Source organism: Jannaschia maritima (assembly GCF_030973515.1).
In the GTDB taxonomy this organism is placed as follows: domain Bacteria; phylum Pseudomonadota; class Alphaproteobacteria; order Rhodobacterales; family Rhodobacteraceae; genus Jannaschia; species Jannaschia maritima.
This window is the reverse complement of the sequence record NZ_JARGZA010000005.1, coordinates 1-54,602: the sequence shown is the minus strand read 5'-3', so window position 1 is coordinate 54,602 and position 54,602 is coordinate 1. Positions and strand designations below refer to the sequence as shown.

The 54,602-nt window shown below is 71.5% G+C and carries 59 protein-coding genes (1 of these 59 running past the window's edge); 42 read left to right on the top strand and 17 right to left on the bottom strand.

Annotation, left to right across the window (positions count from 1 at the left end; all coding sequences use genetic code 11):
- From P0084_RS05840 to P0084_RS05810, 7 genes are all read left to right on the top strand, one after another.
- Positions 1-1,100, top strand: the 3' portion of a protein-coding gene (locus P0084_RS05840; protein WP_308916083.1) for a sugar ABC transporter ATP-binding protein. It extends 409 nt beyond the left edge of the window; 1,100 of the gene's 1,509 nt are visible here — the last part of the coding sequence; its start codon lies beyond the left edge, outside the window; its stop codon occupies positions 1,098-1,100.
- Positions 1,097-2,104, top strand: a complete 1,008-nt coding sequence (locus P0084_RS05835) for an ABC transporter permease (protein ID WP_308915881.1) — start codon at positions 1,097-1,099, stop codon at positions 2,102-2,104. Before P0084_RS05840 ends, P0084_RS05835 begins: the two co-directional genes overlap by 4 nt.
- 35 nt (positions 2,105-2,139) lie before the next feature.
- Positions 2,140-3,078 (top strand): ABC transporter substrate-binding protein, encoded by a 939-nt coding sequence (locus P0084_RS05830; RefSeq protein WP_308915880.1) that lies wholly within the window; start codon positions 2,140-2,142, stop codon positions 3,076-3,078.
- Positions 3,079-3,530: 452 nt separating this feature from the next.
- The gene (locus tag P0084_RS05825) at positions 3,531-5,072 is read left to right on the top strand and encodes a flagellin N-terminal helical domain-containing protein (RefSeq protein ID WP_308915879.1); all 1,542 of its coding nucleotides are present in this window, start codon (positions 3,531-3,533) and stop codon (positions 5,070-5,072) included.
- Between the two features lie 80 nt (positions 5,073-5,152).
- Positions 5,153-5,560 carry a flagellar biosynthesis regulator FlaF gene (locus P0084_RS05820; RefSeq protein ID WP_308915878.1) on the top strand — a complete coding sequence of 136 codons (408 nt, stop codon included), beginning with the start codon at positions 5,153-5,155 and terminating at the stop codon, positions 5,558-5,560.
- Position 5,561: 1 nt separating this feature from the next.
- On the top strand, positions 5,562-5,966 hold the full coding sequence (locus P0084_RS05815; protein ID WP_308915877.1) for a flagellar biosynthesis repressor FlbT: 405 nt from the start codon (positions 5,562-5,564) through the stop codon (positions 5,964-5,966).
- Positions 5,966-6,751, top strand: a complete 786-nt coding sequence (locus P0084_RS05810; RefSeq protein WP_308915876.1) for a DUF1217 domain-containing protein — start codon at positions 5,966-5,968, stop codon at positions 6,749-6,751. Before P0084_RS05815 ends, P0084_RS05810 begins: the two co-directional genes overlap by 1 nt.
- A 117-nt stretch (positions 6,752-6,868) precedes the next feature.
- On the opposite strand, the gene P0084_RS05805 is transcribed toward P0084_RS05810, so the two are convergent.
- Complete coding sequence (locus P0084_RS05805) at positions 6,869-8,167, bottom strand: FliI/YscN family ATPase (RefSeq protein WP_308915875.1); 1,299 nt, start codon at positions 8,165-8,167, stop codon at positions 6,869-6,871.
- Positions 8,168-8,252: 85 nt separating this feature from the next.
- On the opposite strand from P0084_RS05805, the gene P0084_RS05800 reads away from it, so the two are divergent.
- Genes P0084_RS05800 through P0084_RS05760 form a run of 9 tightly spaced genes read left to right on the top strand, consistent with a single transcriptional unit; the run spans position 8,253 to position 12,740 of the window.
- Entirely contained in the window at positions 8,253-8,630 is a 378-nt protein-coding gene (locus P0084_RS05800) for a flagellar basal body protein (RefSeq protein ID WP_308915874.1), read from the top strand.
- Positions 8,631-8,637: 7 nt separating this feature from the next.
- Positions 8,638-9,030: a flagellar basal body rod protein FlgC gene (flgC, locus tag P0084_RS05795; protein WP_308915873.1), complete on the top strand. Its 393-nt coding sequence runs from the start codon at positions 8,638-8,640 to the stop codon at positions 9,028-9,030.
- A gap of 33 nt (positions 9,031-9,063) precedes the next feature.
- Positions 9,064-9,339 carry a flagellar hook-basal body complex protein FliE gene (fliE, locus tag P0084_RS05790; RefSeq protein WP_308915872.1) on the top strand — a complete coding sequence of 92 codons (276 nt, stop codon included), beginning with the start codon at positions 9,064-9,066 and terminating at the stop codon, positions 9,337-9,339.
- Positions 9,339-9,605, top strand: coding sequence for a flagellar biosynthetic protein FliQ (locus tag P0084_RS05785; RefSeq protein WP_374213603.1), 267 nt, complete (start codon positions 9,339-9,341; stop codon positions 9,603-9,605). The genes fliE and P0084_RS05785 overlap by 1 nt, the downstream gene beginning before the upstream one ends.
- Positions 9,606-9,608: 3 nt before the next feature.
- Entirely contained in the window at positions 9,609-10,325 is a 717-nt protein-coding gene (locus P0084_RS05780) for a flagellar hook-basal body complex protein (RefSeq protein ID WP_308915871.1), read from the top strand.
- Between the two features lie 12 nt (positions 10,326-10,337).
- Entirely contained in the window at positions 10,338-11,123 is a 786-nt protein-coding gene (flgG, locus tag P0084_RS05775; protein WP_308915870.1) for a flagellar basal-body rod protein FlgG, read from the top strand.
- Positions 11,120-11,533, top strand: coding sequence for a flagellar basal body P-ring formation chaperone FlgA (gene flgA, locus P0084_RS05770; RefSeq protein ID WP_308915869.1), 414 nt, complete (start codon positions 11,120-11,122; stop codon positions 11,531-11,533). Before flgG ends, flgA begins: the two co-directional genes overlap by 4 nt.
- An 11-nt stretch (positions 11,534-11,544) precedes the next feature.
- A complete protein-coding gene (gene flgH / locus P0084_RS05765) occupies positions 11,545-12,267 on the top strand; it encodes a flagellar basal body L-ring protein FlgH (RefSeq protein WP_308915868.1) in 723 nt (240 codons plus the stop codon).
- Between the two features lie 2 nt (positions 12,268-12,269).
- Positions 12,270-12,740: a flagellar basal body-associated protein FliL gene (locus P0084_RS05760; protein ID WP_308915867.1), complete on the top strand. Its 471-nt coding sequence runs from the start codon at positions 12,270-12,272 to the stop codon at positions 12,738-12,740.
- A gap of 115 nt (positions 12,741-12,855) precedes the next feature.
- On the opposite strand, the gene P0084_RS05755 is transcribed toward P0084_RS05760, so the two are convergent.
- From P0084_RS05755 to P0084_RS05715, 9 genes are read right to left on the bottom strand one after another with little or no spacing between them, the layout of a single operon-like run.
- On the bottom strand, positions 12,856-13,194 hold the full coding sequence (locus P0084_RS05755) for a hypothetical protein (protein ID WP_308915866.1): 339 nt from the start codon (positions 13,192-13,194) through the stop codon (positions 12,856-12,858).
- Positions 13,191-14,273 (bottom strand): EscU/YscU/HrcU family type III secretion system export apparatus switch protein, encoded by a 1,083-nt coding sequence (locus P0084_RS05750; RefSeq protein WP_308915865.1) that lies wholly within the window; start codon positions 14,271-14,273, stop codon positions 13,191-13,193. The genes P0084_RS05755 and P0084_RS05750 overlap by 4 nt, the downstream gene beginning before the upstream one ends.
- A complete protein-coding gene (locus P0084_RS05745) occupies positions 14,273-15,034 on the bottom strand; it encodes a flagellar biosynthetic protein FliR (protein WP_308915864.1) in 762 nt (253 codons plus the stop codon). Before P0084_RS05745 ends, P0084_RS05750 begins: the two co-directional genes overlap by 1 nt.
- Positions 15,031-17,091: a flagellar biosynthesis protein FlhA gene (locus tag P0084_RS05740; RefSeq protein WP_308915863.1), complete on the bottom strand. Its 2,061-nt coding sequence runs from the start codon at positions 17,089-17,091 to the stop codon at positions 15,031-15,033. The genes P0084_RS05745 and P0084_RS05740 overlap by 4 nt, the downstream gene beginning before the upstream one ends.
- Before the next feature lie 51 nt (positions 17,092-17,142).
- Complete coding sequence (locus tag P0084_RS05735) at positions 17,143-19,167, bottom strand: hypothetical protein (RefSeq protein WP_308915862.1); 2,025 nt, start codon at positions 19,165-19,167, stop codon at positions 17,143-17,145.
- On the bottom strand, positions 19,164-20,030 hold the full coding sequence (motA, locus tag P0084_RS05730) for a flagellar motor stator protein MotA (RefSeq protein ID WP_308915861.1): 867 nt from the start codon (positions 20,028-20,030) through the stop codon (positions 19,164-19,166). Before motA ends, P0084_RS05735 begins: the two co-directional genes overlap by 4 nt.
- Positions 20,027-20,611 (bottom strand): MotE family protein, encoded by a 585-nt coding sequence (locus P0084_RS05725; RefSeq protein ID WP_308915860.1) that lies wholly within the window; start codon positions 20,609-20,611, stop codon positions 20,027-20,029. Before P0084_RS05725 ends, motA begins: the two co-directional genes overlap by 4 nt.
- A gap of 8 nt (positions 20,612-20,619) precedes the next feature.
- On the bottom strand, positions 20,620-21,033 hold the full coding sequence (locus tag P0084_RS05720; protein ID WP_308915859.1) for a hypothetical protein: 414 nt from the start codon (positions 21,031-21,033) through the stop codon (positions 20,620-20,622).
- Positions 21,034-21,046: 13 nt separating this feature from the next.
- Positions 21,047-21,622: a flagellar basal body-associated FliL family protein gene (locus P0084_RS05715; protein WP_308915858.1), complete on the bottom strand. Its 576-nt coding sequence runs from the start codon at positions 21,620-21,622 to the stop codon at positions 21,047-21,049.
- A 123-nt stretch (positions 21,623-21,745) separates the two neighbouring features.
- Here P0084_RS05715 and fliF point away from each other — a divergent pair, with 123 nt between their 5' ends.
- From fliF to P0084_RS05690, 5 genes are read left to right on the top strand one after another with little or no spacing between them, the layout of a single operon-like run.
- The gene (fliF, locus tag P0084_RS05710; protein ID WP_308915857.1) at positions 21,746-23,428 is read left to right on the top strand and encodes a flagellar basal-body MS-ring/collar protein FliF; all 1,683 of its coding nucleotides are present in this window, start codon (positions 21,746-21,748) and stop codon (positions 23,426-23,428) included.
- Position 23,429: 1 nt separating this feature from the next.
- Positions 23,430-24,029 (top strand): FliH/SctL family protein, encoded by a 600-nt coding sequence (locus tag P0084_RS05705; RefSeq protein WP_308915856.1) that lies wholly within the window; start codon positions 23,430-23,432, stop codon positions 24,027-24,029.
- The gene (locus tag P0084_RS05700) at positions 24,022-24,312 is read left to right on the top strand and encodes a FliM/FliN family flagellar motor C-terminal domain-containing protein (RefSeq protein ID WP_308915855.1); all 291 of its coding nucleotides are present in this window, start codon (positions 24,022-24,024) and stop codon (positions 24,310-24,312) included. The genes P0084_RS05705 and P0084_RS05700 overlap by 8 nt, the downstream gene beginning before the upstream one ends.
- Complete coding sequence (fliP, locus tag P0084_RS05695; RefSeq protein WP_308915854.1) at positions 24,309-25,034, top strand: flagellar type III secretion system pore protein FliP; 726 nt, start codon at positions 24,309-24,311, stop codon at positions 25,032-25,034. Before P0084_RS05700 ends, fliP begins: the two co-directional genes overlap by 4 nt.
- Before the next feature lie 5 nt (positions 25,035-25,039).
- On the top strand, positions 25,040-25,657 hold the full coding sequence (locus P0084_RS05690) for a hypothetical protein (RefSeq protein WP_308915853.1): 618 nt from the start codon (positions 25,040-25,042) through the stop codon (positions 25,655-25,657).
- On the opposite strand, the gene P0084_RS05685 is transcribed toward P0084_RS05690, so the two are convergent.
- From P0084_RS05685 to P0084_RS05675, 3 genes are read right to left on the bottom strand one after another with little or no spacing between them, the layout of a single operon-like run.
- Positions 25,654-26,436: a metal ABC transporter permease gene (locus P0084_RS05685; protein ID WP_308915852.1), complete on the bottom strand. Its 783-nt coding sequence runs from the start codon at positions 26,434-26,436 to the stop codon at positions 25,654-25,656. The genes P0084_RS05690 and P0084_RS05685 overlap by 4 nt on opposite strands.
- Positions 26,433-27,170, bottom strand: coding sequence for a metal ABC transporter ATP-binding protein (locus tag P0084_RS05680; protein WP_308915851.1), 738 nt, complete (start codon positions 27,168-27,170; stop codon positions 26,433-26,435). Before P0084_RS05680 ends, P0084_RS05685 begins: the two co-directional genes overlap by 4 nt.
- Positions 27,167-27,655 carry a transcriptional repressor gene (locus P0084_RS05675; RefSeq protein WP_308915850.1) on the bottom strand — a complete coding sequence of 163 codons (489 nt, stop codon included), beginning with the start codon at positions 27,653-27,655 and terminating at the stop codon, positions 27,167-27,169. The genes P0084_RS05680 and P0084_RS05675 overlap by 4 nt, the downstream gene beginning before the upstream one ends.
- Positions 27,656-27,681: 26 nt before the next feature.
- Between P0084_RS05675 and P0084_RS05670 the strand changes: the two genes are divergently transcribed.
- The 5 genes from P0084_RS05670 to P0084_RS05650 all read left to right on the top strand — a co-directional run bounded on the left by P0084_RS05670 (position 27,682) and on the right by P0084_RS05650 (position 31,476).
- Positions 27,682-28,716 carry a zinc ABC transporter substrate-binding protein gene (locus P0084_RS05670; protein WP_308915849.1) on the top strand — a complete coding sequence of 345 codons (1,035 nt, stop codon included), beginning with the start codon at positions 27,682-27,684 and terminating at the stop codon, positions 28,714-28,716.
- Between the two features lie 84 nt (positions 28,717-28,800).
- Positions 28,801-29,595 carry an exodeoxyribonuclease III gene (locus P0084_RS05665; RefSeq protein ID WP_308915848.1) on the top strand — a complete coding sequence of 265 codons (795 nt, stop codon included), beginning with the start codon at positions 28,801-28,803 and terminating at the stop codon, positions 29,593-29,595.
- A 64-nt stretch (positions 29,596-29,659) separates the two neighbouring features.
- Positions 29,660-30,577: a co-chaperone YbbN gene (locus P0084_RS05660; RefSeq protein ID WP_308915847.1), complete on the top strand. Its 918-nt coding sequence runs from the start codon at positions 29,660-29,662 to the stop codon at positions 30,575-30,577.
- Positions 30,578-30,604: 27 nt separating this feature from the next.
- Entirely contained in the window at positions 30,605-31,249 is a 645-nt protein-coding gene (locus tag P0084_RS05655; RefSeq protein ID WP_308915846.1) for an LON peptidase substrate-binding domain-containing protein, read from the top strand.
- A 5-nt stretch (positions 31,250-31,254) separates the two neighbouring features.
- On the top strand, positions 31,255-31,476 hold the full coding sequence (locus P0084_RS05650) for a Trm112 family protein (protein WP_308916081.1): 222 nt from the start codon (positions 31,255-31,257) through the stop codon (positions 31,474-31,476).
- A gap of 68 nt (positions 31,477-31,544) precedes the next feature.
- On the opposite strand, the gene P0084_RS05645 is transcribed toward P0084_RS05650, so the two are convergent.
- Positions 31,545-32,765, bottom strand: a complete 1,221-nt coding sequence (locus P0084_RS05645) for an FAD-dependent oxidoreductase (RefSeq protein ID WP_308915845.1) — start codon at positions 32,763-32,765, stop codon at positions 31,545-31,547.
- Between the two features lie 83 nt (positions 32,766-32,848).
- Here P0084_RS05645 and P0084_RS05640 point away from each other — a divergent pair, with 83 nt between their 5' ends.
- The 11 genes from P0084_RS05640 (at position 32,849) to lpxK (ending at position 46,216) form a co-directional block, all read left to right on the top strand.
- A complete protein-coding gene (locus tag P0084_RS05640; protein ID WP_308915844.1) occupies positions 32,849-34,174 on the top strand; it encodes an amidase in 1,326 nt (441 codons plus the stop codon).
- Positions 34,175-34,288: 114 nt separating this feature from the next.
- Complete coding sequence (locus P0084_RS05635) at positions 34,289-35,485, top strand: aminotransferase class I/II-fold pyridoxal phosphate-dependent enzyme (protein ID WP_308916080.1); 1,197 nt, start codon at positions 34,289-34,291, stop codon at positions 35,483-35,485.
- An 11-nt stretch (positions 35,486-35,496) separates the two neighbouring features.
- The gene (locus P0084_RS05630; protein ID WP_308915843.1) at positions 35,497-38,265 is read left to right on the top strand and encodes an FtsK/SpoIIIE family DNA translocase; all 2,769 of its coding nucleotides are present in this window, start codon (positions 35,497-35,499) and stop codon (positions 38,263-38,265) included.
- Positions 38,266-38,381: 116 nt separating this feature from the next.
- A complete protein-coding gene (locus tag P0084_RS05625) occupies positions 38,382-39,146 on the top strand; it encodes a VPLPA-CTERM sorting domain-containing protein (protein ID WP_308915842.1) in 765 nt (254 codons plus the stop codon).
- A gap of 174 nt (positions 39,147-39,320) precedes the next feature.
- Complete coding sequence (locus P0084_RS05620; RefSeq protein ID WP_308915841.1) at positions 39,321-39,917, top strand: LolA family protein; 597 nt, start codon at positions 39,321-39,323, stop codon at positions 39,915-39,917.
- An 80-nt stretch (positions 39,918-39,997) separates the two neighbouring features.
- A complete protein-coding gene (locus P0084_RS05615) occupies positions 39,998-41,458 on the top strand; it encodes a hypothetical protein (protein ID WP_308915840.1) in 1,461 nt (486 codons plus the stop codon).
- Between the two features lie 25 nt (positions 41,459-41,483).
- Positions 41,484-42,827: a TldD/PmbA family protein gene (locus P0084_RS05610; RefSeq protein ID WP_308915839.1), complete on the top strand. Its 1,344-nt coding sequence runs from the start codon at positions 41,484-41,486 to the stop codon at positions 42,825-42,827.
- Positions 42,814-43,602 carry a 3'(2'),5'-bisphosphate nucleotidase CysQ gene (locus P0084_RS05605; RefSeq protein ID WP_308915838.1) on the top strand — a complete coding sequence of 263 codons (789 nt, stop codon included), beginning with the start codon at positions 42,814-42,816 and terminating at the stop codon, positions 43,600-43,602. Before P0084_RS05610 ends, P0084_RS05605 begins: the two co-directional genes overlap by 14 nt.
- Before the next feature lie 84 nt (positions 43,603-43,686).
- On the top strand, positions 43,687-43,929 hold the full coding sequence (locus P0084_RS05600) for a DUF4170 domain-containing protein (RefSeq protein ID WP_308915837.1): 243 nt from the start codon (positions 43,687-43,689) through the stop codon (positions 43,927-43,929).
- Between the two features lie 17 nt (positions 43,930-43,946).
- On the top strand, positions 43,947-45,224 hold the full coding sequence (locus P0084_RS05595) for a 3-deoxy-D-manno-octulosonic acid transferase (protein ID WP_308915836.1): 1,278 nt from the start codon (positions 43,947-43,949) through the stop codon (positions 45,222-45,224).
- The gene (gene lpxK / locus P0084_RS05590) at positions 45,224-46,216 is read left to right on the top strand and encodes a tetraacyldisaccharide 4'-kinase (protein WP_308915835.1); all 993 of its coding nucleotides are present in this window, start codon (positions 45,224-45,226) and stop codon (positions 46,214-46,216) included. Before P0084_RS05595 ends, lpxK begins: the two co-directional genes overlap by 1 nt.
- Before the next feature lie 14 nt (positions 46,217-46,230).
- Here lpxK and P0084_RS05585 read toward each other — a convergent pair whose 3' ends face one another.
- Entirely contained in the window at positions 46,231-46,890 is a 660-nt protein-coding gene (locus P0084_RS05585; RefSeq protein WP_308915834.1) for a DsbA family protein, read from the bottom strand.
- Entirely contained in the window at positions 46,887-47,396 is a 510-nt protein-coding gene (locus tag P0084_RS05580) for a DUF721 domain-containing protein (protein WP_308915833.1), read from the bottom strand. Before P0084_RS05580 ends, P0084_RS05585 begins: the two co-directional genes overlap by 4 nt.
- A 53-nt stretch (positions 47,397-47,449) precedes the next feature.
- Between P0084_RS05580 and P0084_RS05575 the strand changes: the two genes are divergently transcribed.
- Entirely contained in the window at positions 47,450-48,493 is a 1,044-nt protein-coding gene (locus P0084_RS05575; RefSeq protein ID WP_308915832.1) for an A/G-specific adenine glycosylase, read from the top strand.
- On the opposite strand, the gene P0084_RS05570 is transcribed toward P0084_RS05575, so the two are convergent.
- On the bottom strand, positions 48,471-49,487 hold the full coding sequence (locus tag P0084_RS05570) for a LacI family DNA-binding transcriptional regulator (protein WP_308915831.1): 1,017 nt from the start codon (positions 49,485-49,487) through the stop codon (positions 48,471-48,473). The two genes, P0084_RS05575 and P0084_RS05570, sit on opposite strands and share 23 nt — an antisense overlap.
- Before the next feature lie 127 nt (positions 49,488-49,614).
- Between P0084_RS05570 and P0084_RS05565 the strand changes: the two genes are divergently transcribed.
- The 4 genes from P0084_RS05565 (at position 49,615) to P0084_RS05550 (ending at position 54,179) form a co-directional block, all read left to right on the top strand.
- Positions 49,615-50,706: an ABC transporter ATP-binding protein gene (locus P0084_RS05565; RefSeq protein ID WP_308915830.1), complete on the top strand. Its 1,092-nt coding sequence runs from the start codon at positions 49,615-49,617 to the stop codon at positions 50,704-50,706.
- A 19-nt stretch (positions 50,707-50,725) separates the two neighbouring features.
- The gene (locus tag P0084_RS05560) at positions 50,726-52,060 is read left to right on the top strand and encodes an extracellular solute-binding protein (RefSeq protein WP_308915829.1); all 1,335 of its coding nucleotides are present in this window, start codon (positions 50,726-50,728) and stop codon (positions 52,058-52,060) included.
- Positions 52,061-52,192: 132 nt separating this feature from the next.
- Entirely contained in the window at positions 52,193-53,083 is an 891-nt protein-coding gene (locus P0084_RS05555) for a carbohydrate ABC transporter permease (RefSeq protein WP_308915828.1), read from the top strand.
- 133 nt (positions 53,084-53,216) lie between these two features.
- Positions 53,217-54,179 (top strand): carbohydrate ABC transporter permease, encoded by a 963-nt coding sequence (locus tag P0084_RS05550; RefSeq protein ID WP_308915827.1) that lies wholly within the window; start codon positions 53,217-53,219, stop codon positions 54,177-54,179.
- The last annotated feature ends 423 nt before the right edge of the window (positions 54,180-54,602 follow it).

The window sequence follows — 54,602 nt, the reverse complement described above, 5'->3', positions numbered from 1 at the left end:
TGCGCGACATCTCGAACCCCGACAAGCAGATGGTCGAGATCGCCAAGGCCCTGAACCGCGACGCGCGCGTTCTGATCATGGACGAACCAACGGCCGTGCTGACCGAACGCGAGGCGGAGGTCCTGTTCGAGCAGGTGGACCGCCTGCGGTCGGACGGCGTGGCGATCCTGTTCACGTCGCACAAGCTGGACGAGGTGAAGCGTTTGGCCGACGTCGTGACCGTCATGCGCGACGGCCACGTGGTCGCGCAATGCCCCGCATCGGACCTGTCGGAGGACGACATGGCGACCGCGATGGTCGGGCGGGACGTGTCGTCGCTGTACCCCGAACGCACGGGTGCCGTGGGCGACGAGGTGGTGCTGTCGGTGCGCGACCTGCGCGTGCCGCGCTTCGTCCACGGGATGGACCTGGACCTGCGGCGGGGGGAGATCCTGGGGCTGGCCGGCCTGATCGGGTCCGGCCGGACGGAGGCGATGGAAGGGCTGGTGGGGCTGCGCGCCTCCACCGGGACGGTCACGCTGAACGGGGCGGTCGTGCGCTGGTCCGGCCCGCGCGACGCGCTGGACGCGGGCGTGGCGTACCTGACGGAGGACCGGAAGGGCCGGGGCCTGCTGCTGGCCAAGGGGATGCGCGAGAACCTGACCCTTGCGTCCCTGGGCGACTTCACGCGCGGCCTGATCGACGAGGCGGCGGAGGAGCGCGCGCTGGACCGGGCCATCGCGGACTTCGACATCCGCGCGCCGCACCGGGGCGTGGTGGTCGGCAACCTGTCGGGGGGGAACCAGCAGAAGCTGTTGCTTGCGAAGGTCATGCTGGCCGATCCGGACATCGTGGTGATCGACGAGCCGACGCGCGGCATCGACATCGGCACCAAGCAGCAGATCTACGAGTTCGTCCACGCGCTGGCCGCGCGGGGCAAGTCCGTGATCGTCATCTCCTCGGAGATGCAGGAGGTGATGGGGCTGGCCGACCGCGTCGTCGTCATGCGGGGGGGGCGCGTGGCGGGCGAGGTCGCGGGCGCGGCCATCACCGAGGACGCGATCGTCCGCCTGGCCATGGGGCTGGAGAACACCGTCCGACACAGGGAGCCCGCCGCATGAGCGCCGCATCCGCCGACACCAACCCCGGCGCCCGGTCGGGGCCCGCGCTGGACCTGCGGGTCCTGGGACCGATCCTGGCCCTGGCCGTGCTGGTGCTGACGGGCGCCATGCTGAACGACAACTTCCTGTCCTATGCCAACATCACGAACGTCCTGTCGCGGTCGGCCTTCATCGGCATCATCGCGGTGGGCATGACCTTCGTCATCACCTCGGGCGGGCTGGACCTGTCGGTGGGGTCCATGGCGGCGTTCATCGCGGGGCTGATGATCCTGGTGATGAACGGGCTGCTGCCCACGCTGGGTCCGGGCGTGGCATTGGTCCTGGTCGGTATGGCCGCCGCGTTGGCGACGGGGCTGGTGGCGGGGTTCGTGAACGGGTTCCTGATCACCACCATGCGGATCGAGGCGTTCATCGTGACGCTGGGCACGATGGGCATCTACCGATCCCTGGTGACGTGGCTGGCCGACGGCGGCACGCTGTCCCTGGACTTCGGGATGCGCACGGTCATCCGCCCGATCTACTACGACGGGATCCTGGGCATATCGTGGCCCATCATCGTCTTCGCCCTGGTCGCCGTCGCGGGCGAGGTCATCATGCGCCGCGCGGCCTTCGGGCGGCACGCGGCGGCGGTGGGGTCGAACGATCAGGTCGCGCGGTATTCGTCGGTGAACGTCGACCGGGTGCGGATGCTGACCTACGTCTTCCTGGGCATCCTGGTGGGCGTGGCCACCATCATGTACGTCCCCCGGCTGGGGTCGGCGTCGTCGTCGACGGGCGTCCTGTGGGAGTTGGAGGCGATCGCCGCCGTCATCATCGGCGGCACCATGCTGAAGGGCGGGTTCGGGCGCGTCTGGGGCACGGTGATCGGCGTCCTGATCCTGAGCCTGATCGACAACATCCTGAACCTGACCGACGGGGTCAGCCCCTATCTGAACGGGGCGATCCAGGGGGTCATCATCATTCTCGCCGTGATCCTGCAGCGGGAACGCAAGGCGGACGCCTGACGTCCGGCATCAACGAAACCTTGGGAGGTTACACAATGAAGCACTTCGCGATCGCAGGCCTGATGGCCGCCACCGCACTGCCCGCCATGGCGCAGGAGACGATGGTCATCGGCGTCTCCATCCCCGCCGCGACCCATGGCTGGGCGGGCGGCATGAACTTCCACGCGCAGGAGGCCGTGGACCGGCTGGAGGAAGTCTATCCCCAGCTCGACTTCGTGCTGGCCACCGCGTCCGACCCGGCCAAGCAGGTCAACGACATCGAGGACATGCTGGCCACGCGCGACATCGACGCGCTGGTCGTGCTGCCCTTCGAATCCGAGCCGCTGACCGGCCCCGTCGCCGCCGTCGCCGACAGCGGGGCCTGGGTCACGGTCGTGGACCGCGGCCTGGCGCAGGAGGGGATCGAGGACCTCTACGTCGCCGGCGACAACAGCGGCTTCGGCCGGGTGTCGGGCGAGTACATGCGATCCGCGCTGCCCGACGGCGGCAAGATCGTGGCGTTGCGCGGCATCCCCACCACCATCGACAACGAACGCGTCGCGGGCTTCGAGGAGGCCATCGAAGGGTCCGGCATCGAGGTGCTGGACATGGAGCACGGCAACTGGAACCGCGACGACAGCTTCACCGTGATGCAGGACTTCCTGTCCAAGCACGGCGAGATCGACGCCGTCTGGGCGTCGGACGACGACATGGCGATCGGCGTGCTGGCCGCCATCGAGGCGGCGGGCCGCGACGACGTGCAGTTCGTGCTGGGCGGCGCGGGCATGAAGGAGATGATCCGCCGCACCGCGGACGGCGACGCGATGATCCCGGCGAACGTCACCTACCCGCCCGCGATGATCGGCACCGCGATCGAGCTGACGGCCGTGGGCCTGACGTCGTCCGCGCCCGTGTCCGGCACGTTCACGATCGGATCCGTGCTGGTCACGCAGGACAACGCGGAGGATTACTACTTCCCCGACAGCCCGTTCTGATCGGGGGACGATCGCGAGGGAAGGGGGTCGCGCCGGAAGGTGCGGCCCCTCTTCGTTTGGAGCGATGCAGCCGCAATGCGCGCCGTCATCCCCGGGCTCGCCCCGAGGACCTGTCGCCGTACGCGCGACGGCAAGGTCGCGCCCATTCGAGGAGGTCCCCCGGATCGAGTCCGAGGACGACCCGGCGCGAAACGGAAACGCCGCGCACGCCCCCGTCCGAGGCGGAGACGCGGCGCGTTCGCGGCCCCCATGTGGCGCTTGCGTGAACGCGTGGAGGCGTCCCGAAACCCCAACAAATGCAGGACATCGCGGCGGCGCGGCTTAACCCCCGCTTAACGACCCGCGGGCCATCCCCTGGCTGTCCAGAAGGACCGTTCCGGGGCCGTCGCCCCACCGGCAGAAGCTGCCACACCGCCTGCAAAGCAGGCGCATCCGTTCAAGGAAAAAACCCGATGTCTTCGATCCTGACCAACAACAGCGCGATGGTCGCGCTGCAGACCCTGCAGAACATCAACAAGAACCTGGGCATGACCCAGGGCGAGATCTCGACCGGCAAGTCGATCGCCAACGCCAAGGACAACTCGGCCGTCTGGGCCATCTCCAAGACCATGGAGTCCGACGTCGCCGGCTTCAAGGCCATCCAGGACAGCCTGAACCTGGGCGACAGCACGGTCGCCGTCGCGCGCACCGCGTCCGAGCGGGTCACCGACCTGCTGACCGAGATCAAGGGCAAGGTCGTCGCGTCCCAGGAAGAGAACGTCGACCGCGGCAAGATCAAGGCCGACATCGACGAGCTGGTGAACCAGATCAAGTCGACCGTGGGCGCCGCGCAGTTCAACGGCCTGAACCTGGTCAAGGGCTCCGAAGACGTCGAGATCCTCTCGTCGCTCGATCGCAGCAGCTCGGGCGTCGCGGCGAGCAACATCTCCGTCAGCCGCCAGGACCTGACGACCGACGCCGGCAATCGTGGCACGACCGCGCTGTCCGGCGTGACGGTCGCCGACTACGGCACGATCACGGATTCCCAAGGCGCCGCCGTGACGACGACGACGGCTGCCACCGGCAAGGACATGGACATCACGATCGGCGGCACCATCGCCGTCGGCGACACACTGAGCCTCGACATCAACGGCAATTCGCTGTCCTTCACGGCGACCACCACCAACGCGGCCGACGTAGCGGACGCCTTGAAGGGTCAGATCAACGCACTGGGTCTCGAAGGGGTCACGGCGGACAACACCGGCGGTGTCCTGACGATCTCGAACACCAACGCCTACGAATCCGTCGACGTCGCGAACCTCGCGGAAACCGGGGCTGCCTCGACGATCGCGGTCACCGAGGTGAACGGCAACACCTCGCCGCCGAGTGCGACGTCCGGCACGATCGAACAACGTGCGGAGACGATCGATCTGTCCTCCACCACGGCCCTGTCCGAAGGCGACACCTTCAGCGTCACGGTCGGCGGAGACAGCTTCTTCTATGTGGCCGGCAAGTCCGAGTCGATGGAGGACGTCGCCAAGGGTCTCGCCACGGCGATCAACACGTCGGACACCGATGGTGTCGAGGCGCGGGCCACGCAGGCCGACGACGGCACTTGGAGCTTGGCGGTCGACGACGATACCGGTGGTCAGGCCTTCGGCCTGCAGGTCACGACCGGCGGCGACGCCACCGGGGGCCTGTTCGGTCTGGACAACCTGAACGTCGACTCGAACGAGAACGCCAGCAAGGCCCTCGACACGATCGAGACGCTAATCTCCAATTCCATCGACGCCGCCGCGTCGCTGGGTTCGGCCCAAGGCCGGATCGAGAAGCAGAACGACTTCATGGGCAATCTGATCGACAACTTCACGTCGGGCATCGGTTCGCTGGTGGATGCCAACATGGAGGAGGCGTCCGCCCGTCTGCAGGCGCTGCAGGTCCAGCAGCAGCTGGCCACCCAGTCGCTGTCGATCGCCAACCAGGCGCCGCAGTCGATCCTGGCGCTGTTCCGGTAAAGCCGGGCCTAGCCTTCTGACGATGGGGGCCGTGCAAAGCGCGGCCCCTTGTCCGACCCTTCCAGAACGGATCAACACCGATGCATTTCTCACGACCCCAGTCCGGCGCCTATGCCACGACCGCGGCCAGTCAGGCCATGGCCGCGCCGAAGGACGCCGAGGCGCGCGTCTTCACCCAGGTCACGCGCCGCCTGATCGCCCTGCACGCCGACCCCGACGCCGACATCGCCGCTCGGGTCGAGGTCCTGAACGACAACCTGTCCCTTTGGAACGCGGTCGCGGTGGCCGTGTTCGACGATTCGAACGCGATGCCCGAAGCGCTGCGCGCGGGACTGGCCAACCTGGCCGGCTTCGTGGACCGGCAAACGAAGGCCGTGTTGCGCGGGGGCGGCGACATCCGCCTTCTGGTGGACGTCAACCGCCGCGTGATCGGCGGGCTCGCCGCCGCCCCGGCGGTGCCCGAATCCACCCCGACCGAGGCCGCCTGAGATGGCCGGTCTCGTCCTGAAGCTGCGCGAAGGCGAGCGCGTGCTCGTCAACGGCGCGGTGATCGAGAGCACGGGCCGCGGCTGCCGCCTGCGCGTGCTGACGCCCGGCACGTCCATCCTGCGGATGCGCGACGCCATCGACCCCGCCCAGGCCGACACGCCCGTGGGGCGCGTGGGACACGTGGTGCAGATGGTGGTCGCGGGCGACATGACGCTGGAGGACGCGCTGCCCCAGGTCACGCCCGCGTTGGACGCGCTGCACGACGCGTTCGTGGACGCGTCCGACCGCGCCCTGGTCCGCACGGTGGGCGAGGAGCTGGCCGCGGGGCGCCCCTATCCGGCGCTGCGGGCGGTGCAGGATCTGCGGGCTCGCGAGGGCGCGCTGCTGGCCCGGGCGGCGGGCTGATGTTCCAGCCCGTCCTGCCGCAGGGGGGGATCGCCGGGTGGCGGTTCCTCGAACGCACCTTGGACACCCAGCAGGACGCCTTCGCCAAGTCCGCGGTGAACGACCGCGCGCTGACCTACTTCCGCGAGAACATCGGCGAGGTCGAGACGGCGGAGCAGCTCGTCGCCGATCGGCAGCTGCGGGAGGTGGCGCTGGCGGCGTTCGGGCTGTCCGATGACATCGACAGCACGTTCTTCATCCAGAAGGTCCTGTCGGAAGGGACCTATGACAACGACGCGCTGGCCAACCGCCTGTCGGACCGGCGCTACTTCGACATGGCCCGCGCCTTCGGCTTCGACGAGCCCCTGTTCCCCAACACGAAGGTGCCCGGCTTCGCCGACCGGATCGAGGCGCGGTTCCGCGAGCAGTCGTTCGAGGCGGCCGTGGGGCAGGCCGACAATTCCATGCGCCTGGCGCTGAACGCCAAGCGCGAGCTGGCGGACGTCGTGACGGGGGAGGGATCCGAGAATTCCAAGTGGTTCACCATCATGGGAACCCCGCCCCTGCGCAGCGTCCTGGAAGGCGCGCTGGGCTTGCCCGCGAGCTTCGGCGCGCTCGACATCGACCGCCAGCTGGAGGTGTTCAAGGACCGCGCGGCGGGCGCGTTCGGCATCGCGGACGTGTCCGAGCTGGCCGAGGCGGATACGCTGTCGCGGGTGATCGACCTGTATCTGGTGCGGGCCGGAACCCAGTCGGGGGCGGGTGGTCCGACCAGTCCGGCGCTGCAGCTGTTGCGCGGGTTCTGAGCACCGCGCGGTGGGGGGCGCCCCCCGTGCATCCCCTGCATGCGCCCCACGCATGCGCGAGGTCGCCCCGACACGCGAAGCGGCCGGCCCGGGCGCGCCGCTCGACCGGCCAGGCGATCAGGTCATGGCGGCGCGCAGCCTGTCGAACGAATCGTCCACGCCGCCGCTGCGGTCGGACAGCGCGGCCTCCAGCGCGGGGCGCAGGCGGATGGCCGCATCCAGCGCGGGGTCGCGGCCCTTCTCGTAGAGGCCGGAGGTCACCATCAGCTCGTTGCGGCGATACGTCTCCATCGCGGCGCGGACCTGGCCCAGCAGCGCGTTCTGCTCGGGCGTGGCGCAGTCGGGCAGGGACCGGCTGACGGAGGCCAGGACGTCGATGGCCGGATAGCGGCCGCCTTCGGCGATTCCGCGCGACAGGACCACGTGGCCGTCGATGAGGCCGCGGACCGTGTCGGCCACGGGGCCTTCCATGTCGGACCCCGCGACCAGCACGGTGAAGACCGACGTGATGGCGGGCTTGCCGTCGCTGCCGGGGCCCGTCCGTTCGACCAGGGCGGCCAGGTTCGCGGTCAGGCCGGGGGGCATCCCGCCGTCCAGCCGCTGGCCCGTGGCCGCGGCCACGTCGCGGCACGACTCGGCGTGGCGGGTCAGGCTGTCGCACAGGAACAGGACCTTCGCCCCCCGGTCGCGGAAGTGCTCCGCCACGGCGAGGGCCGCGGGCACGCAGCGGCGGCGGACGTTGGCGGCGCGGTCCGACGTCGCGGCGACGACGACCGTGCGACGCATGCCGTCCGCGCCCAGGACGTCGCGCGCGAAGCCCGACACCTCGCGCCCGCGCTCGCCCACGAGCGCCGTCACGACGACGTCGGCCTCCATCCGGTTGGCCAGATCGCCCAGGAGGCGGGACTTGCCCACGCCCGACCCGGCGAAGACCCCCATGCGCTGCCCGTCCACGATGGGTAGCAGCGTGTCGAGGGCGGTGTAGCCGGTGGCCAGGCGGTCCCCGAACCCCGCGCGCCGCCCGGCCTCGGGCGGGTCGGCGTGGATCGGGCGCGCCGCGCCGCGCCCCAGCGGGCGTCCGTCGAGGGGCGCGCCGAACGGGTCCACGATGCGCCCCAGCCAGGTGTCGGCGGGCGCGATGGCGGGCGGGCCGCACAGCTCGACCGCGGCGCCGATCCCGTGCCCGTCCATCGCGCCGTAGGGCATGGCCGTGACGCGGTCGGCGTCGATCGACACGACCTCCGCACGGGCGCCGCCGGGGCCGCGCAGGGCCACCTCCTCGCCCAGGCGCGCGGCGCGGGACAGGCCCGCGAGGTCCAGCCGCCCGTCGTCCAGGCGTTTCACCCGGCCCAGGGGGCGGATGGCGGAAAGGGGGGCCACGCGTGCGCGCAGCGTGTCCAGGGGCGTGTGATCCATGGGGCGTCCGCTTTGGTGATGTCCTGGAAACGATGCGTAAAGGAATCGCCCTTAAGGCTTCGTTGCGAACCACGGGAGTGAACCGATGCAAATGCCCGCGATCCTGTCGCTGGCGGCCGACGCCGCCCGCCACGCGGCCGACCGGCAGGCCGTGACCGCCCGCAACATCGTGAACGCCGACACGCCCGGCTTCCGCCCTTTCGACCTGACCCCGTTCGACCCCGGCCTGGACGTGGACGCGTCCTTCGCGCAGCGCCGCACCCGCCCGGGCCATCTGGGCGACGGGCCCGCGCGGCCCTGGCGGGAGGTGACGCAGGAAGGGCCGCTCGACCCCAACGGCAACGGCGTCGATCTGGAGACCGAGATCCTGCGCGGCACGGACGCGCAGCGCGCCCACAACCGGGCCATCACCGTGTACCGCGCGTCGATGGACCTCCTGCGCGCCAGCTTGGGCCGAGGGTGACCGACCGATGACCGAGTTCTCCGACGCCCTTCGCATCCTGTCGTCCGGCCTGAAGGCGCAGGGCCAGCGCATCCGGCACGTGGCCGAGAACATCAGCAATGCGGACACGCCGGGATACCGGCGCAAGACGGTGGCGTTCCAGGCCATGGTGGACGAGGGCCGCCGCAGCGGCGAGGTGGAGGCCGGGCCCGTCCGGCTGGACCGCGCCGATCTGCGCCGCATCCACGATCCGAACCACCCGATGGCGGGGCCCGACGGGTTCTACGACGGGTCGAACGTCAACCTGATCCTGGAGATCGCGGACGCGCAGGAAGCGCAGCGATCCTACGAGGCGAACCTGAAGATGTTCGAGCAGACGCGGCGCATGTCCTCGTCGCTCTACGACATCCTGAAGCGATAGCCCGTCCCGACCCCTTCCAGAATGGAGTGAGACATGGACATCCGAAGCGTACAAGCCCTGTCCGGCTATGCCGCGGCGCCACAGGCCAAGCCGGACGCCGACCCGTCCGGCCTGGCGCAGGCCGCGCAGGACTTCATGGCGACCCTGCAGAAGGGCGAGGCGGAGGCGGCGCGCGCCGTCACCGGCGACGGCAATCCGCATGACCTGGTGACCGCGCTGGCCGAGAGCCAGATGGCGATATCCGCCACGGTCGCCGTGCGCGACAAGGTCGTCGAGGCGTACCAGGAACTGCTGCGGATGCCCGTCTGATGGACGACAGCATCTTCTTCGAGACGCTGCAGCAGGGGCTGTGGATCGCCACCCTGATCTCCACCCCCATCCTGGCGGCAGCGCTGCTGGTGGGCGTGGCGATCGGCCTGGTCCAGGCGCTGACGTCCGTGCAGGAGATGACGCTGACCTTCGTGCCGAAGATGGCCGCGATGCTGGGCGTGTTCTGGGTGACGATGGGGTTCATGACCCTGACGCTGGGCCGGTACTTCACCGACACGCTGCTGCCCATCATCATGGGGGCCTGAGCCATGGACGGGATCTATCCCTCGATCACCCGCCAGGCGGGGCTGATGCGCGAGATGGCGACCATCGCGCAGAACATCGCGAACGCGTCGACCACGGGCTATCGCGCGGAAGGGCTAATCTTCGAGGAATACATCGCGGCCGCGGAATCCGACGCGCCGTCGCTGTCGCTGGGGCACGCCCACGGGCGGACGATCGACCTGACGCAGGGTGGGCTGGAGCTGACGGGCGGGACCTACGACATGGCGGTGGAGGGGCCGGGCTTCTTCACCGTGGGCGGGGCGGACGGACCGCTGCTGACGCGGGCGGGGTCCTTCGTGGCCGACCCGTTCGGCACGCTGACGACGCATGACGGCTTGCCGGTGCTGGACGGGGGCGGCGCGCCCATCCAGATCCCGCCGGGCGACGGCGACATATCCGTGGCCCCCGACGGCACCCTGAGCCGGGACGGCGCGCCCTTTGCGCAGATGGGCCTGGTCGTGCCCGACGACGCGGTCGGCCTGCAGCGCGTGTCCGACACGCGGTTCGCCCACGAGGGCGCGCTGCTGCCGGTCGAGAACGGGCGCATCCTGCACGGCTTCCTGGAGGGGTCGAACACCGCGCCGGTGCTGGAGATCGCGCGGATGGTCGAGGTCCAGAACGCCTACGGCCTGGGACAGAACATCCTGCAAAAGGAAGACGAACGCCTGCGCGCGATGCTGCGCATCATGGATCCAAGGTAAGGACGCCCCCCGATGAGAGCCCTTTCGATCGCCGCGACCGGCATGAACGCGCAGCAGATGCGCGTCGAGGTCATATCGCAGAACCTGTCGAACATGAGCACCACCGCCTACAACGCGCGGCGGGCGGAGTTCGCGGACCTGCATTACCAGCAGATGTCGCGCCCCGGCTCGATCAGCTCGACCACCGGGTCGGTCGTGCCGACCGGCATCCAGATGGGCCTGGGCGTGCGGGCGGCCAGCGTGTCGATGGACCCCCAGCAGGGCACCATCCAGGCCACCGGCGGCGATCTGGACGTGGCCATCAGCGGCAAGGGATACATCGAGGTGACGCTGCCGTCAGGCGGGGCCGCCTATACCCGCGACGGGGCGCTGAAGAAGACGGGCGAGGGGCAGCTGGTCACGAACGACGGCTATCCGATCGTGCCCGACATCACGATCCCGGAAGACGCGCGTTCGGTCAGCATCAACGCCGACGGCGAGGTGTACGTCTACTTCCTGGACCAGGTGGAGCCGGAGCTCCTGGGCCAGCTGACCCTGACGGGGTTCACCAACGAGAAGGGGTTGGAGGCGCTGGGCTCGAACCTCTATGCCGAAACGGAGGCGTCGGGCGCCGCGATCAACGGCCTGGCGGGGCAGGACGGCCTGGGCGTGTTCCGCCAGGGTTACCTGGAGGACAGCAGCGTCGACGCGGTGCGCGAGATCACCGACCTGATCGAGGCGCAGCGCAGCTACGAGATGAACGCCAAGGTCATCACCGCCGCCGACCAGATGCTCGGCGCGACGACGCAGATCCGATGATCCGCGCCATCCTGATATCCCTGTCCCTGGCCGGTCCCGCCGCCGCGGACGTGGTGATCGCCACGACGGTCGTTCGCGCGGGCACCCTGATCGGGATGGACCAGGTGGCCGTGCGCCCCGGCGACATGCCGGGCGCCGTGACCGACCCGCGCGACGTGGTGGGCCTGGAGGCGCGGGTGAACCTGTTCCCCAACCGCCCCGTGCGCCCGCAGGACGTGGGCGCGCCCACCGTGATCGAACGCAACGCGGTCGTGTCGCTGCTCTATGCGGCGGACGGCCTGCGCATCTCGGCCGAGGGGCGGGCGCTGACGCGCGCGGGCCTGGGCGAGCCGGTGCGCGTGATGAACATGGCTTCCCGGACGACCGTGATGGGCGTCGCCGTGGGGCTGGGAACCGTGGAGGTGCATTGATGGCACGCAAGATGACAGTCCGTATCGGAACGATCGCCGCGATGGCGGCCCTGGCCGCCTGCGGGCAGCTGGAGGAGGTGGGCAAGACGCCCGCCCTGACCCAGCCCTCGGGCGGGAACGAGCACTTCGCCATGACGGCCGGCGCGGTGCCCGGCCAGCGCGCCGTGCCGCAGAACAGCCCGTCGCTGTGGACGGGCGGGCGCACGTCGCTCCTGGGCGACCGCCGGGCGGCGCAGCGCGGCGACATCATGACCGTGGTGATCGAGATCGACGAATCGGCGCAGATCAACAACCGCTCGCAGCGCGGTCGGTCGGGCAGCCAGAGCGCGGGCGTCGGCAGCCTTATGGGGCTGGAGACGGTGATCGAGGACATCCTGCCGGGCGACGGGTCGCTGGCCGACGCCGTCGAGCTGAACTCCGAGAGCGACTTCAGCGGGTCGGGCTCGATCCGCCGGGCGGAGAAGCTGACGCTGCGCGTGGCGGCCACCGTGCTGGAGGTGATGCCCAACGGCGCCCTGCGCATCGAGGGCACGCAGGAGGTGCGGGTCAACAACGAGGTGCGCGTGCTGCTGGTGTCGGGCTTCGTGCGGCCCGGCGACGTGACGCGGCAGAACGAGATCACCTATGACAAGATCGCGTCCGCGCGCATCAGCTATGGCGGGCGCGGGCACATCACCGCGATGCAGGCCCCGCGCTATGGCCAGCAGGTCGCCGACGTGATCCTGCCGTTCTGACCATGAAGGCGGTACTGGCACTGACGATGGTCCTCGGGGCCGTGGCGGGCGGCGGGGTCGCGGGCGCGATGCTGTCGCCCGGCCACCCCGCGCCGGAGGCCGAGGCGGAGGCGGAGGCGCCGGCCGCGGAGGAGGCGGAGGCGCTGTCGGAGGCGGTGGAGATCCCCCTGATCCGGGAGTTCATCGTGCCGCTGATCATCGACGGCCGGGTCCGCAGCCACGTGGTGCTGACCCTGGGGCTGTCGTCCAAGACCCTGCCGCAGGAAGCGGCCTACGACCGGGAACCCGTCCTGCGCGACAAGCTGATGGAGGCGCTGTTCCGCCACGCCAGCGCGGGGGGCTTCGACGGGCGGTTCACCGAGACGCTGCCCATGAACCGGCTGCGCCTGGCCCTGAACGAGGCCGCGCAGGCGACCTATGAGGGGCACGACCTGACGGTGCTGATCACGTCGATCGACCGGCGGGACCGTTAGGGCCGGTCCGGGCTCGACCGTCATGCTCGGGCACGACCCGAGGACCTTCCCCCCGTCATGCGCCGCGTTCGCGGCACGAGGTCCCCGGGTCGAGCCCGGGGACGATCGGGGTCGCCTAGCGCGTCCGACCCATCCGTTCTCCCAACTCGGCGATCACCTGCTCGCGCGCCGTGGCCTTCGCAGCGGCGTGGCGGGCGTGCTCCAGCTCCGCGCGGAGGCGGGCCAGCTCCATCGTAAGGCGGGTGCGTTCCTGCACGGCCCAGCCCATGTGGGCCAGCTGCGCGCGGGCCTCCCCCAGATCGGCGGGCGCGTCCGCGGGGGCGGGGGCCTCCAGCGCCGCGATGGCGGCGCGGATGGGCGCGGCGCGGGTCTCCACGGCGGCCAGGGCCCCGCGGTCGCGGGCGGCCCGCAGCGACGCCAGGTCGGACAGGCGCCGGAGGTCGTCGGCGTTCACGCCCCGCCCCCGGCGGCCTTGCGCAGATCCTCCGCGAAGCGGATGGCGGCGGCCACCGCGCGGAAGTGCTCGCGCGGGATGGCCTCGCCCAGATCCACGGTGGCGTGCAGGGCGCGCGCGGTGGGCGGGTCGGAGAAGATGGGGATGTCGTTCTCGGTCGCGAGTTCGCGGATGCGGACCGCGATCTCGTCCACGCCCTTTGCCAGGCAGACGGGGGGCGAGGGGTCGAGCGGCGACCATTTCAGTGCCACGGCGTAGTGGGTCGGGTTTACGATCACGACGGTGGCGTCGGGGACGTCGGACAGCATCTGGTTCTGCGCGATCTCCTGCGCGCGCTGGCGGCGCTTCTGCTTGAGCTGCGGGTCGCCTTCGGATTCCTTGTGCTCGTCCGTCATCTCCTTGCGGGACATGCGGTTCTTCTGGGCGTGGGCGTGCTTCTGGTACACGAAGTCGACCGCCCCGATCACGGCCGCGATGCCGGTGACGAGGGCCAGGAAGATCAGGAGCAGCCGGCCCAGGAGCATCGCGGACTGGCCCACGGGCAGGGCGGCGCTGGCCACGATGTAGTCGGACGCCCACCATAGCAGCCCCCCGAGCGTGCCGCCGTAGAGGACCAGCTTGGTGGAAGACTTGGCGAACTCGAACAGGCCGCTGGTGCCGAACTTGTTCTTGGCCCCCTGGACGAGGGAGACGCGCGACGCCTTGGGCATCAGGCGGGTCGGCGCGAAGACCGCGGCGCGCGTGACCAGCACGGTCGCCAGGACCAGAAGACCCGATCCCCCCAGCCACAGGGCGGACTGGCCCACGATGGTCTTCACCATCTCCTGCGCGACGATGTCGGAACCCGCGATCGTTTCGGCGGCCAGGCGGTCGGCATCCGCCAGGAAGGCGCCCCCTTCCTCCGCGATGCGCTGGAGGGACATGGGGCCCAGGATGGCGGTGGTGAGCAGGAGGCCCAGATAGACGGCGAAGGCGTTCAGGTCCGGGGCGCGGGCGACCTCGCCCTGTTCGCGGGCCTTGTCGAGCTTGCGTTGAGAGGCCTCGTATTGCTTGTCCTCCTGGCCGTTCTCCTCCGCCATCAGAGGATCCCGATGGGGTCGAGGATCGTGGCGAGGAAGCGCTCGCGCCACACGGTCAGGATGATCGCCGCGGTCGCGGCCAGCAGGGCCAGCGACAGGCCGGTGATCAGCGGCGCGCCGACGAGCGCCACCATCAGTTGCGGCATGGCCTTGTTAATGACCCCCAGCGCCAGGTTGTAGAGGACGGAGGCGATCACGAAGGGCGCGGACAGCCCCAGGGCCAGGGCGAAGGCCGCGCCGACGCGTTCCAGGCCCCACTGCGCCACGTCCGCGCCGGGCAGCAGGAAGCCCGCGGGGAAGACGTCCCAGGACCGGATCATCAAGTCAACGACCATCAGGTGCAGGCCCGATGCCATCAGGAGCGCCAGTCCCCCCAGGTGCAGGACGTTGCCCATCGCCGAGGACGGATCCATCGACTGGACGCCGAACAATTGGCTGAGCGAGGTCGCCTGCGCGGCGATGGCGCCGGTCATCAGGAGCGCGTGGGTCATGAACTTCAGCACCGCGCCCAGGGCGGCGCCGGTCGTGGCCTCCGTCAGGATCAGGGCGGGCGTCACGTCGGCCGGCAGAGCCGCGGCGGGCATCAGGGGGGCGATCATTGCCGTCAGGGCGAAGGTCGCGCCCAGGCGGACGCGGGCGGGGATCATGCGCTCGCCGAAGGCGGGCAGGAAGAACATCAGCCCCGTGACGCGGAAGAACACGACGGCCACCGCGACGGGCGGCAGGCCCAGCGCGTCGAGGATGGGGCCCAGGCCCGTCACGCGGGCACGGACCCCACCAGGGCGGGCCGGGCGGCCGGACCGACCTCCTCGTAGGACACGACGGGGTTCGCCAGCCCGGCTTCGCGCAGGACGCCGTGGAGGAACCGCCGGCGGCGGGCCGACGTGACCAGCGCGGGATAGGTGCCCTTCTCGGCGGCCTTGGCCATCATGTCGGCGATGTTCTGGCGCAGCTTGCGGCCCGTGTCGGGCGGCAGGGCGATGTCGCCGAAGCCGCCCTGCATCTGGTGGCGGTCGAACTGCTCCTCCCAGGCGGGGGACAGCTGCATCAGGGGGACGGTGCCGTCGGGGCGCCGGATCTCGGCCAAGATCTGCTGACCCAGGCGCTGGCGCACCAGCTCCGCGATCGTGTCGGCGGGCATCTTGGCCTCGCGGCCCTCCGCGATCGTTTCCAGGATCACGGGAAGGTTGCGGATCGACACCCGCTCCGCCAGCAGGATGCGCATCACGGCCAGCAGCGCGTCGTGGGGGACCTTGCCGGGGACCAGGTCGTCGAGCAGGCGGCGGTTCTCGGCGGCGCGCGACGGGTCGGTCACGTTGCGATAGGCGTCGAGCACGCGGTTCAGCGACTTCAGGCCCATCAGCTGCGGGAAGGCGGATTTCACGACCTCCAGCAGGTGGGTGGCCAGCACCTCGCCCGGGGTCACGACGGTCAGCTCCGCCAGGTCGCCCCGATCGACCGAATCCTCGCGCACCCAGCGGGCGGGGGCGCCATAGACCGGCTCGGCCACGTCGGTGCCGCCGACCGCGGGCAGGGGGCCTTCGCCCTTCAGCGCGAGGACGTGGCCCGGCATCAGGCGGTCGCGCGCCAACTCGACCCCGTGGACCCGGATGACGTAGGTGCCGGGCGGCAGGCCCGCGTCGTCGGTCAGCCGGATCTCGGGCAGGATGATCCCGAAGGACTGGGCGATGTGGTTGCGCATGCCTTCGATGCGCCCTTCCAGGCCGCGGGCGGGGTCGAGGGCCAGCGACACGAGGTCCATGGCGAAGGTCACGCCGATCTCGTCCAGGTCCAGGACGTCGCCCATCGACCGCTTGGGCGGCGGGGCGTCCTCTTCCGGCAGGACCTCCACCTCGGCCTCCCGGGACGTCCGCCACATCCGCCAAGCCGCGAAGCCCAGGCCCGCGGCCCCCAGAAGGAAGGGGACGACGGGCAGGCCCGGGATGGCGGCGAAGATCAGCATGATGACCGCGACGGTACCCAGGGCCACGGGGTTTGCGCCGACCTGGCGCAGGATCGCCATGTCCATCTTGCCCGCCGCCCCGCCCCGTGCCAGCAGAAGCGCGGACGCGATGGCGATGATGACGGCCGGGATCTGGCTGACCAGCCCGTCGCCCACCGTCAGGATCGAATAGGTCTGCACCGCCTGGCCGAACGGCATGCCGTGGACGATCAGGCCGACGGCGAGCCCCACGATCAGGTTCAGCAGCGTGATGAGCAGGCCCGCGACCGCGTCGCCCTTCACGAACTTCGACGCGCCGTCGAGGCTGCCGAAGAAGTTGGTCTCCGCCAGCTCCAGCTCGCGGCGGCGGCTGGCCTCCGCGTGGTCGATCGCGCCCGCAGCCATGTCGGCGTCGATGGCCAGCTGCTTGCCCGGCATCCCGTCGAGCGCGAAGCGGGCGCCCACCTCCGCCATGCGGGTGGCGCCCTTGGTGATGACCACGAAGTTGACGATCAGCAGCACGCAGAAGATCACGATCCCCAGAAACACGCTGCCGCCCATCACGAACTGGGCGAAGCCCTCGATCACGGTGCCTGCCGCGCCCGTGCCGGTGTGCCCTTCGCCGATGATGAGCTTCGTGGACGAGATGTTCATCGCCAGCCGCAGCATCAGCGAGGCCAGCAGGACCGTGGGGAAGCTGGAGAAGTCGAGCGGGCGTTCCACGAACAGCGCCGTGGTGAACATCAGGATCGCCAGGGCGAAGGAGGCGGCCAGGCCGATGTCCAGCATCCAGGGCGGGATGGGGACGACCATCATGACGATGACCGCCATCAGGGCCAGGGCGAACAGGATCGTGGGTTGAAAGAGCGTCTTCATCCGACTCGGCCGATAGGGGGTCAATCGGTGAATCGGTTAACCCGTGGATGGTTAACGGTCCGTTCCGTCCCCGCCGTCTCCGGGCAGGCCGAGCAGGTCGCGTACCAGCCCCGCGGTGCGGCGGCTGCGGTTCAAGCGGACGTCGGCGCCGACCAGCGTGTCCATCGACGGGTCGGGGCCCTGCGCCAGAAGCGTTTCCGCCAGGTGCGCGCGCGTGGCGTCCGGGTCGGCCGCCACCACGCCCGCCAGGTCGCGGGCCAGCCATGCTGCTTCCACCGGATCCAGGTCCGCGCGGGGCGGTGCCGCGATGCGAACGCCGCCGTCGCCCGAGATCTCGTGCCCCCATTGGGCGGCGGTGCCGGTCAGGCCGGCGGCGTTCAGCACGCCGGCGAAGCTGCGCCGCGCCGTCGCGCCAGCGTCGTCGCGGTAACGCAGCATGGCGGCGGCCAGGAAGGCGCTGCGATGTCCAGGCAGATCCTGCAACTGGTGCGCGATCTCGTCCACCACGGCCCGGCGGGCGGGCGGAACCATGCCGGCCAGCACCTCGTCGGCCTCCGTCAACTCGCCGATCCCGATCAGGCCCACGGCCAGGGCGGCGCGAAGCGCCTCGTTGCGGGGGCCCGCGGGTACGGTGGGCAGCAGCGCCAGAGCGTCGGCTGCGGCGGAGGCGACGGCATCCTCGCCCAGGGTCCATTGCGTCAGCCGTTGCGTGACCAGCGCGATGCGTCCGATCTCGCGCGCTTCCGCCGCGTCCTCCGGCGGGGGGCCGACGAGTGCTGCCAACTCGGCAGCCGTTTCCAGGTCGCCGCCGCGGGCGGTGTTGTCGGCGGCCCGGGGCAGCAGGTCGCGCTGCCGGGCGCGGGGCAGGTCGCCCGCGAAGGCCGCGAGGCGGCGGCGGTCGCGGGCGGTCAGGCCGCGGTCGGGCACGGCGAGGTTGAGCGCGAGCAGCGTCGTGGCGGAACCGCAGTCCCAGGCGTCGTCGGGCAGGGCGGCCAGCGCGATGTGGTCCACGGCGTCGGCCATCAGGTCGGTCCAAGCGTCGTCGATGTCCGCCAGTCGGCCCAGGTGGCGCGCTTCCGCCCCCAGCCCGGCGGCGAGGTAGCCGTCGCGCAGCGCGCGCACCGTGTCCCGGCGGGCGGGGTCGTAGGCTTCGGTCAGCGCCGCGAGGTCGGTCAGGGCGGTGCCGGGATCGCGCAGGAGCAGGTCGCGCAGGGGCGCGGCCCCTTCGCAGGCGACCCGTTCGTCGTAGGGGATGTCGCGCGGATCCGGCGCGCGGGCGTCGCGAATGCGCAGTTGGGTGTCGGCGGGCTTGGCGCGGGGGCCGTCCGGCAGGGCGTCGGGGATGGTGCGGCGCGCGTCCGCGGCGACCACGACGTCGCGCAGCACCCGGTCCAGGTGGTCCCCCAAGGGCGAGGCGAGCGGCGCCATCAACAGCGGCAGGCTGACTACCTCGCCGGGCGAGGCGGGCAGGACCGGGTCCACGATCCGCGGGGTCCGACGGGGGACGGGATCCGTCGCGGCCACCACGGCGGGGGCGGTCGGCGCGGGCATGGGTCCGGGCGGGGGCGCGTCCGGGGTGCGGGGGGCGCCGTCCAAGCCAAACGGGAACCAGCGGGCCACGTCGGCGGGGTCGAGCGCGTCGGGTGCGGCGGCGGCGGTGGCGGGGACCGCCGCCGGAGGGTTCGGGCGCGCGTCGGCCGGAACGACGATGGCGGGCACGCCGGGGGCCACGTCGATGACGATGTGGCCGCTGCCGATCTGACCCACCGAGGCCGTGCAGTCGCAGGCCAGGTCCAGGGTCAGCGTGCCGTCGGTCCAGGCCACGTCCGCGACGCGGTCCCGCCCGATGCGGTCGAACACGCCGGACGCGTCGATCCCCCCGGCCAGCCCCGTCAGCGCGATCTCGGCCGCGCCGGGACGGTGGGTCAGCGTCCAGTCCGCCGCGAACGGCGCTTCGAAGACGAGGCGGGTGAACCCGTCGTGCTCGCCCGACCGCAGGGGCACGTCCTGCGCCCCCGCCGCGCCCGCGATCCCGGCCAGCAGGACCGCCACCGCCGTCCCCCGCGGATCCGTCATGCGGCGGCCTTCGCCTGACGCAGCGCGTCCTCCAGGTCCGAGAACGACGGGCGGATATGCGTGGGCGTGTTCTGGCGCCCGACCTCGATGCAGATGTTGGTCGCGTGGTTGTAGAGGTTGGCCACCAGCACCTGGCGGATCAGATCCTGGAAGTGGCCGTCCTCCTCCACGATGCTCTTGAGGCGCGTGGCCATGGGACCCACGAAGGCATAGGCCACGAAGACGCCCAGGAACGTGCCGACCAGCGCGCCGCCGATCAGCTTGCCCAGGACCTCCGGCGGCTGGTCGATGGAGCCCATCGTCTTGATGACGCCCAGCACTGCGGCGACGATGCCCAGCGCGGGAAGGCCGTCGGCCATGGTCTGCAGGTTGTGGGAGGGGTGCATCGCGTGCTCCACGTTCTCCTCGATGCGGGCCTCGAGCACCTCCTCGACCTGGTGGGGGTCGTCGTAGTTCATCGACATGGCCCGCAGGGTGTCGCAGATCAGCGCGACGGATTCGGCGTCCGCCAGGATGCGGGGGTATTGGGTGAAGATCGCCGACTCGGCCGGCGTCTCGATGTGCTCCTCCAGCTGCACGGCGTTCTGGCGGCCCAGGCGCATCAGCTGGTAGAGCATGCACAGCAGATCGCGGTAGTCGTCGGGCTTCCACTTCGGGCCCTTGAAGACCTTCGCCACGTCCTTGAGCGTGTGCTTCACCGCGGGGATCGAGTTGCCCAGCAGGAAGGCGCCGATGGCGGCGCCGAAGATCATGGTCATCTCGAAGGGCAGGGCCTTCAGGATGATCGCCATCTTGCCGCCCGCGGCGAGGTATCCGCCGAAGACCATGACGAAGGTGACGACGATTCCGACGATCCCGATCATCGCGGTGCCTCCCGTGCGGCGTCGGCGTTCCGTCCGGCGATGGTCGCGCTGACGGCATAGGCCGCGAGGGGGGGCATGTTGCTGAACACCTCCGCGGCGACGTCGGCGTCCATGCGGCCCAGGAAGCCGGCGGCGAAGCCGGGCTCCATCGCCTCGAACAGGGCGGCGGCGTCCTTGGGCTTCATGCTCTCGTAGATGGCCGTCAGGCGGCCCAGGTCGTTCTCCGATGCCTCGGCGGAGGCGAACATGCGGGCCTCCAGCGCGGCCTCGGCGGCGGTCAGTTCGTCCAGCGTTCGCTCCAGCTCGGCGCGGGCGATGCCCATGTCGCGCTCGCGCAGCTCGAGCGCGGCGGCACGGGCGGTCAGTTCCTCGTCCCGGCGGGCGATGTCACGCAGGAGGACCTCGATCTCGTCCAGGGCGGCGGGGGTCGGGGTCCCGGCCGCGTCGGCGGGCTCGCCGTGCACGACCTCCGCGGCGCGCGCGGTGCCGTGGTCGGGGATGGCCAGGTTCGCCGACACCAGCCGCATGGTGCCCGACAGGAGCAGCGCCGAGGCGATGCCGGTCAGCGCGATGCGTCCCAACAGCCCCTTCACGACGCCACCGGCGCTTGGCGGCGGCTCTGGAACAGGGCGGGCGCGGGCGGGGGCGGCGCGTCGCCCGCGGGGTCGGCGGGCACGGCGCCCCCCGACCGGCGCGCGGACTGGGCCGATTCGGCCAGGTCATCCAGATCGGTCAGCCCGGCCAGCACGACGGACAGGTCGCCTTCGCGGCGCTCCGCCTCCTCGACCAGACGGGCGAGGCGGCGGGCCGCCTCCTCCGCGTCGTGGGTCGCCGAGGAGGCGGTCTTGGACAGCGTCTCCACCTGCTCGGACAGGGTGGCGATCGTGGCCCCCAGCCCGGCGTCGGAGCGCCCCAGCGCGCGCAGGCGCTGCGACAGGGTCCAGCAATAGGCCGCGAGGGCGAAGGCCCCCACCACCAGAAGGACGTCGGAGATCATCTCCATGGTCGGGTGCCCCTCAATTCAGAACGAAGTCGGTTACGAGCAGGTCGCGCACGGCGGCGTCCCCCGCGATCATGCGAGCGCGCCGCAGCATCTGGGACCGCACCTGCAGCAGGGCGTTCGGGTCCTCGATCACGTCGGTGCCGACGGCGCGCAGATAGGTCAGCAGCGTGTCCTGGATGCGGGGCCCGAGGGTCTGGACGTCGCCGGTCCGGCCCTCGTCCACCTCCAGCACGGCCTGCATGCGCAGGGTGCGGTCGCGCCCGCCCGTGCCGATGGACACCGACAGGGGCGGCAGGGTAAGGAAGGCCGCCGTGCCGGTGGGCGCCGCATGGGCCGCGTCGACCGCCGCCTCGCCGTGCGCCGCGTCGTCGGCGCGGACATGCTCCACGTCGGTCGCGTCCTCCACGGCGGCATGCTCGCCGCCCCCGCCGATCAGGCCCGCGAGCAGCCCGGCATAGCCCGCGTAGAACGCGCCCCCGCCGCCCAGGGCGGCCACGACCGCGCCGATCAGGAGGACGGGCTTGCCCTTCTTCTTCGGCGCGCCGTCGGCGTCGTCGTCGGGTGCTGTGTCGGGGGCGTCGTCGGCCACGGGGGATTCTCCAATTCGATGGTCGATCCCTACCGAAGGGTGCCTAACCGATTGTTAATGCCTTTGCGGTTCAAGCCTTCGGGTGGGTCAGAACGGCCCCCTGACAGGAAGGGCGCGAGAATCGTGCAGACCATCGTCGAGTACTGGAACCGTGGGGACTACCTTCGCCTGGCCATCCTGGCGGGCGCCGTCGCGGGCACCTTCGCCGCCATCCTTCTGCTGGGCCGCATGGCCGCCGCCCCCACCCTGGAGCTTCTGTTCGCCCGGCTCGATCCGGCCGTCGCGGGCCGCATCGTCACGGAGCTGGAGACGCGGGGCGTGTCCTACGACGTGCGGGGCGATTCGATCTACGTCGACGGGGGCCAGCGCGACCGCCTGCGCCTGGACCTGGCGGGCGAGGGGCTGCCCGGCGCGGACGGCGCGGGCTACGAGATCCTGGACGGACTGTCGGGCTTCGGCACCACCAGCCAGATGTTCGATGCCGCGTACTGGCGTGCCCGCGAAGGCGAGCTGGCCCGCACGATCCTGGCCGGACGGGGGGTGGAGGCCGCGCGCGTTCACATCGCCGCGCCGGGTCGGTCCCCGTTCTCGCGCGACGAGGGCGCGACCGCGTCGGCCACCTTGCGCATGAAGACGGGTGCCGTGCCCGCCGACTTGGCGGAGGCCGTGCAGTCCCTGGTCGCGGGCGCGGTGCGGGGTCTCGACCCCGATTCGGTGTCCGTCGTGGACAGCCGCACGGGCCGCGTCGTGTCGCGCGACGCCGGCACCCGCGACGGGGCCGCCCGGGGCGAGCGCCTGGCCGAGATGCGCGCCGCGGTGGACCGCCTGCTGACCGCGCGCGTCGGCGCCGACCGATTCGTGGCCGAGATCAGCCTAGAAACGACGACCGACATCGAGCAGCTGCGCGAGCGCACGCTCGACCCCGACAGCCGCGTCATCATTTCCGTCGATACGGAGGAGAGCACGTCCTCGGACGTGGGCGCGGCGGGGCAGGGGGTCACCGTGGCCTCCAACCTGCCCGACGGCGACGCGGGCGGCGGGTCCGAATCGCGCAGCAACGCGTCGGGATCGCGCGAGCGCGTGAACTACGAGGTGTCCGAACGCGAGCGTCAGGTGACGCGCGGGGCGGGCGCGGTCGAGCGCATCACCGTCGCCGTCATGGTCGACGGCGTCACGGCCCCCGATTCGGCGGGCGCGGAAGCCTGGCAGCCCCGCCCGCAGGAGGAGCTGGACGCGATCCGCGACCTCGTGCAGTCCGCCGTGGGCTTCCGCGAAGGGCGGGGCGACGTCGTCACCGTGCGGTCGCTGCAGTTCCAGGACAACGCAGTCGCCATCGAGGGCGGGGCCACCGCGCCCTGGCTGACCGGCGCGCAGATGGTCCGCCTGGCGACGGTGGCCGCGATCCTGATGGGCCTGGTCGCCCTGATGGCCTTCGTGGTGCGTCCCCTGCTGGACCGCCGGGGGGCGTCCGCCCCCGCCGGATCCGACGCCTCCGGCGCGCTGCCGGCCCCGGGTGCCGCGGGCGGGATCGGGGCCGGTGCGGCGCCCGCTTTGGCCGCCCCGCCCGAGAGGGACGCCAACGGCCTGCCGATCCTGCCGGATCTGCCCGACCTCGACGACGGGGGCCTGCCGTCGTTGGACGACCTGCCCGCGCTGGGCGGCGGCGGGTCCGGGCCCGCGTCCGGCGGCGCGGAGGAGGATCCGGTCGAACGGCTGCGCAGCCTGATCGCCGAGCGTCGCGACGAGACGGTGGAGGTCCTGCGCGGCTGGATCGAGGAAGACGCCCCGGCGGAGGAGACGACCTGACATGATCCTCGAGGACTTCGCCGCGCCGCGCCCGAAGGCCGCGCCCGCCCCGCCCCCCGCCGCGGAACCCGCGGCCCCGCCAGACAGGGGCTTCGACGAAGGCTACAGGCAGGGGTGGGACGACGCCGCCGCCCGCATCCGGGAGGACGACCTCCGGATCGGCATCCGCGCCGCCGCCCGGCTGGAAACGCTGGCCCACACCCAGCGCGCCGCGATGGCCCTGTGCCTGTCGCAGGTCGAGGGGGTGCTGGCGGAGGTGTTCGACAAGGTCCTGCCGCGCGCCGCCGAACGCGGGTTCCTGCCTCTCGTGGTCGAGGAGGCGCAGGCGATGATGCAGGACGCCGAGGGCCGCGTGCTGCGCATCAGCGTCGCCGCCGACGCCGTGGCGCCCCTGCGCGCGATCCTGGACGCCGCGCCGTCCGACGGGGCCGCGGTGAAGCTGATCGGCGACCCCGCGCTGGAGCCGATGCAGGCCCTGCTGACCGGCGCGGACCAGGAGCGGGAGGTCGATCTGACCCGCCTGCTCGACGCCATGGACGCCGCCTTCGAAGGGCTGCGCGCCGACAACCGCAAGCCAGACGGGAGCCCCGACGATGAATGACATGACGATCCCCGACGCCAAGGATGCCGACCGCGCGCCCTTCGGCCGCGTTCCCGTGGAGGTGACCGTTTCGGTCGGGCGCGCGCGCCCGACGGTGGCGGAACTGCTGCGCCTGCGGCCCGACGCGATCCTGACGCTGGACCGGTCCGCCGACGAGCCGGTGGAGATCTTCGCGGGCGACCGCCTGATCGCGCGCGGCACCCTGGAGGAGGCGGAGGGCGAGGAGCCGGGCCGCCTGGCCGTGCGCCTGACCGAGATCACCGACTTGGACAACGCCCTGTGACCCCCCGCCCCGCCCTGCCCGCCGCGCTGGCGGTCCTCGTGCTGTCGGCCGTCCCGGCCGCGGCGCAGGACGCGGTGGCGGGCATCGCGGGGCTTCTGGGGAGCGATTCGCTGTCGCTGACCTCCGTGCAGCTGATCGCGCTGCTGACCGTCCTCAGCCTCGCGCCGGGGATCGCGGTCACCGTCACCTGCTTTCCGTTCGTGGTCACGGTGCTGTCGATCCTGCGCCAGGCCATCGGGCTGCAGGCCGCGCCGCCCAACATGCTGATCGTCAGCCTGGCGCTGTTCCTGACCTACTTCGTGATGGAGCCCGTGGCGACGATCGCCTGGGAGGACGGCATCCGTCCCTGGACCCAGGGCGCGATGGAGATGGCGGACGCCGTGCCCCGCGCGATCGCCCCGTTCCGCGCCTTCATGGAGGGCCGGGTCGATCCGGACACCTTCGCGCACCTCTCGGATCTCCGCCCCGACGCGGAGCCGGGCGCGCTGTCCGTGCTGATCCCGTCCTTCATGCTGTCCGAGATCGCGCGCGCCTTCCAGATCGGGTTTCTGGTCTTCATGCCGTTCCTGATCATCGACATGGTCGTGGCCGCCGTCCTGATGTCGATGGGCATGATGATGGTGCCGCCCGCCATCGTGTCGCTGCCCTTCAAACTGGCCTTCTTCGTCGCGGTCGACGGTTGGGCCCTGATCGCGGGCGCGCTCGTCGCCGGATACCATTGAACCCCATGGAAGGGCATCGCATGATCCCCAAGTTCAAGCATCGCAGGGCCGCCGCGCCCCCCGCCGCCGCCGCCGTCGCCACGCCCGAGGATCCGCACGCGGAGGCCCGTCGCCTGCTCGCCCTGCTGGAGAACCGCGGCGACCCGAAGGACTTGGGCGCCGACAGTCCCGACAAGCTGCGGGCCATGGCCGCCGAGCTGATCCGCCGGGTCGAGACGGGGCACAGGGCGTCGCCCCGCCCCGCGCCCGCGCCGACATCCGCGTCGGCCGACGCCCCGGCGCCGTCGGACCCGCCGCCCACCTTCCGCCACAAGGCGGAGCGGCGCATCTTCAAAGCCCCGCCCCTGGCCGACCCGGCGCCCGCGCCACGTCCGGCCGCGCCCGATCCCGCACCCGCCCCGCGCGCCGCGACCCCCCCGTCCGTGCCCAGGCCCGTGCTGAAGGCGCCCGCCTCGATCGCGAACCTGGTGCAGGCGGCGAAGCTGGGCGGGGGCCTAACCGCGGAGCATCCCGCGATCGTGGCCCTGGCGTTGAAGGGCAGCGCGCCGCGCGACCAAGCCCAGGCGCTTCGCGCGATGCCGGGCCGCCAGGCCCGCGCCGTGCAGCGCCTGCTGCGTCCCTAGCGCCGCAGGGCGGACAGGGCGAACGCCGCCGCCGCGACCGCCACGATGGCCGGGCCCGCGGGCAGGTCGAACCGCCAGCTCAGCGTCAGTCCCCCCAGCGTCGCGGCCTGACCCAGCAGGGCGGCGATGCCGACCATCCGCTCCGGCGTGTCCGCGAAGGGCCGCGCGGCGGCGGCGGGGATGACCAGGAGCGCCGCGATCAACAGCGCGCCCACCACCTTGATTGCCACCGCCACCACGATGGCCAGCGTGACCGACAGGATCAGCCGCTCCCGCCGGGGGTCGTAGCCCGCGGCGGCGGCCAGATCGGGGTCCAGCGTCGTGGTCAGAAGCGCCTGCCAGCGCCATGCCAGCGCCGCCAGGACGGCGGCGGCCCCCAGCCAGACCACGCCCACGTCCGCCCGCGACACCGCCAGCAGGTCGCCGAACAGGAAGGCATGGAGGTCGATGCTGCGCCCCGGCAGGGTCGCGACTGCGAGCAGCCCGATGGCGAGGCCGGAATGGGCCAGCACCGCCAGGATGGTGTCGGCGCTGCGCGCACGTTCTGACAGGGCGGCGGTCAGCACCGCCATCGCGAGGGCGGCGGCCAGGATCCCCAGGGCGACCGGCACGTCCACGGCGATCGCCAGGGCCACGCCCAGCAGCGCGGCATGCGCCGTCGCGTCCGAGAAGAACGCCATGCGCCGCCAGATCGCCATGCAGCCCAGCGGCGCCGCGGCCAGGGCGGCGCCCGATCCGGCCAGCACGGCGCGCGCCAGGAAATCGTCGAGGAGGGTCAAGCCGCGGTTCCGTGGTCGTGGTCGTGATGCGCGTGGTCGTGCTCGTGCCGATAGAGCGCCAGCGCCCCCCCCGTGCCGGTCCCGAACAGCGCGCGATAGGCGGGTGCCTCCGCGACCTGGGCGGGGCGCCCTTCGCAGCAGACGTGGCCGTTCAGGCAGATCACCCGGTCGCTGGCCGCCATCACGACGTGCAGGTCGTGGCTGACCATCAGCACAGCGCAGCCCGTGTCGTCGCGCAGCCGTTCGATCAGGCGATAGAAGTCCGCCGCACCGGGCTGGTCCAGGCCGGTGGTGGGCTCGTCGAGGACCAGGAGGTCCGGTTGGTTCAGCAGGGCGCGCGCCAGGGCGACCCGCTGTCGCTGTCCGCCCGACAGGTCGTCCATCTGGCGGCGCTGCAGGCCGTCGGCGCCGGTCCGTTCCAGCGCCGTCGCCACGTCCGCCCGGGACGCCCGGCGGGGCAGGGACAGGAACCGCGCGACCGTCATCGGCAGCGTCGCGGCCACGGCCAAGCGCTGGGGCACGTAGCCCAGCCGCAACCCGACCGCCCGGCGCACCGCCCCCGTCCCGGCGGGCAGGCCCCCGATCAGACAGCGCACCAGGGTGGACTTGCCCGATCCGTTGGGTCCGACGACCGTCACGATCTCGCCGGGGGCGACGGACAGCGACACGTCCCGTAGCACGCTCTGGCCGCCCAGGCTGACCCCCAGGCCGTCCGCCTCGATCAACGCGCTCATCCTCCGCCCTCCCGGCAGTCGCGGCACAGGCCCGCCACCTCCACCACCGCGCTGTCCGCCGCGAAGCCCGGGGGGCCGCCGTCCAGCAGGTCGCCCACCGTGCCCGCATCCGCTTCGGCCACTTGGTCGCAGGCGCGGCAGATCAGAAAGGCGGGGCTGTGGGCGAGGCCCGGACGCGCGCAGGCGACGAAGGCGTTCAGACGCTCCACCCGGTGCGCGAAGCCATGTGCCACGAGGAAGTCCAGCGCGCGGTAGGCGGTGGGCGGCTGCGAGCCCAGCCCTTCCTCCCGCAGGCGGTCCAGCACGTCGTAGGCGCCCATCGCACGGTGTTCGCGCAACAGCAACTCCAGCACGCGGCGGCGGATGGGGGTCAGCCGCAGCCCGGCCTCCGCGCAGCGTCGTTCGGCGGCGGCGATGGCGTCGGCGATGCAGGCGGCGTGGTCGTGCGCGGCGAAGGCGGGATCGTGGGGGGGCTTGCGTGACATCCGGGCCGGGTCTAACACATGGTGTCATGTTATACCATAACGTTCTCCCCGCCTTCGCCGCGAGCGTGCTCGCCACCGCAGCCTTCGCCGACGCGCCGCGCGTCGTGACCGATATCGGGCCGATCCATGGCTTGGTCGCCGGCGTGATGGACGGGGTGGGCGAGCCGTTCAACGTCCTTCCCGTAGGCGCCGATCCCCACGACCACGCGCTGCGCCCTTCGGAGGGGCGCGCGCTCCAGGACGCGCAGGTCGTGTTCCGTACCGGCTCCGCGATGGCGCCTTGGCTCGACCGCCCGTTGGAGAACCTGGCCGGCGGGGCCACCGTCGTCTCGCTGCTGGAGGTGGAGGGCATCGACCTGATCGAACGGTCCGAGGAAGGCGATCACGACGATCACGCGGAGCACGACGAACATGCCGCGGACGATCATGCGCACGACCATGCCGAACACGATCACGACGACCACGACCATGCCGAGGAGGCCGCGGCGGATCACGAGGATCACGAGGATCACGACGGGCACGATCACGCCCACGACCATGGCGGCATCGACCCCCATGCCTGGCTGGACCCCGCCATCGCGACGACCTGGGTCGGCACCATCGCCGCGACCCTGTCCGACGTCGATCCGGCCAACGCGCAAGCCTACCGCGCCAACGCGGACGCGCTGATCGCGGACATCGCCGCGGCCCGCGACGAGGTCGCGGCGATGCTGGCGGACGTGCCGTCCCGGACCTATCTGGCCGGGCACGACGCGTATGGCTATCTCGACCGCACGTTCGGGCTGGAACCGCTGGGCGCCGTCACCGACGTCCACGGCGAGGCGCCGACCCCGGGCCATCTCAGCGATCTGCTGGAGCGTGCCCGCGCCGCGGACCTGCGCTGCGTCCTGCGCGAGCCTGGCGAGACGGGCGCTCTGGACACAGTGATCGACGGCCTGTCGCCGACCGTGGTCGAGTTGGACGCCGCCGGCAGCGCGTTGGAGCCCGGGCCCGGCTTCTATCCCGCGCTGCTGCGCCACGTCGGGTCCACCTTCGCGGGTTGCCTGGGCGCGACCGGCTGACGGATCGGGGCCGGCGGCGGGCGTCGTGGACTCCGCCGCCGGGGCATGGCACGCCGTCGGGGCCCCGCAGACCAGGACGACGCCATGCCCTTTACCCTCGCGACGTGGAACATTAACTCCGTCCGCCTGCGCGAAGGGCTGGTCGCCCGCCTGCTGGCGGAGGAGGAGCCCGACGTCCTGTGCCTGCAGGAATGCAAGTCGCCGGTCGACAAGATCCCCACCGCGCCGTTCGCGGCGCTGGGCTATCCCCACATGGTCGCGCGGGGGCAGAAGGGCTATAACGGCGTGGCGATCCTGTCGCGCCATCCCCTGACCGATGCGGGGTCGGTGGACCACGCCGCCCTGGGCCATGCCCGCCACGTCGCGGCGCGGCTGCCGGGGGGCGTGACGGTCCACAACTGCTACGTGCCCGCGGGCGGCGACGTGGCGGACCGGGACGCGAACCCGAAGTTCGGTCAGAAGCTCGACTACATGACGTCCTTGCGCGACGCGTTCCACGCCGACCGGCCGGAACGCGCGATCCTGGTGGGCGACCTGAACATCGCCCCGCGCGAGGACGACGTCTGGTCGCACAAGCAACTTCTGAAGGTCGTCAGCCACACGCCGGTCGAGGTCGAGCACTTCGCCCAGGCCCAGGATGCGGGCGGATGGGTGGACGTGACGCGCCAGGACATCCCCGACGGGCGGCTGTATTCCTGGTGGTCGTACCGGTCGCCCGACTGGGACAGGGCCGACAAGGGCCGCCGCCTGGATCACGTCTGGGCGAGCGCGGACATCGGCGCCGCCGCCCATGGGTCCCGCGTCCTGCGCGCGGTGCGGGGATGGGACAAGCCGTCCGACCACGCGCCCGTCTTCGCCTCCTTCGACCTGGATCCCTGACCGGCTTGTTCGCAGGCGGCTGCCGGCCTATCTGCCGCACCTGACATTCCGCCAGGAGGCACCCATGCTCGAATTCGGCCAGCCCCAGCAGGACGTGACCCCGCCCGCCGACCTGGTGACCGACGTCACCGAGGCGACGTTCATGGCCGAGGTGGTCGAGGCGTCGATGACCGTGCCCGTCATCGTCGACTTCTGGGCGCCGTGGTGCGGCCCCTGCAAGACGCTCGGCCCGCAACTGGAAGCCGCCGTCACCGCGCAGAAGGGCCGCGTCCGCATGGCGAAGGTCGACGTGGACGGCGCGCAGCAGATCGCGGCGCAGTTGCGGATCCAGTCGATCCCGACCGTCTATGCGTTCTGGCAGGGCCAGCCGGTCGACGGGTTCCAGGGCGCTGTCAGCCAATCGGAGGTGACCGCCTTCGTCGAGCGCGCCGCCGCATTGGGCGGGGAGGCCGACGACGGGCTGGCGGATGCCGTCACGGCCGCGGAGGAGATGCTGGAGCAGGGCGCCGCCGTGGACGCCGCGCAGACCTTCGCCGCCATCCTGGGCGAGGCGCCCGACCACGCGGGCGCCTTCGGCGGCCTGGTCCGGTCCCACATCGCCCTGGGCGAGATCGACCGCGCCCAGGCCGTGCTGGACGGCGTGCCCGCCGCCATCGCCACCGCCCCGGAGGTCGAAGCCGCGCGCGCCCAGATCGAACTGGCGCGCCAGGCGGCCAATGCCGGTCCCGTGGCCGAACTGCGGACCGCGGTGGACGCGAACCCCGACGACCACGGCGCACGGATGGAACTGGCCCAGGCGCTGCAGGCTGCCGGCGAGACGGAGGAGGCGGTCGATCAGTTGCTCGAACTGTTCCGCCGCGACCGCGAATGGAACGACGGCGCAGCCCGCACGCAACTGTTCACGATCTTCGACGCCCTGAAGCCCCAGGACCCCATCGTGCTGAAGGGCCGCAGGCGTCTGTCGTCCATGATCTTTGCCTGACCGGCCGTCAGGGCTACCTGACACGTCATGATCCGAGTGACCGACCTGCCGGACACGATCCCGGTCTTCCCCCTGCCGGGCGCGCTGCTTCTGCCGCGGGCCCGTCTGCCCCTGCACATCTTCGAGCCGCGCTATCTGCAGATGATCGAGGATTGCCTGAAGACGCCGCAGCGTCTGATCGGCATGGTCCAGCCGCGTGCCAAGCCCCGCAAGGACGGGCGCGCGTTGAACACGATCGGCTGCGCGGGACGGCTGACGCAGTTCTCCGAAACGGAGGACGGGCGCTACATGGTGACCCTGTCGGGCGTCAGCCGCTATCGCATCACGTCGGAGGTGGAAGGCTTCGCGCCCTATCTGAAGGCGGAGGTCGACTGGACCGGGTTCGAGCGCGACACCGGCAAGGCGGAGGTGGACGAGGGCTTCGACCGACCCGCATTCCTGGACCTGCTGCGCCGCTACTTCGAGGCTCAGAGCCTGTCGACCGACTGGGAAAGCCTGGAGGACGCGGAGGAGGAGCTGCTGGTCAACTCGCTGGCCATGCTGTGCCCGTTCGAATCCGAGGAGAAGCAGGCCCTCTTGGAAGCCCCCTCGCTCGCCACCCGGCGCGAGACGCTGGTGACCTTGATGGAGTTCGGTCTGCGATCCGGCGACGCGGAGGACATCGTTCAGTGACCGAGATCGAGACCGAGGCTGGGGCCGAGACTGCGTCCGACCACGCCGCGCCCAAGCCGCAACACGACCGCCGCATGTTGGAGGCGCTGGTCTGCCCGCAGACGGGCGGGATCCTGGCCTACGACGCGGACCGTCAGGAGCTGGTGTCGAAGTCCGCAGGGCTGGCCTATCCGATCCGGGGGGGCATCCCGATCATGCTGATCGACGAGGCGCGCAAGCTGGACTGATCCGGGCGCGGCGGCGGGTCGGGGGCGATGGGCGGACGAGTTGACAGCCGACAACTTTCGGTTGCAGATCAGTTAATCGTCAACCTTCGGCCCTGCATCAGGTCCGGCAGATCCCCCGTCAGTCCCGCCGCCTCGCGGACGAACCGCCTCTTCAGCCCGGGCATCGCGTCGACGGCGCCCATGCCCAGCCGCCGGGCCAAGCGCAGCACCGGGTCGTCGTTGCTGAACAGCCGGTTCACCGCGTCCGTGGCCGCCCCCATCTGCGCCGCGTCGAACCGGCGCCACCGGGCATAGCCCGCGAGCACGTCCGCCCGCCCGATGTCCTGCCCCCGCCGCCGGGCGTCCCGCAGGACCTGCGCCAGCGCGGCGGCGTCCTTGAATCCCAGGTTCAGGCCCTGCCCCGCGATGGGGTGGATGCCGTGGCCCGCATCGCCCACGAGGGCCACCCGCTCCGCCGTCAGATCGGCGGCGAGGTTCAGCGAAAGGGGATAGGTGCCGCGCCCGCCCGTCAGCGCGATGTCGCCCAGAAAGCTGCCGAAGCGCGGGCGCAGGACGTCGAGGTATGCCGCATCGTCCAGGGCCTGGACGGCCGCCGCCGTTTCCGCGTCCTCGGTCCAAACCAGGCTGGACCGGTCGCCCGTCAGGGGCAGGATGGCCAGGGGGCCCGCGGGCAGGAACAATTGGTGCGCGATGCCGCCATGGGGCCGGTCGTGTTTCACCGCGCAGGTCAGCGCCGTCTGGCCGTAATCCTTCCGCACGACCCGCAGGCCCGCGCGCGCGGCCACGTCGCTGCCGCGCCCGTCGCACCCGACCAGCAGCCGTCCCACCAAGGTGTCGCCGCCCGCCAGCGTCACCGTCGCGGCCCCCGACAGGTCTTGGTCCAAGACCGTCTGGCCGAAGCGCATCTCGATCCGGTCGGCGGCGTCGCAGGCGTCCAGAAGCGCGCGGCGCAGGTGCCGGTCCTCCACCATCTGGCCCATGAAGGGGGCGTCGATCGCCTCGGCCCGGAACGACAGGTGCAGGGGCGACGCGCCTTCGCCCACGCGCCCGTCGGACGCCTTGATGCCGGTGATCGGGCACGGATCGGCGACCCGGTCCCACAGATCCAGCGCCTGCAGCATCCGCACGCTGGACAGGGCCAGCGCATAGGCCCGCCCGTCGAAGTCGCGGCCCCGCGCCGGGGGATCGGCTGCGTCGACCACGACGCAGCGCAGCCCCGCCTGCGCCAGGGCAAGCGCGGTGAGGGGGCCCGACAGCCCCCCGCCGACGATGACGACGTCCGCATCCATGGCCTTCGATCTACGCGGTCCACGGCGGTTGTCCATCGCGCGCGTCGGGCATAGCGTCGCGGCGACCGGCAGCGGGGGCTTCGATGCGGGATTGGCTTTGGATGGGTGCGGGCGCGTTGGGCCGCGGGATCGGCGCGGGCGACATCGACCCGGAGGCGCTGTGCGACGCCTTCCTGTCGGCCATCGAGGCGGCCCCGCAGGCGCCCGACGTCTATGCCCGTGCGACCTCCGACCGCGCGCAGGCCGAGGCCGCGGCGGCGGCGTTGCGCGCGCGGGACGGGACCCGGCGGCACCCGCTGGACGGCGTGCCAGTCAGCTGGAAGGACCTGTTCGACAGCGCGGGCACCGCGACGGAGGCCGGGTCCGCCCTGCTGGCGGGGCGCGTCCCGCAGGACGATTGCGCCGTGCTGGCCTGCGCGACCGCACAGGGCGCCGTCTGCCTGGGCAAGACGCACATGTCCGAACTGGCGTTCAGCGGCCTGGGGCTGAACCCCGTCACCGCGACGCCGCCCAACCGTCACGACCCCGCGCTGGTGGCTGGCGGCTCGTCCTCGGGCGCTGCGGCATCGCTGTCCTTCGGTCTGGCGCCGCTCGCGATCGGGTCGGACACCGGCGGATCGGTGCGCACGCCCGCCGCGTGGAACGACCTGGTGGGGCTGAAGACGACGTCGGGCCGCCTGCCGTTGGACGGCGTCGTGCCGCTGGCGCTGTCCTTCGACACGGTCGGGCCGCTGGCGCGCAGCGTGGAGGACGCGGCCCTGGCCCTGTCGCTGCTGGACGGGTCGCGCCCCGTCGACCTGGACGGCGCCACGTTGGAGGGCGCGCGCGTCCTGGCCCTGGCCCCCTTCGCCGACGATGCGGCGGACGCCCCGCGCGGGGCATTCGAGCACGCGGAGGGGCGGTTGCGGGACGCCGGCGCGTCCGTGACGCGGGGGGCGCTGGACTGCGTGGACGCGGCGATGGCGTTGGCCGCGCCGGTCTTCTCGCCGGAGGCCTATGGATTGTGGCGCGACGTGATCGAAGGCGACCCCGACGCGATGTTCCCGCCCATCCTGGCGCGTTTCCGGTCGGGCGCGGCGTTCAGCGGACCGGACGTCTGGGCCGCCTGGGCCGAGCTGCGCGCCCTGCGGGCGACGTATGCGCGCGCCACGGCGGGTTACGACGCGGTGATCGTGCCGACCGTCTGCACCCTGCCGCCCGACCGGGAGCGTCTGTTGTCGGACGACGGCTATTACGTCGAGCAGAACCTGGCCGCGCTGCGCAACACACGGATCGGCAACCTGATGGGCCTGTGCGGGCTGACGCTGCCCACGGGCGTGCCGTCCTGCGGGATCATGGCGCTGGGCCATGCGGGGCAGGACGACCGCCTGCTGCGGCTGGGCGCGGCGATGGAGGCGGCGCTGGCCTGAAAGACACACACCGCCCCCGGCGTGGCCGCCGCGCTGGACCGGGGCGGGACCGACGCGGTAGCGTTGGCGGATGACGGGGCCGTCAGAGCACCCGCAGGCGACGAGGCATTGGCAATGAACGCACCGCAGCGGTTCTCCGGGCTGCCGGATTATGCATTTCCGCGTCTGCGGACGCTGCTGGCCGATGTGGCGCCGGGCGCGGACGATCCCGTGCAGATGACCATCGGCGACCCCCGGCACGCGCCGCCCGACTTCGTCGGACCGATCATCGCGGCGAACGCCGACCGGTTCATGTCCTATCCCGTGAACGACGGCATCCCCGAACTGCTGGAGGCTTGCGCGGACTGGGTGGGTCGCCGCTACGGCGTCGATCTGGACCCCGAAGCGAACCTGATGGCGCTGAACGGCACGCGCGAGGGGCTGTACAACGCGGCGATGGCGCTGTGTCCGGAATCGAAGAACCGCCGCGTGCCGGTCGTGCTGACGCCGAACCCGTTCTATCAAGTCTATGCCGTGGCGTCCCTGTCGGTGGGGGCGGAGCCGGTCTACGTTGACGCGACCGAAGCCTCGGGCCACCTGCCGGATTACGCGGCGCTGCCCGCCGACGTGCTGGACCGCACCGCCATCGCCTATGTCTGCTCGCCCGCCAACCCGCAGGGCGCGGTGGCGACGATGGCGTATTGGACCGACCTCCTGGCCCTGGCCGAACGCCACGACTTCACGATCTTCGCAGACGAATGCTATGCCGAGATCCATCGCGGCACCCCGCCCCCGGGCATCCTGGAGGCGGTGGCACGGGCGGGCGCGGATCCCGACCGGGTGGTTGCGTTCCATTCGCTGTCCAAGCGCTCGAACCTGGCGGGCCTGCGGTCGGGCTTCGTGGCGTCGGGCGCGGGCAACATCTCGCGGATCCGGCAGCTGCGCGCCTATGCCGGCGCGCCCCTGCCGACGCCGTTGCAGATGGCCGCGGCGAAGGTCTGGGACGACGACGCCCACGTGGAGGTGAACCGCGCGCTCTACGACGCGAAGTTCGCGGACGCGGCGGCAATCCTGGACGGCGTGCCGGGCGTGACCATGCCGCCCGCGGGGTTCTTCCTGTGGCTGCCCGTCCCGGCGGGCGTGGGCACGGGCGAGGACGCGACGGTGAAGGCGTGGTCGGAGGCCGGGGTGATGGTCCTGCCGGGCGCGTACCTGGCGCGCGACGGCGGCGCGGGCAATCCGGGCGAACGGTTCGTGCGGGCGGCGCTGGTCGCCCCGCGCGAGGACACGGCGCGGGGGCTGACCCGCCTGCGCGACTGCATCTACGGTTGAGGAAACGATCCATGGCCTATCAAGCCCGCAGCCGCGACCCCCTGCTGGACGAGCAGACGCAGATCGCCCTGGCCCGCCGGACCCGCGAGGGGGCGGGCGTCGCGATGGCGCTGGCGGGCCTGCTCCTGGGGCTGGCACTGGCGTCCTACGATGCGGGCGATCCGTCGTGGCTGGTCGCGACCGACGCAGCGCCGCGCAACTGGCTGGGCGTGGCGGGGGCGGCCCTGGCCGCGCCGGTGATGCTGGTCGTCGGCTATGGCGGGCTGGCCATGGCGCTGGGGCTGATCGTGTGGGGTTGGCGCTTCGCGTTCCACCAGGGGTCGGAGCGCGCCCTGCCGCGGGCGCTGTTCGTCGCGGCCTGGGTGCCGGTCTGCGCGCTCTATGCCGCATCGCTGGTGCCGGGGGCGGGTTGGGGGCACGCCTTCGGGCTGGGCGGCCTTCTGGGCGACACCGCGATGGGGGCGCTGCTGTCGCTGCTGCCGCTGACGGCCGGCGCGGGCCTGAAGGTGGTTGCCCTGCTGGTGGCGCTGGGCGCGCTGGCGATGGGCGGCTGGGTCCTGGGCGTCACCCGTTGGGAAGTGACGCGCGCCGGCGTGTTCCTCCTGTCGGGTCTGGGCACGGTCGCGGCCCTGTCGCGCCGGATGGGCGGCGCGGCTGGCCGGGGGTTGGGGACGGGCGGCGCGCGATTGGGACGCGGCGCCACCGCCGCGTGGCGGGCCCGGCGACGCGACGGCGTCGCACGGGGGGACATGTCCGACGACGCGGTCCTGGAGGACGTCGCGATCGAGGATGCGACCGACGCCGATCCGGACGATGCGCCGAGGGGCGGCCTGCTGTCGTTCCTGTCCCGCACCACCGCCGACGGTCCGGACGCGCCGCGGGCGGAGCCGCCGGTGTCGGACGGCGACGACCGCGTGCGGTCGCGCATCAACAAGGCCGTGCGCAGCCGCGTCCGCCGCGCGCACCTGTCCGCACGCCGCACCCCCGCACCGGAGGCGTCGCCGTCGGACGACGGTCCGGCCCCCGTCTTCACCCGGTCGCAGCCCGTCCTGACCCGGGGCGCCGCGCCGGCGGTCGAGGTCGCGCCGGACGACGCGGAACCGCCGACCCCCGCCCCGATGCCGACCCCCGCCCCGATGCCGACCCCCGCCCCGAATCTGACGCCGCGCGCCGCCGCCATGCATCCGCCTGCGGAAGCGCCCGCGCCGTCCCGGCGGGCGGAGGCGGAGAACCGGCCGTCCCCTTTGCCCGAACCGACGGATGACGGGTTCGAGTTGCCGCCCCTGTCGCTGCTGTCGGACCCCGCGGACGTCGAGCGGCACGTCCTGTCCGACGACGCCCTGGAGGCGAACGCCCGCACGCTGGAATCCGTGCTCGACGACTATGGCGTGAAGGGCGAGATCGTGTCCGTCCGCCCCGGTCCCGTCGTCACCATGTACGAGCTGGAACCCGCGCCGGGCCTGAAGGCGTCCCGCGTGATCGGCTTGGCGGACGACATCGCGCGCAGCATGTCGGCTCTGTCCGCCCGCGTCAGCACCGTGCCGGGGCGGTCGGTCATCGGGATCGAGTTGCCCAACGAACGACGCGAGAAGGTCGTCCTGCGCGAGATCCTGTCGGCCCGCGACTTCGGCGACAGCCAGATGAAGCTGGCCCTGGCGCTGGGCAAGGACATCGGCGGGGCGCCCGTCGTCGCGGATCTGGCCAAGATGCCCCACCTGCTGATCGCGGGCACCACGGGGTCGGGCAAGTCGGTGGCGATCAACACGATGATCCTGTCGATGCTGTATCGCCTGACGCCGGCGCAGTGCCGGATGATCATGATCGACCCCAAGATGCTGGAACTGTCGGTCTACGACGGGATCCCGCACCTTCTGTCGCCCGTCGTCACCGATCCCAAGAAGGCGGTCGTCGCGCTGAAATGGGTCGTGGCCGAGATGGAGGAGCGCTATCGCAAGATGTCGCGGATGGGCGTGCGCAACATCGAAGGCTACAACGGGCGGGCGCAGGACCTGCTGTACCGCGGAGAGATGATATCGCGCACGGTCCAGACCGGCTTCGACGAGGAGACGGGGGACCCCGTCTTCGAGACCGAGGAGACGACCCCCGAGACGCTGCCCTACATCGTCGTGGTGGTGGACGAGATGGCCGACCTGATGATGGTCGCCGGCAAGGAGATCGAGGCCTGCATCCAGCGCCTGGCGCAGATGGCGCGGGCATCGGGCATCCACCTGGTCATGGCCACCCAGCGCCCGTCGGTGGACGTCATCACCGGGACGATCAAGGCGAACTTCCCCACGCGGATCAGCTTCCACGTGACCAGCAAGATCGACAGCCGCACGATCCTGGGCGAGATGGGCGCGGAACAGTTGCTGGGCATGGGCGACATGCTGTTCATGGCGGGCGGGTCCAAGATTACGCGCGTCCACGGCCCGTTCTGTTCGGACGAGGAGGTGGAGGACATCGTAAACCACCTGAAGTCCTTCGGCCCACCCGAATACGCCAGCAGCGTGCTGGATGGCCCCGACGAGGACAGGACGTCCGACATCGACGCCGTCCTGGGCCTGACGGGCGGCAACACGGGGGGCGAGGACGCGCTCTACGACCAGGCGGTCGCCATCGTGGCGAAGGATCGGAAGTGCTCGACCAGCTACATCCAGCGCAAGCTGGCCATCGGCTACAACAAGGCCGCGCGCCTGGTCGAGCAGATGGAGGACGAGGGCGTCGTCACCCCGGCCAACCACGTCGGCAAGCGCGAGATCCTGGTCCCGGAGGTCGGCTGACGCGCACGGTTCCGTTTGACTCGGTCATGTTTCGGCGAGATTATGCCGAACTGGAAATATCGAAGCCGCGCATCCTCCGGGGGAGGGGCGGGCATCCTTTCGCAAATGGGGCTTGCATGATGAACATTCTGACCAGGGTATCCCGAACCGCCGCACTCGCGGCAGCGGCGCTGATGGCCGGCACGCTGTCGGCCGCGGCGCTTTCGGTCTCGATCGTCGCGTCGGGGATCGCCACGAACGACGACGGCGACGGGATCAATCCCGGCTTCCTGACCCAGTTCGGCCCGAACACGCCCGCCGGCGCGACTTGGCTCGACTCGGATGGCGGGAACGACGCCCCCGCCGTGCTGCAGGACTTCAACCTGCGCGGATCGCACCTGTCCCCGTTCCGCGGCACCGGGTTGAACGACACGCGCGGCTATTTCGCGGTTGGTCCGACCTTGGACGGTGGGACCAGCACGCAGGGAGGGCGTTCGAACGCGACGCTCCTCTTCGGCGCGGGGGGCGTGTCGACGATCGACATCCTGTGGGCCTCCATCGACGATTGGAACGAGTTGTTCGTCGACGTCGCGGGCGGATCGTCTCAGACGATCGAAGGCAGCGACCTGCGGCGGTCGTTCCAGTCCGATCCCGCCGCGAACGTGAAGAACGGCACGTTCTCGGCCATCGTGCGCCTGGACGCGGCGGAGGGCGAGGCGATCGCCGGACTTACCTTCGGGTCCAACTTCGGCACGCGCTTCGAGCGCAACGCCTTCGAGTTCGCGCTGGCGGAGGATCTGCGGGTTTCCGACATTCCGGTGCCCGCGGCCGGCATCCTTCTGCTGGGCGCGTTGGGCGGCCTGGGCGCGATGGCCCGGCGCAAGGCGGCGCGTGCCGCCTGACGCCGGCGTCACGTCGGATGTCCCCGGGGGCCTGCCGCATCCGCGGCGGGCCCCTTTCGTTCGGAGGCCGGCATCTGCCTGACCGCGCGTCGTCATCGGATAACGCTGGGCCATCGCCCCCGGGCGCCCCATATCGGCCTGGACCGAAACGCCAACGACCCCGGAGCCCGATCCATGCGACGCCTGCTTCCCGCCCTGATGATGGCCCTGACGGCCCTGCCCGCGCAGGCGGAGATCTCCGTCTCCGCGATCAGCCGCTATCTGAACGACCTGTCCGCCGTGCGGGCCGAGTTCACCCAGATCAACGCGGACGGCAGCATCTCGACCGGCGATCTGGCGATCCACCGTCCGGGGCGGGCGCGCTTCGACTACGACCCGCCGAACGCCGGGCTGGTCGTCGCGGGCGGCGGGCAGGTGGCGGTGTTCGATCCCGTGTCCAACACCGCGCCGGAACAGTACCCGCTGTCGCAGACCCCCCTGAACCTGATCCTGCAGAGCAACGTGAACCTGGGGCGCTCGGGCACGGTGACGCGTCATTCCGGCGACGCCACGCAGACCGCCATCCGGCTGCAGGATCCGGCGAACCCGCAATACGGCAGCATCGAGCTGGTCTTCACGCCGAACCCCGTCACCCTGCGCCAATGGATCATCACCGACGATTCCGGTCAGCAGACGACCGTGGTGCTGGGCGACATGGCCGTCGGCTCGACCTTGGGCTCGGGCGCCTTCAGCATTCCCGCCGAGATGCAGCGCCGCGGCCTGCGCGACTGATCGCCCCCTCCGGTTGACCCCGCTCCGTCCCTGCGAGACATGGGGCGGAGTTTTCCCGTCACCCCCTTGCGAGGTCGGCCATGTTCAGAACCTTCGGTGCCCTAACCGTCGCGACCCTGGTCGCGATGCCCGCCCATGCGCTGACCGCGCCCGAGTTGTGGGCCGATTGGCAGGACGTCGCCGAACGCATCGGCGGCACGTTGACCGCGACGGAGGATTACGCCGACGGCACGCTGACGTTGGACGACACCACTTGGGCCATGACGATCATGGGGGTGGAGAACGTGTCGAACTATGGCTCCGTCCAACTGGTCGAGCGGGACGACGGGTCCGTCGAGGTCGTGGTGCCGGCCGAGGTGTCGATCGCCAGCAGCGGCACGATCGAGGGCGAGACGTTCGAGACGACCGACACGATCACGCATGTCGGCCTGTCCCTGGTCGCTCGCGAGGAGGGGGGCGAGCGCGTCTACGACTACACGGCCGAGGAGATCGCGTACGTGGTCCAGGATCCCAGCGGCGGGACCGAGGAAGGGTTTCCCACCCTCACGATGACGTTCACGGACTATGCGTCCACCTATCGGTCCGGCATCGGCGGGGATTCGGACGCCTTCGCCCAGGACATGACGCTGGCGAACCTGCGGTTTGCGCTGGACGATGCCGCGGCCGACGGGGACGCCACGTTCACCTACGACATGGAGTCCGTGGCGGGCGACGTCACCGGACGCTATCCGGATGCCCCGCCCAAGGAGGGATCGTCGATGTTCGGAAGCGGGTTCGCCTTCGCCGCCACGCTGACGCACGAGGGCACGACCCTCGACCTGGACGCGCAATCCCCGGAGGGCGCGATGGTCTTGCGGGGTGGTGCGGCGTCTGGCCGGTGGGACGTCGGCCTGGACGGGGACGTGATCCGCTACGACATCGGCTCGCAGGATGCGACGCTGTCCGTGCAGCCCCCCGGAATGCCGATGGCCTTCGACGTCGCCATGGCGTCCGCCCGATCCGCGTTCTCGTTCCCGATGGGTCAAACGGAGGAGGCCGCGCCGTTCGGCCTGACCGTCGATTACCAGGATCTGACGCTCGGCGACGCGGTGTGGTCCATGTTCGACCCCACGGGTCAGCTGCCGCGCGATCCCGCCACCCTGACCCTCGATCTGTCGGGCACGGCGAACATCCTCGTCGACGTCTTCGGCGATCCGGAGGCGATGATCGGCATGACCGAGCCCCCCGTCCTGCCCGAAACGCTGGATCTCTCCACGCTGCTCGTCCGCTTCGGCGGGGCCGAGCTTCGGGGCGACGGGTCGGTCGAGTTTCCAGCCGGGCAGTTCCCCTTCCCCGTGGGTCGGGTGGACTTGGCGCTCGACGGCGGTATGACGCTTCTCGACCGGCTGGTGGCGATGGGGCTGGTGCCGCCCGCGCAGGCCACCGGCATCCGCGCGATGTCGGGCGTCGTCATGCGCAGCGTCGGCGAGGACATGATGGAATCGACCATCGAGTTCACGCCCGGCGGCGGCATCACCGCGAACGGTCTGCCGCTGCAGTGACCGCGCGATACCGACGGGGGCGCGGATGACGGATCTGGTGGAACTGACGGCGCGTTTGCTGAGGGCCGCGACCGATGCGGGCGCCGACGCGGCGGACGCGCTGGCCGTGGCGGGCAGTTCCGTCTCGATCGACGTGCTGAAGGGGCGCCTGGAGCAGGCGGAGCGGTCCGAAGGGACCGACCTCGGCCTGCGCGTGCTGGTGGGGCACCGGCAGGCCTGCATCTCCGCCTCCGACCTGCGGCCGGACACGTTGGCGACGATGGCCGAGCGCGCGGTCGCCATGGCGCGCGAGGCGCCGGAGGACGCGCATGTCGGTCTGGCCGATCCGGACGACCTGGCGCGCGACCGCAGCGCCGCCGCGTTGGACCAGGTCGATCCCCACGACCCGCCCACGCCCGCCGCGCTGCAGGACATGGCCCTGGCGGCCGAGGCCGCCGCGATGGCGGTGGACGGCGTCGATCAGGTCAGCGGCGCGGGCGCGGGCTGGGGCGAGCAGCGGTATCACCTGGCGACGACGAACGGCTTCGAGGGCGGGGGCGCGCGCACCGGCTCGTCGCTGTCCTGCGTGGCGATCACCGGCACCGGCACGGCGATGGAACGGGACTACTACGGCGACAGCCGCGTCCACGCCGGCGATCTGGACGCGCCCGAGGTGGTGGGCCGGATCGCGGGCGAGCGCGCGGTGGCGCGCGCGGGTGCGCGCAAGCCCCCCACGGGCGCGTTTCCCGTCCTCTACGACGAGCGGGTGTCCGCCACGCTGATCGGGCACTTGCTGGGGGCGATCAACGGGTCCGCGGTGGCGCGCGGGTCCAGCTTCCTGCGCGACGCGATGGGCGAGGCGGTGCTGCCCGAGGGCATGGACCTGTGGGAGGATCCGCATCTGCCGCGGCTCGGATCGTCGCGCGTCTTCGACGGCGAGGGGCTGGCCACCGCGCGGCGCGACCTGGTGTCGGGCGGCGTCCTGTCATCCTGGATCCTGGACCTTACGACGGCCGGACGCTTGGGCCTGCGCAGCACGGCCAACGCGGCGCGCGGCACGTCCGCCCCGCCCAGCCCGTCCGTGACGAACGTGCGCGTCACGCAGGGATCGTCCAGCCGGGACGACCTGCTGGCGGACATGGGCACGGGGCTGCTGGTCACGGGGCTGATCGGCTCGTCGGTGAACGCGACGACGGGCGATTATTCCCGTGGCGCGTCCGGATTCTGGGTCGAAGGCGGGCGGATCGCCTATCCGGTGAACGAATGCACGGTCGCGGGCAACCTGCGCCCCATGCTGCGGGGGCTGGTGGCCGCAAACGACGCGCGGATGCACCTGTCCCGCGCGGTGCCCTCGCTCCTGGTCGACGGGATGACGATTGCCGGACGCTGACCCCGCCGCGGACATGGCGCTGCTGCACGACGCGGCCCTGGCCGCGGGTCGGATCGCCATGCGCCACAGGCGGGACGGCGTCACCGCGCGCGATAAGGGGGACGGGCAGGGGCCCGTGACCGCCGCCGACCTGGAGGTCGACGCCACCCTGCGCGACCGCCTGACCGCCGCGCGCCCCGGCTATGGCTGGCTGTCGGAGGAAAGCCTCGACGATGCAGACCGGCTGGGCCGTGAATACGTGTTCGTGGTCGATCCCATCGACGGCACCCGTGCCTTCGTGGCGGGGCAGCCCGATTTCACCCATGCCCTGGCCGTGGTGCGGAACGGCCGCCCCGTCGCGGCGGCGATCCACCAGCCGGCGCGGGGTCGGACCTGGCTGGCCGCTGAGGGGCGGGGGGCGACGCTGGACGGCGTGCCCATCGCTCCCAGCGATTGCAACCGGTTGCAAGGCGCGCGCGTGCTGGCCGCGAAGGCCAACCTGAACCCGGTGCACTGGCGCGATGGTGTCCCGCCCCCGGTGGAGCGGACGTTCCGGTCCTCGCTGGCCTACCGCCTGGCGCTGGTCGCGCAGGGGCGGTTCGACGCGATGGTCACTCTGCGCCCCTGCTGGGAGTGGGACATCGCCGCGGGCGCCCTGATCTGCACGGAGGCCGGGGCTGCCGTCACGGACCGGAACGGCGCCGCGCTGCGGTTCAACGGACCCGGCCGGCAGGTCGATGGCGTCCTGGCGGGAACCCCCGCCGTCCATGCGGCGCTGCTGGCCGGATTGCAGTGAACCGGGGCGCGGTCCGCACGGTTCCCTTCCCGAGCCCATCCGCCTAGAGGACGGGCCGACCGCAAACGAAAGCCGGAGCAACCCATGACCCAGCGTCTTCATCTCGTGTTCGGGGGCGAGTTGGTGAACCCGCAATCGACGCAGTTCGCCGACATGGACAAGATCGACATCGTCGGCATGTATCCCGACTACGCCACCGCCTACGACGCCTGGAAGCAGGCGGCGCAGCGTACGGTGGACGACGCGCACATGCGCTACTTCATCGCGCATATCCACCGCCTGCGCGACGAGGAGCAGGCCGCCAGCCCGACGGAGGAGTTGGGCTGAACGAACGGGTCCGCCACTTGGCCCACGCGCTGCGCCTGTACCTGGCCGGGGCCGCCCGCGCAGCCCCCCTGGCCCGGCGCGTCCTGCAGCGGCGCCTGGCCGACGGCAGGGAGGATCCGGACCGGCTGAGCGAACGGGAGGGCATCGCCTCGGCGCCCCGCCCGGACGGCCCTCTGGTATGGTTCCACGCCGCGTCCGTCGGCGAAAGCCTGTCGCTGTTGGAGATGATCCGCCGCATGGGCACGGAACGGCCGGACCTGTCCTTCCTTCTGACGACGGGGACCGTCACCTCCGCCGCGATGCTGGCCAGCCGCCTGCCGCCGCGCTGCACGCACCAGTTCGTGCCCCTGGACGTCGTGCCGTGGATGCGCCGGTTCCTGGACCATTGGCGCCCCGACTTGGCCGTGCTGGCCGAAAGCGAGCTTTGGCCCGGGCTGATCGTGGAATGCGGGCGGCAGGGCGTGCCCGTGACGCTGATCAACGCCCGCATGACCGCCCGCAGCCACGCCCGGTGGAGCCGGTGGGGCAGGGGGGCGGCCTCCGACCTGTTGTCGCGACTGGCACATGTGCAGGCGCAGGACGAGGCGACGGCGGAACGCCTCCGATCGCTCGGACTGCCCTCCGAACGGCTGGAGGTGACTGGCACCCTGAAGGAAGGCGCCGCCGCCCTGCCCCACGACGAGCGGGAGCGCGACCGTCTGGCGCAGACGACCGCCGGGCGCACCCTGTGGCTGGCCGCCTCGACCCACGACGGGGAGGAGGCGCAGGTCATGCAGGCGCACGGTCAGGCCCTGCGGGCCTGGCACAGGCTTATGCTGGTGCTGGTGCCCCGCCATCCCGACCGCGCCCAGGGCATCGCCGAGGGGTTGCGGGACGCGGGCTGGCACGTCGCGCGGCGGTCCACGGGCGATACGATCGGACCGGAAACGCAGGTCTACCTCGCCGACACGATGGGAGAGATGGGATTGTGGTACCGCCTGTGTCCCGTCAGCTTCGTTGGCGGATCGCTGGTGCCGGTGGGTGGGCACAACCCGTTCGAGCCCGCGGCCCTGGGCAGCGCCATCCTCCATGGGCCGCACGTGTTCAACTTCGCAGACATCTACGACCGCCTGGGCCGGGCGCAGGCCGCGTGCCTGACGGAAGGGGCCGAGCTGGGCGCGGTGCTGACGCGAGTGCTGGAACCCGACGAGGCCGCGCGCCTGGCCCACGCGGCCTGGGAGGTGTGTTCCGCCGGGGCGGACGTGACCGAACGGGCGCTGGACCTGGTCTTCGCGATGCTCGACGGCGTCGACTGATGCATGCGCCGCGGTTCTGGGGCGATCCGCCCGGGCTGCGGGCAGCGTTGCTGTCCCCCCTGGGCGCGCTCTATGCCCGGACCACGGCGCGGCGGGTGGCCCGGCCCGGGTTGCGGTTGGACGTGCCTGTGATCTGCGTGGGCAACGTCCATGCGGGCGGGACGGGCAAGACGCCCACGGTGATGGCCGTCGTCGAGCGGCTGCTCGCGCGTGGCCTGACCCCCGGCGTCGTGTCCCGTGGCCATGGCGGACGGCTGGGCGGACCGGTGCGCGTCGATCCCGCGATACACGACGCGGACGCCGTGGGCGACGAGCCGCTGCTGCTGGCCGCCATCGCCCCCGTCTGGGTCGCCAAGGACCGCGCCGCGGGCGGGCGGGCGGCCCGGGCGGCGGGGGCGGACGTGATCGTGCTGGACGATGGCCACCAGAACCCGGCCCTGACCAAGGACCTGTCGCTCGTGGTGATCGACGCGGAAGTCGGGTTCGGCAACGGTCGCGTCCTGCCCGCGGGACCCCTGCGGGAGCCGGCCGCCGTTGGGCTGGCCCGGGCCGACCTGACTGTGACCCTTGGGCCGCCGGGGGCGCAGGACGTCCTGGCACTGCCCGTGGACCGCCCGCGGTTGCGCGGACGCCTGGCGCCCCTGGCGACGGGGATGCCCTGGGCGGGACTGCCGGTCTTCGCCTTCGCGGGCATCGGGCGGCCCGCCAAGTTCTTCGACACCCTGCAGGCGCTGGGGGCCGACCTGCGCGGCACGGTCGCGCTGGCCGATCACCAGCCGTTGACGCGTCCGCTGCTGCACCGCCTGGGGGAGCAAGCCGCCAAGCTGGGCGCCCAGCCCGTCACGACGGAAAAGGACGCCGTGCGCCTGCCCAACGCGTTGCGGGGGAGGGTCCTGGTCCTGCCGGTACGTCTGGACTGCGACGACTGGGGGCCGCTCGATCGCGCCCTGGACGCCATCGCGGTTGCGGCGGGGGGCCACCCGGAGGGGTGACCCCGCGCGACGGTTCAGCCGGCCGCGTCGTCCACCAGCGCGCCTAGCTGGGCCAGGCTGAGGGAGCCGGAATGCATCTGCCCGTCGATCAGGAACGACGGGGTCGACCGGACGCCATCGCGGGCGGCGTTCGATTCGTACCAGGCGACCAGGCTCTGCGCCATGTCGGCATCCTGCAGGCAGGCGTCCAGCGTGGCCTGGTCCAGCCCGGCCTGCGCGCCGATGCGCTTCAGACTTTCGGCCACCGCGGCGGCATCGCCCTGGCGAGCCCAGTTCGACTGCTCGCGGTACAGCAGGTCGACCACCCCGAAGTAGCGGTCCGGCCCCGCGCAGCGCGCGACCATCGAGGCCCACAGCCCGTAGCGGTCGAAGAACACCTCGCGGTACACGAAGTGGACCCGGCCCGTGTCGATGTAGTCCCGCTTGAAGTCCTTGAACGTGTTCGCGTGGAAGCTGGCGCAGTGGGGGCAAGTGAAGCTGGCGTATTCCACCACCGTCACGGGGGCGTTCGGATCGCCCAGCGTCACGTCCTGGATCGCCGTCGTCCCCTGCGCCTGCGCCGCGCCGGTCAGTCCGGGCAGCAGCGGCGCGTCCCCGCCCCGCGGCCAATAGGCATAGGCCAGGCCCGCCGCACCGGCCGCGCCCATCACCAGGAGGTTGCGTCTGTCGATCATGTCGGTTCCCTCGTATCGGTCGATCTGCATATGACGTTCGCACCCAGCCGTTCCAAGGCCGCGCGCAGGTCGGCGTCGCCCACCTGCGCCGCACGGTCGCGGGCGGCCTCCACGTGGGCCGGGCCGGGTTCGGACCGGGGGGCGGGGGTCTGGACGGGGGCGGGCACGAAGCCCGCGGGCGCCGTCTGCGTGACCTCGATGCGCGCGATGGCGTTGTAGCCGTAGCAGGCGTTCACCCGATCCCGCAGGATCGGCAGGCGCATCTGCAGCACCGGCGCGTTCGGCCCCGCCGTCAGCAGCGTCAGCACCGCACCCAGCCCTTGCCGCGAATGGCCCACCTTTACGGGCGTCGAGATCGCCGCGAGGTCGCGGCCCACGATCTCGGCCCAATGTGTCAGCAGGCGGGCCTGGCTGAAGCCGCGCGATTCGCCCAGATGCTTGATCGAGCGGTCGAGCAGAGTGCCCACGCTGCGGACGCGTCCGCGCCTTTGTCCTTTCGCGTTCATGACCCCGTCCCTACATCACCGGCGGGGTCGGCGGAAAGGTCGGAGGGTCACGGATGCGTGAGGGCGAGGCACGGGCCGCGGACCTGCTGGACTGGTACGACGCGGGGGCCCGCGACCTGCCCTGGCGTGTGCCGCCGGGGTCGGACCGTTGCCCGGACCCCTACGGCGTCTGGCTGTCGGAGGTAATGCTGCAGCAGACCACCGTGGCCGCGGTGAAGGCGTACTGGCTGCGCTTCACGACCCGCTGGCCGGACGTCCACGCCCTGGCCGACGCCCCGGACGCCGACGTCATGGGGGCGTGGGCGGGCCTGGGATACTATGCCCGGGCGCGCAACCTGCTGGCCTGCGCGCGGATCGTGTCGCGCGACCGGGGCGGGCGGTTCCCGGACACGGAGGACGGGCTACGCGCGCTGCCGGGAATCGGCGCCTATACCGCGGCCGCCATCGCGTCCATCGCGTTCGGGCGTCGGGCCGTCGTGGTGGACGGCAACGTGGAGCGCGTGATGGCGCGTTTGCGCTGCATCGACGCGCCGTTGCCGGGCGCGCGTCCCCTGCTGCGGGCGGCCGCGGATGCGCTGACGCCGGACTGGCGTCCCGGCGACTATGCTCAGGCAGTGATGGATCTCGGGGCCACGATCTGCACGCCGCGATCGCCGTCCTGTCTGCTGTGTCCCTGGCGGGGGGGCTGCGCGGCCCATGCGGCGGGACGGGCGGCGGACCTGCCGACGAAGGCGCCCCGAAAGGCCAAGCCGCGCCGACGCGGGTACGTCTATGTCGCGCGACGGCAGGGGGACTGGCTGCTGGAACGTCGGCCTACGAGGGGCCTGCTGGGGGGGACCCTTGGGTTTCCGACGTCGGATTGGGCGGAGGATCCGCTGCCTGCCCCGCCCTTCGCGGCCGATTGGCGGCGGGCCGGCGAGGCGGAGCACGGGTTCACCCATTTCGCCCTGACCCTGACCGTCATGGTCGCCGACCTGCCGGCGGGCGCGAACCCGGACAGGGGTCACGTGGGGCCCCTGGAACCCCCCGACCTGCCGACGCTGTTCCGCAAGGTCCATGCCGTGGCGGCGGCGATCAATCCTGCCGACGGGTCGTAGCGCCGGGGACGAGCGTGCAGGGCAGGGCGGTCAGGGCGGGCGGCGCGATCCCGTTCAGCCGCGCCAGCAGATGCCGGGCGGCGACCTGACCGATCTGCCGGCGCGGCGTGGCCATCGTCGTCAGCGGGCGCGGCAGGATGGCCGACAAGTCGAGGGCGTTGAACCCCGCGATGCCCACGTCGCCCGGCACGTCCAGCCCCGCCTTCTGCGCGGCCATCAGGCCGCCGAAGGCCGTGTTGTCGTTGTGAAAGAACACGACGTCGGGCCAGTGGTCCATGGCCCGCGCGAAGCCCGCCGCCCCCGCCCCGAAGGCGCTGTCCCCCGTGGTCGCGACCCTGTGCAGCGCCGCGTCGAAGGCCGCGGCGATTCCCGCGACGCGCTTGTCGGCCCGCGTATCCAGTCCCGGGGGCGGGCCCACGAAGGCCGGCCTGCGGTATCCGAGGCTAGCCACGTGCCGGCCCAGGTCGCGGCCCGCCGCCCGGTGGTCGAGACCCACGCAAAGGTCGATCGGATCCGCCGCCGCGTCCCAGATCTCGACCACCGGCATGGGCGCGCGCGCGACCAGCGCCGCCAGTTCCGGATGGTGGTCACGCCCCGTCAAGACCACCGCGGCGGGCCGCCAGATCGTCATCCGCTGTAGCCAGTCCAGTTCCCGGTCCGGATCGTAGTCGGTGGTGTCGATCACCGTGGAATAGCCGGCCCCGTGCAGGGTGCGGCGCATGCCGTCCAGGATCCCCGCGAACACGTCGTTGAAGAGGTTGGGCAGCGATATCCCTATCAGGCGCGAGTTCGTCGCCGCCAGGGCCCGCGCATTGCCGTCGGGGACGTAGCCCATCTGCTGGGCCAGATCCGCGATGCGCCGGCGGGTGGATTCCGACACGCCGTCGACGCCGCGCATGGCGCGGCTGACGGTCATCATGGAAACGCCTGCGGCCTTCGCGACCTCGCGCAGACCCGTGCGGCGGGGGTTGGGGTCCGAGGCGCCGTCGGGCATTCCCGCCTCCTTTACGTTAGCGTTAACGCCGATATGTCGCATGACAGCTATCGCGTCCTCGGTCCAGTCTGGCATGGTGCGCGGTAGGAGGTCGCGACCGATCCGGGCGCGGCGGGGGAGGGCATGGATGCCGCAGATCGTCTTCGAGGGCGTGGAGAAGTCGTTCGGCACGACGCGCGTGCTGCCGCCGCTCGACCTGACGCTCGACGACGGGGAGTTCACGGTCCTCGTCGGCCCGTCGGGCTGCGGCAAGTCCACCACCCTTCGCATCCTCGCCGGGTTGGAAACGCTGTCGGGGGGCGAGATCACGTTCGACGGGCGCCCCATCGGTCACCTGGAGCCGAAGGAACGGGACATCGCGATGGTGTTCCAGGATTACGCCCTCTATCCGCACATGAACGTGGCGCGGAACATGTCCTTCGCCCTGCGGCTGTCCCGCATCCCCAAGGCCGAGATCGAGACGCGGGTCCACAAGGCCGCGTCGATGCTGAACATCGACCACCTGCTCGACCGCAAGCCCGCGGAGCTGTCCGGCGGCCAGCGCCAGCGGGTCGCGATGGGCCGCGCGCTGGTTCGCGACGCGGCCACGTTCCTGTTCGACGAGCCCCTGTCCAACCTGGACGCCAAGCTGCGCGCCCGGATGCGGACCGAACTGGCCGAGATGCGTGACACGATCGACAAGAATATGATCTACGTCACGCATGATCAGGTCGAGGCGATGACGTTGGGCGATCGGATCGTGGTCATGAAGGATGGGCGCATCCAGCAGCAGGGCACGGCCGAAGAACTGTTCGCCCGCCCCGTCAACCGCTTCGTGGCGGGCTTCATCGGGGCGCCGACGATGAACATCCTGCCCGCGCGGCTGTACCGCGACGCGGAGGTGCTGCGGGTCCGGGGCGAGGGGTTCGACCTGCCGCTGACCCCGGCGCAGGACGCGGCACTGCGGGCCGCCGGGCTGGAGGGCGCGGTTGAGATCGGGATCCGGCCGTCGTCCTTCACCACGGATCCGGCGGGCGGCGCGCCGATCGAGATGACGGTCTCCGTCGCGGAGTATCTGGGCGCGCAGTCGGTGCTGAACACCCGCGTCGGCCCGCACGAGGTCTTGGCGGAGGTCGCGAGCACGCGGCGCCTCCGGTCGGGCGAACGGGCCACGTTCCACGTGGCGCCGGACGACATCATGATCTTCGACCCGGAATCGGGCGAGCGGATCGCAACGTAACCCATTGGGAGGAGACGACATGTTGAAGACGATCGGAACGGGCGGCGCCGCGGCGCTGCTGCTGGCGGGCACGGCGCTCGCGAACCCCTATGCCCCCTACGAGGGGACGACCGTGGTGGCGATGTTCCCCGCGCACCCGCATTACGATGCGGCCATCGCGGTCCTGGACGACTTCACCGAGGAGACGGGCATCGAGGTCGAGGTCGACCAGCTGCAGTACCTGCGGATGCGCGAACGCCAGACCCTGGAGCTGACGAAGGACGAGGGCGATTACGACCTCATCAGCTTCGTCGTCTTCTCGAAGGCCGACTACGTCTATGCCGACCAGCTGGAGAACCTGGCCAAGTACTTTATGAACCCGGCGCTGGCCGATCCGAACTACGATCAGTCGGACCTGATCACCGGCTACGTGCAGAACATCGGCGTCGCCGGCGGACAGAAGGGTTACCTGCCCGGTCAGCTCGGCTCCGCGTTCGGCATCCCGTTCGGGTCGGAGACGTCGGTCTTGGCCTATCGTCAGGACATCTTCGACAAGCACGGTCTGGAAGCGCCCGAGACCTACGACGAGCTGCTCGAGATCGCCTGCCAGATTCCCGAGCTGGAGCCCGGCATGGGCGGCATGGCGTCGCGCGCCGCGTCCGGCCACCAGGCCAGCCACGCCTTCCTGCTGCATCTGGCGCCCCTGGGCGGCCGCGTGTTCGACGACAACTGGGAGCCGATCATCAACAACGAGGCCGGCGTCGAAGCGGCCAACGCGTTGAAGACGATCGTAGATTGCGGCCCCGAGGGCGGCACGACCTTCGGTCCCAGCGAGGCGGCGGCGGCCTTCAAGCAGGGGCAGGCGGCGATGTTCATGGACTCAATCGCGTTCGCCGCCGGGTTCGAGGACCCCAGCGAATCGACCGTCGCGGGCAACGTGGGCTATGCGCTGCACCCGATGGGCGTGCGCCGGGGTTCGCAGACCGGGGGCTTCGGCCTGGCCATTCCCAAGAACGCCCAGAACAAGGAGGCGGCCTTCCTGCTGATGCAGTGGCTGACGTCCAAGGAGGGCGATCTGAAGGTGGCGATGGAAGGGGGGAACCCGTCGCGGTTCAGCACCTATCAGAACGCTGAACTCAATGAGAAATATCCTTATTCGGCGACCTTCGGCGAGGCGCTGGAATACGCCGATCCCGACTGGCGTCCGATCATCCCGACCTGGGGCGAGATCAATGCCGACATCGGCACCACGATGTCCCAGGTCCTGACCGAAGGGCTGGACCCGCAGGAGGCGCTGGACGGCGTTGCCGAGCGGGCGCGCGACATCATGGAGCAGGCCGGCTACTACACCTGGCAGGACGCCGCCGCCGAGTGACGACCCTTCCGGCCCCCCCGTCCGGGGGGCCGGAATCTGGCGTGCACCCCCCGTGCACCCCCCGTACACCCCCCGTGCATACGGAATGCACCCTCGATCGGCCCGGAACCCATGCTGGCGAACGCGAACCGAATGACCCCCTATCTGTTCCTGGCGCCCGCGGTGCTGGTGATGGCGGTCGCGCTGCTGTACCCGATCGGATACATGATCTGGGCCAGCTTCCTGGATTGGAGCCCCTCCCAGCGGATCGGCGAGGCGGAGTTCGTGGGGCTGCGCAACTACGGCAACCTGCTGGGCGACGCGGCCTTCCACGAGTCGTTCTGGGTCACGCTACGGTTCGCCGCCCTGGTCGTGGGCATCGAGATGGTGCTGGGCGTGGGTCTGGCGCTGCTGCTGGACCGCGAGTTGCGGGGCATGACCGTGCTGCGCACCGTGTTCATCCTGCCGATGATGATCGCGCCCATCGTGGTCGGCCTGATGTGGCGCTACATGTACCATCCCACCGTGGGCACGTTCAATCGGACGTTGAGCGACCTGGGCCTGCCCACCGTGCCGTGGCTGTCGGACGGGGACTGGGCCTTCGCGTCGGTGGTGATCGCTGACATCTGGCAGTGGACGCCGTTCATCTTCATCTTGGCGCTGGCCGCGCTGCAATCGCTGCCCCGGTCCGCGATGGAGGCCGCACGCATCGACGGGGCCTCGGGCTGGCAGTTGATCTGGCACATCAAGCTGCCCCTTATGATGCCGGTGCTGATCGTCACCGCGCTGCTACGCCTGATCGACGCGTTCAAGGTGCTGGAGGTCATCCTTGTGATGACGAACGGCGGTCCGGGCCTGTCCACGGAGATCCTGGCGCTGCGCATCTCGCGCACCGCGTCGGAGTTCCAACAGCTGGGCTATGCCGCGGCGATGTCGAACGTCCTGCTGATCCTCCTGCTGATCCTGACGCTTGCGATGTTCGGATACACCAAGGTGCAGGAGCTGCGCGCCGCGCGGATCCGCGCCGCGGAGGAGGAGGCGTGATGGCGGGGGTTCGGCATACGCCGTCCGTGGGCTCGCCCCGGGGATCTCGCCCGACCGGGCGCGAACGGCGGGAGGTCTTTGGTTCGAGCCTGAGGATGTCGGTGCGTCACAATATCGGCACGGGGTCGCCCCGATGAGCGCGCGCGACGTCGACACCGGCACGAAGGCGGCCGCGTTGGGCGCGCCGGAGGCGGCGGGCACGCGGCGCAAGGCGAAGCGCGTGGCGGCGACGGTCCCGGGGCAGGGGACGAACCCGGCCTTCTATGCGCTGCTGGCGGCGCTGGTCGTGATGTCGGCGGGGCCCATCGCGCTGATGTTCTCGCTGTCGCTGAAGCAGAACGTGGACATCACGGCGGTCGATCCGTCGCTGTTCTTCATGCCCACGATCCAGAACTACGAGACGGTGCTGTGCGACTGGCTGCCCTATGAGCCCGAGCACGTGCGGCGCTGCGACCGGACGTTCGGGCGGGCGCTGACCAACAGCCTGCTGATCTCCACCATCTCGACGGCGATCACGCTGATCCTGGGCTGCATGGCGGCCTATGCGTTGGTGCGGTTCCGGTTCATGGGCCGGGGCGTCACATCGCTGACCACGCTGATGGTGCGGATGGTGCCGCCCGCGGTGCTGCTGGTGCCGGTCTTCGGGATCTGGACGTTCCAGTTCGGCATCGACGGGACGCGGGCGGGGATCGTCCTGATCTACGTCGCGATGAACCTGCCCTTCGTGATCTGGATCCTTCAATCGTTCATCGTGCAGGTCCCCATCCAACTGGAGGAGGCGGCGCGCATCGACGGGGCGGGGCCGTTCGCCACGTTCTTCCTGGTGGTGCTGCCCCTGATCAAGCCGGGCCTGGCGGCGGCGGCGATCTTCACCTTCCGCATCGCGTGGAACGAGTTCCTGCTGGCCAACGCCCTGGCCGACCGGAACACGCGCACGGTTCCGGTGACGATCGTCAACTCGCTGACGGAGTTCAACATCGACTGGGGGGTCATCATGGCGACCGGCATGCTGCTGGCCGTCCCCCCCATCCTGTTCACCCTGGTCGCCAGCCGCCAGATCATCACCGGCATGACGGCGGGGGCGGTGAAGGGCTAGGAACGGTCCCCGCGCGTCGCGCGGGGATCGGATGGTCCGGGGGGCCATCCGAAGGGACGACGCCGCCGCCCGCCAGGCGGCGGTCCGGCGGTCGGGCGGCCAGCCCGGTCGAGGAAGAGGCCCGCGCGCGAGGCGGGGGCGTGACGGAATGGCTTCCGCGCCGAGCGGGACCAGCGAACGGCGCGGGTGATCCGTGCGGGCCCTCGCGGGGCGGCGGTCGGCGTGTGCGCCGGGCGGCAGGTGGTCCCTGCCCGGGCGGTGGGGTGCCCGCCCCCGCGCGGGGGGGGGGCGCCCGGTCCATCCGGCAGATGGCCCGGCGCCGTGGCCCGGCAAGGCGCGGCGGAAGGGAAACGCTGGCGATGACGCGAGGTCATTCGCTGGGAGCGTGGCCGGAGGACGGCCGGAAAGGAGAGACGACCATGG

Excerpts from the sequence above, each read along its gene's own strand:
- P0084_RS05835 (WP_308915881.1), top strand. The coding sequence starts at position 1,097 with ATGAGCGCCGCATCCGCCGACACCAACCCCGGCGCCCGGTCGGGGCCC.
- P0084_RS05830 (WP_308915880.1), top strand. The coding sequence starts at position 2,140 with ATGAAGCACTTCGCGATCGCAGGCCTGATGGCCGCCACCGCACTGCCC.
- P0084_RS05825 (WP_308915879.1), top strand. The coding sequence starts at position 3,531 with ATGTCTTCGATCCTGACCAACAACAGCGCGATGGTCGCGCTGCAGACC.
- P0084_RS05820 (WP_308915878.1), top strand. The coding sequence starts at position 5,153 with ATGCATTTCTCACGACCCCAGTCCGGCGCCTATGCCACGACCGCGGCC.
- P0084_RS05815 (WP_308915877.1), top strand. The coding sequence starts at position 5,562 with ATGGCCGGTCTCGTCCTGAAGCTGCGCGAAGGCGAGCGCGTGCTCGTC.
- P0084_RS05810 (WP_308915876.1), top strand. The coding sequence starts at position 5,966 with ATGTTCCAGCCCGTCCTGCCGCAGGGGGGGATCGCCGGGTGGCGGTTC.
- P0084_RS05805 (WP_308915875.1), bottom strand. The coding sequence starts at position 8,167 with ATGGATCACACGCCCCTGGACACGCTGCGCGCACGCGTGGCCCCCCTT.
- P0084_RS05800 (WP_308915874.1), top strand. The coding sequence starts at position 8,253 with ATGCAAATGCCCGCGATCCTGTCGCTGGCGGCCGACGCCGCCCGCCAC.
- flgC (WP_308915873.1), top strand. The coding sequence starts at position 8,638 with ATGACCGAGTTCTCCGACGCCCTTCGCATCCTGTCGTCCGGCCTGAAG.
- fliE (WP_308915872.1), top strand. The coding sequence starts at position 9,064 with ATGGACATCCGAAGCGTACAAGCCCTGTCCGGCTATGCCGCGGCGCCA.
- P0084_RS05785 (WP_374213603.1), top strand. The coding sequence starts at position 9,339 with ATGGACGACAGCATCTTCTTCGAGACGCTGCAGCAGGGGCTGTGGATC.
- P0084_RS05780 (WP_308915871.1), top strand. The coding sequence starts at position 9,609 with ATGGACGGGATCTATCCCTCGATCACCCGCCAGGCGGGGCTGATGCGC.
- flgG (WP_308915870.1), top strand. The coding sequence starts at position 10,338 with ATGAGAGCCCTTTCGATCGCCGCGACCGGCATGAACGCGCAGCAGATG.
- flgA (WP_308915869.1), top strand. The coding sequence starts at position 11,120 with ATGATCCGCGCCATCCTGATATCCCTGTCCCTGGCCGGTCCCGCCGCC.
- flgH (WP_308915868.1), top strand. The coding sequence starts at position 11,545 with ATGACAGTCCGTATCGGAACGATCGCCGCGATGGCGGCCCTGGCCGCC.
- P0084_RS05760 (WP_308915867.1), top strand. The coding sequence starts at position 12,270 with ATGAAGGCGGTACTGGCACTGACGATGGTCCTCGGGGCCGTGGCGGGC.
- P0084_RS05750 (WP_308915865.1), bottom strand. The coding sequence starts at position 14,273 with ATGGCGGAGGAGAACGGCCAGGAGGACAAGCAATACGAGGCCTCTCAA.
- P0084_RS05740 (WP_308915863.1), bottom strand. The coding sequence starts at position 17,091 with ATGAAGACGCTCTTTCAACCCACGATCCTGTTCGCCCTGGCCCTGATG.
- P0084_RS05735 (WP_308915862.1), bottom strand. The coding sequence starts at position 19,167 with ATGACGGATCCGCGGGGGACGGCGGTGGCGGTCCTGCTGGCCGGGATC.
- motA (WP_308915861.1), bottom strand. The coding sequence starts at position 20,030 with ATGATCGGGATCGTCGGAATCGTCGTCACCTTCGTCATGGTCTTCGGC.
- P0084_RS05720 (WP_308915859.1), bottom strand. The coding sequence starts at position 21,033 with ATGGAGATGATCTCCGACGTCCTTCTGGTGGTGGGGGCCTTCGCCCTC.
- P0084_RS05705 (WP_308915856.1), top strand. The coding sequence starts at position 23,430 with ATGATCCTCGAGGACTTCGCCGCGCCGCGCCCGAAGGCCGCGCCCGCC.
- P0084_RS05700 (WP_308915855.1), top strand. The coding sequence starts at position 24,022 with ATGAATGACATGACGATCCCCGACGCCAAGGATGCCGACCGCGCGCCC.
- P0084_RS05690 (WP_308915853.1), top strand. The coding sequence starts at position 25,040 with ATGGAAGGGCATCGCATGATCCCCAAGTTCAAGCATCGCAGGGCCGCC.
- P0084_RS05680 (WP_308915851.1), bottom strand. The coding sequence starts at position 27,170 with ATGAGCGCGTTGATCGAGGCGGACGGCCTGGGGGTCAGCCTGGGCGGC.
- P0084_RS05675 (WP_308915850.1), bottom strand. The coding sequence starts at position 27,655 with ATGTCACGCAAGCCCCCCCACGATCCCGCCTTCGCCGCGCACGACCAC.
- P0084_RS05670 (WP_308915849.1), top strand. The coding sequence starts at position 27,682 with ATGTTATACCATAACGTTCTCCCCGCCTTCGCCGCGAGCGTGCTCGCC.
- P0084_RS05665 (WP_308915848.1), top strand. The coding sequence starts at position 28,801 with ATGCCCTTTACCCTCGCGACGTGGAACATTAACTCCGTCCGCCTGCGC.
- P0084_RS05660 (WP_308915847.1), top strand. The coding sequence starts at position 29,660 with ATGCTCGAATTCGGCCAGCCCCAGCAGGACGTGACCCCGCCCGCCGAC.
- P0084_RS05655 (WP_308915846.1), top strand. The coding sequence starts at position 30,605 with ATGATCCGAGTGACCGACCTGCCGGACACGATCCCGGTCTTCCCCCTG.
- P0084_RS05645 (WP_308915845.1), bottom strand. The coding sequence starts at position 32,765 with ATGGATGCGGACGTCGTCATCGTCGGCGGGGGGCTGTCGGGCCCCCTC.
- P0084_RS05640 (WP_308915844.1), top strand. The coding sequence starts at position 32,849 with ATGCGGGATTGGCTTTGGATGGGTGCGGGCGCGTTGGGCCGCGGGATC.
- P0084_RS05635 (WP_308916080.1), top strand. The coding sequence starts at position 34,289 with ATGAACGCACCGCAGCGGTTCTCCGGGCTGCCGGATTATGCATTTCCG.
- P0084_RS05630 (WP_308915843.1), top strand. The coding sequence starts at position 35,497 with ATGGCCTATCAAGCCCGCAGCCGCGACCCCCTGCTGGACGAGCAGACG.
- P0084_RS05625 (WP_308915842.1), top strand. The coding sequence starts at position 38,382 with ATGATGAACATTCTGACCAGGGTATCCCGAACCGCCGCACTCGCGGCA.
- P0084_RS05620 (WP_308915841.1), top strand. The coding sequence starts at position 39,321 with ATGCGACGCCTGCTTCCCGCCCTGATGATGGCCCTGACGGCCCTGCCC.
- P0084_RS05615 (WP_308915840.1), top strand. The coding sequence starts at position 39,998 with ATGTTCAGAACCTTCGGTGCCCTAACCGTCGCGACCCTGGTCGCGATG.
- P0084_RS05610 (WP_308915839.1), top strand. The coding sequence starts at position 41,484 with ATGACGGATCTGGTGGAACTGACGGCGCGTTTGCTGAGGGCCGCGACC.
- P0084_RS05600 (WP_308915837.1), top strand. The coding sequence starts at position 43,687 with ATGACCCAGCGTCTTCATCTCGTGTTCGGGGGCGAGTTGGTGAACCCG.
- lpxK (WP_308915835.1), top strand. The coding sequence starts at position 45,224 with ATGCATGCGCCGCGGTTCTGGGGCGATCCGCCCGGGCTGCGGGCAGCG.
- P0084_RS05585 (WP_308915834.1), bottom strand. The coding sequence starts at position 46,890 with ATGATCGACAGACGCAACCTCCTGGTGATGGGCGCGGCCGGTGCGGCG.
- P0084_RS05580 (WP_308915833.1), bottom strand. The coding sequence starts at position 47,396 with ATGAACGCGAAAGGACAAAGGCGCGGACGCGTCCGCAGCGTGGGCACT.
- P0084_RS05575 (WP_308915832.1), top strand. The coding sequence starts at position 47,450 with ATGCGTGAGGGCGAGGCACGGGCCGCGGACCTGCTGGACTGGTACGAC.
- P0084_RS05570 (WP_308915831.1), bottom strand. The coding sequence starts at position 49,487 with ATGCCCGACGGCGCCTCGGACCCCAACCCCCGCCGCACGGGTCTGCGC.
- P0084_RS05565 (WP_308915830.1), top strand. The coding sequence starts at position 49,615 with ATGCCGCAGATCGTCTTCGAGGGCGTGGAGAAGTCGTTCGGCACGACG.
- P0084_RS05560 (WP_308915829.1), top strand. The coding sequence starts at position 50,726 with ATGTTGAAGACGATCGGAACGGGCGGCGCCGCGGCGCTGCTGCTGGCG.
- P0084_RS05555 (WP_308915828.1), top strand. The coding sequence starts at position 52,193 with ATGACCCCCTATCTGTTCCTGGCGCCCGCGGTGCTGGTGATGGCGGTC.
- P0084_RS05550 (WP_308915827.1), top strand. The coding sequence starts at position 53,217 with ATGAGCGCGCGCGACGTCGACACCGGCACGAAGGCGGCCGCGTTGGGC.